We start from the raw sequence: 56,778 nt of genomic DNA on the forward strand, positions 1-56,778 counted from the left end.
TCCGGTGACCGGGGTCACATATTCTTCTCACGTAAAGCGCCCCTCCATTTACTCCCGGTGAATGGAGGGGCGCCCCCTTGTGATCCCCTCCGTATAGCGTGGGTCACATACTAAGCCGCTTAGTGAACCGCACGCCCGGTATCGCACGGAGAATCGGCGCCCGGTGCGCCCACTACGAATGCGAGGCGTAGCGGGGGTCTTTGACCTGCCCTTCCGTCACCTCTAACAATTCAGGGGTCCCGCTACGGAAGAGGTAAATCCCTAATGCAGCTCCCCACGATCCCGAAGAAGCTCCCGTCGTTCGCGAAGTTCAACCAGATGTCGAAGAAGCACAAGATCACGGCGGCCGGCGCAGTTGCCGCAGCCGCGGTCGTGCTGACGGTCACCGGGCTGGAAGCGACCGCAGGAGCCGGTTCGGCGACCGCGGCGGGCGACCCCACCGGGTTCTCCGTCTCCGCCGGTACGCACGCCAAGGAACTCGGCGCGCAGACCGGTATGGCGTCGCAGCACGCCATTCACGACGCCGCACCGCAGACGACGCAGAAGAAGACCGACCTCGCCGAGGCCTCCAAGAAGGCCACGGAGAAGACCACGGAGAAGAAGGCCACGCACAAGGCAGCGCCGAAGAAGGCGGCCGCGGCCGCCGCCGACCGCGCCAAGTCCAAGGCGGCGGCCAACCGCTCCACCCACCGCGCCCCGGTCTCCGTACCGAAGAAGACGCACACCGTCGCCACTCCGAAGAAGGCGGCTCCCGCCCCGAAGAAGGCGACCGTCAAGAAGTACGCGAACAACCTGGACGGTTGGATCAAGCAGTCGCTCGACATCATGCACAAGAAGGGGATTCCCGGTAGCTACGAGGGAATTCACCGCAACATCATCCGTGAGTCCAGCGGTAACCCGAAGGCGATCAACCTGTGGGACATCAACGCCCGCAACGGCATTCCCTCGAAGGGTCTGCTCCAGGTGATCAACCCGACCTTCGACCGTTACCACGTGTCGGGTACGTCCCACAACATCTACGACCCGGTCGCCAACATCACCGCCGCGTGCAACTACGCGGCCGACCGCTACGGCTCGATGGACAACGTGAACTCGGCGTACTGATCGCCCCCGCCTGAGGCCCCTTCCCGGGGCAGGTGAGACGAAGGGCGGCGCGGACCTGCGAAGGCCCGCGCCGCCCTTCGGCGTGCCCGCCCATGCCGCTCAGGGCCGGCAGGTGCTCGAATCCGGCGAGCACAGCCATCCGTCGTTGCCCGGGTGGTCCATGTCGTGAAGGAGGCCGAACAGGCTCGCGACGACGACCAGAGCGAAGACCGCACAGGTGGCGAGGCCGACCCACAGGGCGACCTTCCGCCACGGCAGCGCGCGGGACGCGGACGCACTGGCATCCGCGTCGCGCGACTCGGGCGGCTCGGACCCGCCGGTGTGCCGGCCCGCGTAGCGCGGGCTCACAGCGTGGCCGCGATCGGCTCGGACGTCCCGGTGACATCGAAGTCGCGGGCTTTCCCCGTGGTGTTCAGATGCGCGATGTCGCCCTGTTCCAGAGTGATCCCGAGCGGCCCGAACCCCTGGGACTGCGTCGCGCGGTGCCCGACCTCCGTGTCGGTGCCGTCGAAGGCGTCGGCGCTGTCGCTGAAGTTGCCGGCCGCCTCGTGGAGCCGCCCGGTGATCACCTCGTTCAGTGCCTCCCAGTGGGCGTGCATGTCCTTCAGGCTGCCCACGAAGGCCCAGCCGGCATCCTGCCGCGCGACCTCCCAGCCCGCTTCCTCCGCCGCGCCCGTCGTCGTCCTGATACGGCCCGCGACCCCCTCGCACTCGCCGGCCAGCCGGCGCAGGTAGGACGACGAGACCCCCACGTCCGGGTCGCCGCCCCAGACCGGCGGCGGTGCGACGGGCTTCGGCAGCGGCTCAGGAGAGGGCAGATGCGGCGGCGTCACCGGATCCTGCGGGACCACCGGCGGAGAAGAGGTCGCAGGACCGGGCGCCGAGGTCACGGAATAGGCCGACCGAGGATCGACAGGATGAGTCAAGCTGTCCCCCACCAAGAACACCCCGCTGTCAGCCAGTCACTCTAGCCGCACGCGCCCCGCCGCACACCGCCGCAATTACGCCACATCGCCCGCCAGGGCCGGCGGAACGTGCTTCGCCGGCCCGGGGGCCGTCCGGACGATCCAGGACACCGGCCGCATCAACGAGTGCGACCTTCTCGTCGCCGTGCCAGCGGGCCTGTACCTCGTGGAGATCAAGAGCCACCCGGGCCGGCTCGCCTGGCGGCCGAGCGGGGAGCGGTCAGAGCAGGCCGTTCTGCCTGGCCCAGGCGATGAACTGGCCCTGACGGCAGCCGCGCGGGTAGTACATGCCTGATGTGATCATCGCGTCCACGAGCGACGTGGCGGCGTACGCCGTTGTGTGACCGGCCCGAACAGAGTCCGCGATGATGCGGAGCGAGCCACACACCCGGACCTTGTGCTGCTTGCCGATCCGCCGGGCGTCACTGTCATCGATCACTGCGACAGCGCCGTGCAGGTCTGCCCACGCCAGGACTGTGGCCTCTCCGCCGTCGCGGTGGCCCGGGGCGACGCGCTCGGTCCAGGTGACCAATGTCAGGATTTCGGCGAGCGCGATGCGTTCCTCGGGGTCATCGCCCAGGGCCACGACGTCAAGCCAGTCCAGGCCGTCTGTCGGGAGGTCGTGGCGCTCTAACTCGCCGCGGACCACATCGGTGGTCACGTTTCCTCCCGGCGCAGCGAGGTAGCGCTGCGCGATGTCGCCGAGTATGTCGATCTTGTCCGCCTTGATGGCGTGATGCAGTGGGGACGCATCCCACACGAGGCATGGAGCGGACAGGTCGGCTATGCGTGGAGCCTCCGTCACGGCAGAGGTTCCTCCAGGTTCCGGCTCGGCAGTTGCTCCTCGGTGATTGCACCGTAGAGCAACTCCACTGTCCGTGCGCCGTTGATAACACCCTGCTCCCAGGCGGCAAGGGCGGCCTGCCGCCACATCGTTCCCGTGGTCCCGATCTCCAGGTCGGGAACCGGGGCGCTACCGTGTGCAGCCAGGAAGTCTCCGAGCTGGGGTGTGTCTGCTTTTTGCCGTCGTGCTTCTGTGCCATTGAGTAGGCCCAGTTCACGTGCCCTGTTGACCACGGCGCTCCAGGAGAGCCGGTAGCTTGCTGCCAACCCCAGGAGAGTTGCCCTGGGGCTTTGGCCTTCCGCGGCATGCGACCAGGCGTTGGTCACATCCCGGCTGGGAAGCAGGAACTCTCCGGCGAAGCAGTCGATGCGGTCTTCTTGCTCGCTGCGGCTGGCCGCCACTCCTGCATCGCTGTGGTAGGCGTCCTGGAGAAGGTGATGGCCGAGTTCGTGTGCCGCGGTCCAGCGACGCCGGCCGGGGTCGAGCCTGCCGCTGACGACCGCGACACCGTAACCGTCGCAGAGCAGCGAAGCACCTTCAGCGGCCTCGTCGACGACGGTCAGGAACAGTCCGAGTTGTTCCACGACATCGGCCAGCGGGCCGAGCGGGCCGGAAACCTTTCCCAGCGACCTGCGAGCTGTCTCCGCCAGCGTGACGGGATCGACCTCGGCTTCGCCGCGCAGAAGTGCGGGATCGGGGAGCGGAGGGGTGAGGTGCTGGTGATCGATGAGCCACGAGGCGGCGCGGGCATGCTCCTCCAGCCGGGCATCCAGTCGATACCGGGCCTTGGACGCGTCGTCCGCTGTCTCTTCCAGCGCCGTGCGCCGCGCGACAAGAGCGGCGGGCGGCCGTGACACCAGATGAGCCAATGGGACGCCCAACGCGTTGGCCAGGCGAAACAGCTCCAGCGCCGTGATCCTGCGCTCGCCCGCCTCTATCCGCACGACGGCCGTACGATCCAGCTCCAGCTGCGATGCCAGCTCAGTCTGGTTCAAGCCCGCAGCCAGACGTGCCTCGGCGACTCGCTCGCCTACTTCCGCCCAGCTTTCCACTGTCCCCATGTGTGTGATTCTCGCACAGTGCGCTGGTATAGCGAGATATGCAGCGTGTGTAAGTGCGGCAAGGTCTGCGACGAGTTCGGTTCGGACGAAGGCGTTCCCTGCAGCCTCCTGGCGCGTCCTGCACGGACCGAGGCTCTGAATGGCAGGAGGTGGCATTCAAGCCAACGGCGGCTCCGCGCATGGCGGAGCCGTCCTGCCAGGAGGCGGTCAGATGTGCTGGGCCGCGTAGGAGACGAAGGCCGACCACTCGGCGGGGCCGAATGCGAGCTGCGGGCCCTCGGGGTCCTTGGAGTCGCGTATGTGGATGGTGCCGGGGGAGGCGGCGACCTCGACGCAGTCGGCGCTTTCGTTGCTGCTGTAGCTGCTCTTGAACCAGTGCAACTCGGCAGAGGGCTCGATCGTCATGTCTCTCCCAGGACCTTCTCGATGAACACCAGGGACTCCCGCGGGGTGAGAGCCTGCGCCCGGATAATCCCATACCGAGCTTCCAGCGTCATGATCTCGCTTCGATCGGTGGTCAGGCGGTCGAAGTGCTGGACCGAGACGAGGCCAACGGTCGGGCCGTTCTTCGTGTCCAGCAAGCGGATCTCTCCGCCCATCCCCGCGTGGTCCTCGCGGTCCGTCGGCATCACCTGGATCTCCACGTTCCGCAACTGACCCACCTCCAGAAGCCGTTCGAGCTGCCCTCGCATGACCGCCCTTCCGCCCAGCGGGCGTCGCAGCGTTACCTCCTCCTGGACGAAGCTCAGGATCGGCGCGGGCCAGCGGCTGAAGATGCTCTGCCGCGCCATTCGTGCCGCGACGTATCGCTCGATCGTCTCCTCGTTCAGCAGCGGGCGGCGCATCTGATACAGCGCCCGGGTGTACTCCTCGGTCTGGAGCAGGCCGTGGATGTTGTGGTTGCCGTACGCGCCCATCGAAACGGCGTCGGCTTCCAGCTTCGCCAGGTCGCGGACCTTGCGCGGGTATCGCGCCTGCTCCACGTCGTCCTTGAAGGCACTCGGCATGCCGCCGGCGTCCAGCACTTCGTCGGCCGTGTCGAGGAATGCGGGCTTGGGCGCCCGGCGGCCTCGTTCGACCGAGGAGACATGCTCCTCGCTGTAGCTGATGGCCTGGCCCAGTTCCGCCTGGGTCAACCCGGCCCGCTCGCGCCAGAGTTTGACCTGCCTGCCGACCGTCTTGAGGACGTCGCCCGCGCCGTCCTCCCAGTCCTGGTCGTCCAAGTCGCTGGCCGTCTGCCCTGACACCGTCGTCATCGGGCTCACCTCCGCCGTTCGTGTGCGTACCGGACGGCTCACGTGCGTTCGGCACTGCGTAGTCCTCAGCGTAGTAACGACCATCAACGCTCTGTCACATGAACAGTGAAATCTCCACCCAGACCGCGCCGAGCGGACACTGCCCGCGCCCGCCGCCGACGTCTCCACCGGGGCGCGGTAAGCCACGCCCCGGTGGGTCGCGCCCCGCCGCGTCGGGCGCCTTCTTGTAAGGACCCAAGAAAAAACGGGGAAAGTGCCCATCCCACCAGACCTCCGCCCGCACTCACCCGAACGGGTGACGGGTGATCAGATCAGCGGTTCGGGTGAGGTACGGTCGGCGCTACAACAGCACACGAAAATGGCCCCCGGCAGGACGGCAATCCTGGTCGAGGGCCTGACCACATAGGAAGCGATACCTTCCCGATGGCTGACTCGCAGTCTAACGCGGCCCTGCCCGCGCCGCCCCTCCCCGAGGGTGCGCCACCCGCCGGAGTGATCCACGTACGGCACCGGCACGCCGACCGCTTCACGGTCGTCGGAAACCACCTCGCGCAGCACCCCCACCTGTCGGCGGTGGCGATCGGGCTGGCCGTGTACATCCAGTCGCTTCCTGACGGGGCGCCGGTGAGCGTGAAGGCACTGGCAGCGCACTTCCCCGAGGGAGAGGTGACGGTCCGCCGCGCGATGAACGAACTCCAGGCGGCCGGTTACCTGGAGCGGCGGCGGGTGCCGCTGGGCGGCGGGCGGTTCGCGACGCGGGCGTTCGCGTACGACCGGCCCCGGAATGCGGGCCCGACGTCGGGCCCGGGCCGCCGCGACGGACGCGGCTCCCGCCCCGCGCCAGGACCGGGCTCCGGCCCGGCGGCGCGAGGCCTTCGCGGCGGCCTTGCGCACGGCGGGCGCGGGCTCGTCGGGCCGTCCCGGGCGCCTCGTACGCACCGGGCCGCGCCCGTCACCGTACGGGCGGCGGCCCCGGCACAGTCCGGTCCCGCCGCGGACGTCCTCTCCCGGCTGCGGCTGGCCGACCCCCGCTTGCTGCTGTCGGCCCGCGACATCGCCCACCTGGCGCCGAGCGTGGACGACTGGCTCGCCCGCGCGGTGGCCCCGGCGCAGATCACCCGGGCGCTCACCACGGGCCTGCCGCCGCTACCGGAGCCGATCCACCACCCGGCCCGCTTCCTCGAACACCGCCTCACTGCCCTGCTCCCGCCTCCGCTGCCCCCCGAGACCGCCCGCCCGGCGCCCCTGCGCACCTGCGACGGCTGCGACCGTGCCATCCGCACCCACGACCCCGCTGCCCGCTGCATCGACTGCCGCCCGCCGGAGCCCGCCTGACATCGGGGGCGGACTCAGCAGCTGAGTGGGGCCGGGTCTAGGCGCCCTCGCCCAGGACCGTCCTGATCAGTTCGCGCTGCGCCGGGGTCAGGTCGCCGTCCACGCAGTGGACCGTGCCGGCGTCCACGGTGATCGTGTACGAGTAGCCGTCCGGATACGGGTCGCGGTTCGCGCCGGAGGGGGCCAGGGCGTCGAGGGCCAGGGCGTGGAGGTGGCCCGCGTCGGGGTGGTCGGCGGTGTTCAGGGCGGCGTGCCTGGTCAGGCCCGCGAAGCCGCCGGAGCGGGTCACCTCGATACGCATCGGGCTGCTCACACCTCCTGGGGCTGGCCCGGCTGCTGGCGGGGGAGTCCCGCAGCGGGCGCCGGGGTGACGCCGACCTCGGTCCAGGCGGCGCGCACCGCCCGGCTCTGGACATCCTCACCGTAGCGGGCCACGGCCGCCGCGACGGTCGCCGCGGCGAAGTCCGCGAACCGCGCCTGCGCCGACAGGGTGCCGCCGGTGAGGGTGTCGTACCAGACCTGCCCGGCCTGCTCCCAGGCGTGGCCGCCGAGCGCGGCGGCGGTGAGGTAGAAGGCCCGGTTGGGGATGCCGGAATTGAGGTGGACCCCGCCGTTGTCCTGCGTCGTGGTGACGTAGCCGGACATGGAGGCGGGCTGCGGGTCCTTGCCGAGCTGCGGGTCGTCGTAGGCCGTGCCAGGCTCCTTCATCGAGCGCAGCGCCTTGCCGTTGACGCCGGGGGCGAGCAGGCCCGCGCCGATCAGCCAGTCGGCCTGGTCGGCGGTCTGGCCGAGCGCGTACTGCTTGATCAGGCTGCCGAAGACGTCGGAGACCGACTCGTTGAGCGCCCCCGACTGGCCCTGGTAGTCGAGGTTGGCGCTGTATTGGGTGACGCCGTGCGTCAGCTCGTGGCCGATGACGTCCAGCGGGATGGTGAAGTCCAGGAAGATCCGGCCGTCGCCGTCCCCGAAGACCATCTGCTCGCCGTTCCAGAAGGCGTTGTTGTAGCCCTTGAGGTAGTGCACGGACGCCTTCAGCGGCAGGCCCGCGTCGTCGATCGAGTGCCGCTTGTAGGCCTTCAGGTACGTCTCGAAGGTCGCGCCGAGCGCGTCGTAGGCGCGGTTGACGCCGGCGTCGGCGGACGGCCCCGCGCCCTCGGCCCGCACCTTGTGGCCCGGCAGCGCGTCGTGGTGGCGGGCGTCGTAGACCGTGCGCACCGGGTGCTCGGCGACGACGGTGCCCGCGGTGGCCGCGACAGGGCCGAGCAGGGCGTTCATCTGGCGGCGGCTGCGCTCGCGCGCGTCGTGCTCCAGGGTGTGGCGGGCTGCGGCGGACACTGCCGCGTCGTCCGTCCTGGCCAGCCGGTCCAGGACGTGCGGCGGCACGATCGTGCAGAAGACGGGGGTCGAGGCAAGGGAGTCCATGTGCGCAATGTGGCACGGTGAGTACGGTGTGTCACCAAGTCGGGGGCGAAGTTGACGAGAAGGAGCGAAGGATGGGGATTTCGGTGGACAGAACCGACCATCTTGAATGCTGAGAGGACCTACGCACCGGCTACGTGATTCCGCCCGGCCTCGGCTATGGTCGACGCATCATGCGTTTCGGGCTGCTTCTCCTTAGCTGCCGCGGCGAGGGCCTGTAGTCGTAGGCCGACCCCCTCCCCGCGGAGTTCGGCGTTTCCAGCCGTCGGCCGTTCCCCGAACGGACCCCGAGGAGCCAGAGCCCCCATGACCAGCCCCAACAGCGTCGGCCGTGCCACGCCCATCACCGCCGCGACCGTCGCCCAGCGCGCGACCGCGATGCCGATCCACAAGTACGGCCGGTACGAGCAGGTGGACATCGCCGACCGCACCTGGCCCGACGCGCGCGTCACCAAGGCGCCGCGCTGGCTGTCCACCGACCTGCGGGACGGCAACCAGGCGCTGATCGACCCGATGTCGCCGGCCCGCAAGCGGGAGATGTTCGACCTGCTGGTGCGGATGGGCTACAAGGAGATCGAGGTCGGCTTCCCGGCCTCCGGCCAGACCGACTTCGACTTCGTGCGCTCCATCATCGAGCAGGACGCGATCCCGCAGGACGTGACGATCTCCGTTCTGACGCAGGCCCGCGAGGAGCTGATCGAGCGCACCGTCGAGGCGCTGCGCGGCGCCCCCCGGGCCACCGTGCACCTCTACAACGCCACCGCGCCGGTCTTCCGCCGGGTGGTCTTCCGCGGCACCCGCGACGAGGTCAGGCAGATCGCGGTGGACGGCACCCGGCTGGTCATGGAGTACGCCGACAAGCTGCTGGGCGACGAGACGGTCTTCGGCTACCAGTACAGCCCGGAGATCTTCACCGACACCGAGCTGGACTTCGCCCTGGAGGTCTGCGAGGGCGTCATGGACGTCTGGCAGCCCGAGGAGGGCCGCGAGATCATCCTCAACCTGCCCGCGACCGTCGAGCGCTCCACCCCGTCCACGCACGCCGACCGCTTCGAGTGGATGTCGCGCAACCTGTCGCGGCGCGCGTACGTATGCCTGTCGGTCCACCCGCACAACGACCGCGGCACCGCGGTGGCCGCCGCCGAGCTGGCGCTGATGGCCGGCGCCGACCGCATCGAGGGCTGCCTGTTCGGGCAGGGCGAGCGCACCGGCAACGTGGACCTGGTCACGCTGGGCATGAACCTGTTCAGCCAGGGCGTCGACCCGCAGATCGACTTCTCGCAGATCGACGAGATCCGCCGCACCGCCGAATACTGCAACCAGATGGAGGTCCACCCGCGCCACCCCTACGCGGGCGACCTCGTCTACACCTCCTTCTCCGGCTCCCACCAGGACGCCATCAAGAAGGGCTTCGAGGCGATGGAGGCCACGGCGGCCGCCGCCGGGAAGACCGTGGACGACATCGAGTGGGCGGTCCCCTACCTGCCCATCGACCCCAAGGACGTCGGCCGCTCCTACGAGGCCGTGATCCGGGTCAACTCGCAGTCCGGCAAGGGCGGTGTCGCCTACGTGCTGAAGAACGGGCACAAGCTGGACCTGCCGCGGCGGATGCAGATCGAGTTCTCGAAGATCATCCAGACCAAGACCGACGCCGAGGGCGGCGAGGTCACCCCGGCGCAGATCTGGTCGGTCTTCCAGGACGAGTACCTGCCCACCCCGGACAACCCGTGGGGCCGCATCGCGCTGCGATCGGCGCAGGCGTCGACATCGAGCGACGGCACCGACGCCCTGACAGTGGAGGCCGTCGTGGACGGTGTGCCGACGGTGCTCAGCGGCAGCGGCAACGGCCCGATCTCGGCCTTCTTCGACGCGCTGGCGAAGATCGGCGTGGACGCCAGGCTGCTGGACTACAGCGAGCACACCATGAGCGAGGGAGCGTCCGCGCAGGCCGCCTCCTACATCGAGTGCGCCATCGGCGGCCGGGTCCTGTGGGGCATCGGCATCGACCCCAACACCACCCGCGCCGCCCTCCAGGCGGTCGTCTCCGCGGTCAACCGCGCGGACCGCTGAGCGGGCAAAACGGTACGAATCTCCCCACGCGTACGGGGGTGGCGGTGAATTCCCCCCGTACGCGGTACTGACTGCACCTCGCTGATGTGGCTAACATCACGGCGTACGGCACCGTTGCCGGGGCGTCTTCGCGCGCGTACGGGCCGATGCGGGTACGTACCGGGACGAAGACGGCCGGAGGGTGCAGCGTGACGAAGCTGGGGCTGTGTATCTGGGGTGTGCGAACGTCCTGGCACACCGAGGACGACGGTGAGTTCTTCTGCCCCGACTGCGGCGGCGACCGCAGCTACCACCGCAGAACGGGCACCCGCAAGCTCACCGTGCTCAATGTGCCGCTGCTCAGCCGCGGCACCGCCGGCTCGGTGATCGAGTGCGCCGCCTGCCACCGCCAGTACGGCTCGCAGGTGCTGCTCTGCCCCACCACCACCCGCTTCTCCGCGATGCTGCGCGACGCCGTCCACACCATCGCGCTCGCCGTGCTCACCGCGGGCGGCTCCGCCGGCCGCCCGGCCCGCGAGGCGGCCGTCGGCGCGGTCCGCTCGGCCGGCTTCAGCGACTGCACAGAGGACCAGCTGCTCGGCCTGCTCGCCGCGATCGTCGCCGACGAGGGCCGCTACACGGCCTCCCAGGAACTGGGCCACCACTCCTTCGCGGACTGCGTGGACGGCTGCGGCAGCTGGCTGTCGATCGAGCTGCACGAGGCGCTGGAGCCGCTCGCCGACCACCTCGCCCAGCAGGGCCGCGAGCGGGTGCTGCTCCAGGGCGCCCACATCGCGCTGGCCGACGGCCCCTACCTGCCGGCCGAGCGCGAGGTCCTCGAAGCGGTGGGCCGCTGCCTGTCGCTGCACACCGACGACATCGACCGGCTGCTCGCCGCCGCGGCGGCCACCGCGAGCTGACCGGGAGTCAAGGGCCGGGGGCGGCCTGAGCGCCGTCCGGCCGCTGTCCGGCCAGTGACGCTACGGGGACGGCCGGTGGGCCGGGACCCGCCGCGGGCGGGCGGGCACTCCGAACGGATACTCCACGGGGAGTAACGGGCGCCCTCGGCAGTCCCACGGAGTAGCGCCGGTTCGATCGTGAGCCCGACGACTCGCGGCCCCCGCGACGGGACGCTGGTGGAGTGACACCAGCGAATCCCGAGGGGAACCCACGATGAGGGCCACCGGCACCACCGCGGACACCGCCGCGAGCACGCGCACGAGCGCGGACACCGCACGACGCAGGCTGCCCTGGGCGATGATCGGCCTGTGGATAGTGGTCCTCGCCGTCTCCGGGGTCTTCGCGGGCAAGCTCAACGGGGTCAAGCACGACGACGCCGTCGACTACCTGCCGGCCAGCGCCCAGTCCACCCAGGTCGCCAAGATCCAGAAGGACATGTCGGGCGGCAGCTCCACCGACCTGGTGCTCGTCTACGACCGGGCCGGCGGCCTGACCGCCGCCGACCGCGCCGCCGCCGACCGGCAGACCGCGGCCCTGGAGAAGGCCTACCCGGTGGTGGGCGCCGCGCCCGCCGCGGTCGCCTCGAAGGACGGCCGCACCCTGATCGTGCCGGTCTCCCTCGCCGAGAGCGCGGGCAAGCCGCAGGACGTCGTCAAGGCCGTCCGCGACCGGCTCGCCGCCGACCGCCCCGCCGGGCTGACGATCGACGTCGGCGGCCAGGGCGCCGCACAGGGCGACGCCAAGGAGGTCTTCGCCAGCATCGACGGCACCCTGCTGATGTCCACCGCGGGCGTCGTCGCGCTGCTGCTGATCCTCACCTACCGCAGCCCCTTCCTGTGGCTGGTGCCGCTGGGCGTCGTCGGCGTCGCCGCGGGCACCGCGATGGCCCTGGTCTACGGCATGGTGGAGGCCTTCGGGCTGACCGTGTCCGACATGAGCTCCTCGGTGATGACCGTGCTGATCTTCGGCGCGGGCACGGACTACGCGCTGCTGCTGATCTCCCGCTACCGCGACGAGCTGCGCCGCGTCCCCGAGCCCTACGAGGCGATGCGCGCCGCCCTGCGCGGCGTCGGCCCCGCCGTGCTCACCTCCGCCGCCACCGTCGTCGCCGGGCTGCTCTGCCTGCTCGCCGCCGACCTCAACAGCAGCCGGGGCCTCGGCCCGGTCGGCGCGGTCGGCATCGTCTGCTCGCTCGCCGCCATGACGACACTGCTGCCCGCCGTGCTCGTCCTGCTCGGGCGCCGGGTCTTCTGGCCGCTGATCCCCGCCCACGGCAGCGAGTCCCGCGCGGGCCGCGGCGTCTACCACCGGCTCGGCACCTTCGTGGTGCGCCGGCCCGTCGCCGTGCTCGCCGCCTCCGCCGTCGCCGTCGGCGCGCTCGCCCTGGGCATCGGCAACCTCCCCGGCGCCCTGCACCAGGACGACACCTTCACCAGCGCGCCCGAGTCGGTCACCGCCGACCACATCCTGCACCGCGCCTTCCCCGAGCGCAGCACCCAGGCGATCACCGTGGTCGTGCCGACCGGCCGCGCGGCCGCCGCGAAGGCCGCCGTCAGCGCCACCACCGGGGTCGCGGGCGCCGACACCGGGCGGTCCGGCGGCGGCTGGACCGAAATCTCCGCCTACCCGGCCGCCGGGCCCGACACCGCGGGGGAGAAGGACACGATCAAGAGGCTGCGGATCACCACCGCCGCCGACCACGGCCTCGTCGGCGGAGCCGGCGCCCAGCGGATGGACACCGCGAGCACCTCCTCGCGGGACAGCGCCCTGGTCATCCCGCTGGTCCTGGCCGCCGTCTTCCTGCTGCTGGCCGCCCTGCTGCGCAGCCTCGTCGCCCCGCTGCTGCTCACCGCGGCCATGGTCGGCGTCTGGGGCGCCGCCCTCGGCATCGGCGGGCTCATCTTCGGCCCCGTCCTCGGCTTCCACGGCGTCGACCCCGGGCTGCCGCTGCTCAGCTTCGTCTTCCTGGTCGCCCTCGGCGTCGACTACGGCATCTTCCTGATGCACCGCATGCGCGAGGAGTCCCGGGCCGGCGCCGGTCCGCGGCGCGCGACGGTGGCCGCGCTGGAGTCCACCGGCGGCGTCATCGCCTCCGCCGGCATCGTCCTCGCCGCCACCTTCACGGTCCTCGCGTCCCTCCCCCTGGTGATGATGGTCGAGATGGGCCTCGTCATCGCCCTCGGCGTCCTCCTCGACACCTTCGTCGTCCGCACCTTCCTCGTGCCCGCCGCCACGGCCCTGCTGGGCCACCGCGTCTGGTGGCCCGGCAGGCCGGCCGCCGGGGCCGGCGTGGCGGGAGCCGCGGCTCCCGCCCGCGAGTCCACCCCGGTGGGCGCCGCATAGGGGCGCGGCGAACCGCGCGCGACCACCCGGCGGCCGGTGGCCCGGATGCGGCAGCGACAGCCCCCTGCGGACGGCGGCGAGATGCACTCCGCAGGCGGACCGGCCGCTCCGTTCGCCCCCAGGGCCGCCCGGTGGCGCCCCCGGCAGCAGGGGGGCCGCACGACGCCCGCGCCCCGGGGGAGGGTCACCTCGCCAGGGGAATGCGGGCGGAACCGCCCTACCGTGCAGGACATCGCGGAAGATGGAGCCGTGCGTAGACGCCCCCCGCCCGGCCGCGCAGCGGCAGACACCGAGACCCCGCGGGTCTCGTACACAGACGTGGCCCTCGCGGCAGCGGTCTTCCTGGTCCAGGCGACCCTGGCGCTCGCGCTGCCCGAGGCGGCGCGAAGCCACCGCCCCGACGCCCTCGGCTGGATATGGCTGGCGACCAGCGCCGCCGTGCTGACCTGGCGGCGCCGCGCGCCGATGTGGTGCCTGCTCGGCATGGTCGTGGTGGTGGCGCCCTACCACTACATGGAGAACATCCAGGAAGCCCCGCTGCTGTCCGCGATGGTCGCGTTGTATTCGGTGGCGGTCGCGGGGCCGCCGGCCAGGACCTTCCTGGTGGTGCCGACCGTGGTGGGCACGATGGCCACCGTGATGTCGGCGATGGGCAAGCCCACCGCGGGCGCCCAGATGCTGCAGGGCGCCGGGTGGATAGTGGCGGTCGCGGTGGCCGGCGAGGTCGTGCGGATGCACCGCAACTACATCGCCGCGATCATGGAGCGCGCCGAGCGGGCCGAGCGCACCCGGGAGGAGGAGGCGGCGCGGCGGGTCGCCGAGGAGCGGCTGCGGATCGCCCGCGACCTGCACGACCTGCTGGCGCACAGCATCACCCTGATCGGGGTGCAGACCTCGGTGGCCGCGCACATCCTGCTCGCGGACCCGGAAAGGCTGGACCGGACCGCGGTGGCGGGGGCGTTGGACAACATCGCGGAGACCTGCCGGGAGGCGCGCTCGGAGCTGCGCACCACGCTGCGGGTGCTGCGGGCCGACAGCAACGGCCCGCTGCCCGACCTGGCGGGCATCCCCTCGCTGGCCAAGGCCGCCGAGGCGGCCGGGGCCAAGGTCACGTTGGCCCTGGACCCGGAGCGCGAACCGGTGCCGCCCGCGGTGGGCGCGGCGGCCTACCGGATCATCCAGGAGTCGCTGACCAACGCGGTGCGGCACGCGGGCGGCCCCGACCCGAAGGTGCGGGTTGCGGTCAGGCACCGGGACGCCGCACTGCACGTGTGCGTCGAGGACGACGGGCCGGCCCCCGTGCGGCCGCCCGACGCGGACCGGCCGGAGGGCTTCGGGATCGTCGGGATGCGGGAGCGGGCCAGAAGCGTCGGCGGGACGTTCGCCGCGGGCCCGCGGACCGACGGCACGACGGGCTTCTCGGTCACCGCGGTCCTGCCCTGCGCCGCCGACCGGCAGGACCGGGCCGACCGGACCGAACGACCCGAACGACCCGACCGGCACGAGCGGCCGGAAAGGGCCCACCGCCCTGTCGCAGTGCTCAGCGCCGACCACCAGGGGGACCCCAGATGACCACACCCGAGCCGATCCGGGTGCTGCTCGCCGACGACCAGACGCTCGTACGTGCCGCCTTCGCGATGCTGATCGAGTCGGCTCGCGACATGGAGGTGGTCGGCCAGGCGGGCAACGGCCTGGAGGCGGTCGAGCGGGCCCGCAGCTCCCGGGCCGACGTCATCGTCATGGACATCCGCATGCCGGAGATGGACGGTATCGAGGCCACCCGGCGGATCGCCGCGGACGACGACCTCGCCGGGGTGCGGATCCTGGTGCTGACCACCTATGACGACGACGAGCACGTGGTGGCGGCACTGCGCGCGGGCGCGTCCGGCTTCATGGTCAAGGACACCAGGCCTGCGGAGCTGCTGGACGCGATCCGTACGGTCGCGGCCGGCGACTCGCTGCTGTCGCCCGGTCCGACCGCCCGGCTGATCGCCCGGGTGCTGCGGCTGCCCGACCGCCCGCCGTTCAGCACCTCCCCCGGCGGGGGCCGGCTGGCCTGCCTGTCGGACCGGGAGCGGGAGGTGCTGACCCTGGTCGCCCGCGGGCTGAACAACGCGGAGGCGGGCGAGGCACTGGGCCTGAGCCCGCTTACCGCCAAGACCCATGTGAGCCGGATCATGGGCAAGATCGGCGCCCGCGACCGGGCCCAACTGGTCATCGCCGCCTACGAGTCCGGCCTGGTGGCACCCGGCACCGAGCGCTGAGCCGGGAAAGGGCTCGGAAAGGGCCAGAGGCGGACCCGGCAGCGGGCGGGGACCGGCCCGCGGGGGCGCCGGCGTAGGCGAGAATGGCCCGCATGAGTCTGTTCCGCGACGACGGCATCGTGCTGCGCACCCAGAAGCTGGGTGAGGCGGACCGGATCATCACCCTGCTCACCCGGCGGCACGGCAGGGTCCGCGCGGTGGCCAGGGGGGTGCGGCGGACGAAGTCGAAGTTCGGCGCCCGCCTCGAACCCTTCACGCATGTCGACGTGCAGTTCTTCGTCCGGGGCGGCGAGCTGGTCGGCCGCGGGCTGCCGCTGTGCACCCAGAGCGAGACGATCGCGCCCTACGGCAGTGCGATCGTCGCCGACTACGACCGCTACACCGCGGGCACCGCGATGCTGGAGACCGCCGAGCGCTTCACCGACCACGAGGGCGAGCCGGCGGTGCAGCAGTATCTGCTGCTGGTCGGTGCCCTGCGCACGCTCGCCGCCGGCGACCACGACCCGCGGCTGGTCCTCGACGCCTTCCTGCTGCGTTCGCTGGCCGTCAACGGCTACGCGCCCAGCTTCGACGACTGTGCGAAATGCGGTATGACCGGGCCGAACCGGTTCTTCTCGGTCGGTGCGGGAGGAGTCGTATGCGGCGAGTGCCGTGTACCGGGAAGCGTCGTACCCTCGCGGGAGGCACTGGAACTCCTCGGGGCGCTGCTCGGCGGCGACTGGGAGACCGCCGACGCCTGCGAGTCGCGGCACTGCCGCGAGGGCAGCGGGCTGGTCGCGGCCTACCTCCAGTGGCACCTGGAGCGCGGCCTGCGCTCACTGCGGTTCGTCGAGAAGCAGATCGAGAAGCACGTCGAGATGTAGGAGAAGTACGACCATGGCACGTCGCGGGATTCTGGGCCGGAACCGGACCTCGTACCGTACGCCCGACCCGCACCCCTCGGGCGCGCAGCCGCCCAAGCTGCCCGCGGAGCTGGTGCCCAAGCACGTCGCTGTGATCATGGACGGCAACGGCCGCTGGGCCAAGGAGCGCGGGCTGCCCCGCACCGAAGGCCACAAGGTGGGTGAGGGCGTCGTCCTCGACGTGCTCAAGGGCTGCCTGGAGATCGGCGTCAAGAACCTGTCGCTCTACGCCTTCTCCACCGAGAACTGGCGGCGCTCGCCCGACGAGGTGCGCTTCCTGATGAACTTCAACCGGGACGTCATCGGCCGGCGCCGGGACGAGATGGACGAGCTGGGCATCCGCATCCGCTGGGTCGGGCGGATGCCGAAGATGTGGAAGTCGGTGGTCCAGGAGCTCCAGGTCGCCCAGGAGCAGACCGTCGACAACGACGCGATGACGTTGTACTTCTGCCTGAACTACGGTGGGCGGGCGGAGATCGCGGACGCCGCGAAGGCGCTGGCGCGGGATGTCGCCGAGGGGCGGCTGGACCCGTCGAAGGTCAACGAGAAGACCTTCGCCAAGTACCTGTACTACCCGGACATGCCGGACGTCGACCTCTTCCTGCGGCCCAGCGGCGAGCAGCGCACCTCCAACTACCTGCCCTGGCAGAGCAGCTACGCCGAACTGGTCTTCCAGGACGTCCTGTGGCCCGACTTCGACCGCCGCGACCTGTGGCGTGCCTGCCACGAATTCGCCAGCCGCGACCGCCGCTTCGGCGGCGCCCTCCCGAACGAGGACGCCGCCTCCTGACCCCGGGCGCGCCCCGGCCGCGTCCCCTATGCGCCGGGCGGCGCCACCCAGGGGCGCGGGGCTGTGCCTGATGTGCGGCTGGCGCCGCGCGGGCGCTGCCGCGTCGGTGGGTGCCCACCCAGGGGCGCGGGGAACTGCGCGCTCAGCCACTCACCGACCGGTGGTCCGGCACGGAAGGAACAGCCCCTTGCGGACGGTGGCGACGTGCAGCCCGTCGACGGCTGGTCGCGCAGTTCCCCGCGCCCCTGAAAACGCTCGCCCGGGAGGACTAAGCCCGCGCGGCAGCGCAGTCGGCACAGGTGCCGAAGATCTCCACGGTGTGGGCGACGTCCACGAAGCCGTGGTCCGCGGCGACGGCCTCGGCCCAGCGTTCGACGGCGGGGCCCTCGACCTCGACGGCCTTGCCGCAGGCGCGGCAGACGAGGTGGTGGTGGTGGCCGTCGCCGGAGCAGCGGCGGTAGACGGACTCGCCCTCGCCGGTGCGGAGCACGTCGATCTCGCCGGCGTCGGCGAGGGACTGCAGGGTGCGGTAGACGGTGGTCAGGCCGACCGAGTCACCCCGGTGCTTGAGGATGTCGTGCAGATCCTGGGCACTGCGGAATTCGTCGACCTCTTCCAGGGCCGCCGCGACGGCGGCCCGCTGGCGGGTGGCCCGGCCCGCGACCGCAGGTGCGGACGGCACGGAGTGCTTCATCGTGGTCACCGGTGCCTCCTCATGACGGCCTGCGCGCCCTGACGCCCCCATTGTGCCAGCCCGCGGCCCGCAGCCGGCCTGCCGCCGCGGTGAAGACCAGGAAGACCGCCATCGAGGCGAGCACGATGCTGGACCCCGGCGGCACGTCGACGTAGTAGGAGAAGACGGTGCCGGACAGGGCGACGGTCACGCCGATGGCCACCGACACCGCCAGCGTCCAGGCGAAACCGCGGGTGACCTGCTGGGCGGCGGCGACCGGGATGACCATGAGCGCGCTGACCAGCAGCAGCCCCACGGCCCGCATGGCCACCGTCACGGTGACCGCGGCGGTCACCGCGAGCAGCAGGTTGAGCGCCCGCACCGGCAGCCCGCCGACGTGGGCGAACTCCTCGTCCTGGCAGATGGCGAAGAGCTGCCTGCGCAGACCGAGCACGACCAGCAGGACGAAAGCGGCCAGCGCGACCATCGGCGGGATGTCCTGCGGCGAGACCGTGCTGATGGAGCCGAAGAGATACGTGGTGAGGTTGGCGTTGGAGCCGTTCGGCGCCAGGTAGATGATCATCACGCCGCCGGACATGCCGCCGTAGAAGAGCATGGCCAGCGCGATGTCGCCGCGGGCCCTGCCGTAGGAGCGGATCAGCTCCATGCCGATGGCGCCGGCCACCGAGACCGCCACCGCCGTCCACACCGGGCTGACCTGGAGCAGGAAGCCGAGCGCGACGCCGGTGAGGGCGACATGGCCGATGCCGTCGCCCATGATCGCCTGCCGCCGCTGGACCAGGAAGATGCCGACCGCGGGGGCGGTCACGCCGACCAGCAGCGCGGCGATCAGGGCGCGCTGCATGAAGGCGTAGGTCAGGAGGTCCATCGGTCGAGGTGTCCCTTCACCGTGGCGGTCGCCGGGTCGGCGTGCGGGTGGACGTGGTCGGGCGCCAGGCCGCTCGGCGGCGGTCCGTCGTGGACGACGCGGCCGTCGCGCAGCAGCACCGCCCGGTCGATCAGCGGCGCCAGCGGGCCCAGCTCGTGCAGCACCAGCAGCACGGTCACACCGGCCGCGACCTGGGTGCGTACGGTGTCGGCGAGCACCTGCTGCGCGGCCAGGTCGACGCCCGCCATCGGCTCGTCCATGATCAGCAGGTCGGGTTCCGTGGCCAGGGCGCGGGCGATCAGGACCCGCTGGTGCTGGCCGCCGGAGAGCGCGTCCACCGCGTCGCGGGCCCGGTCCGCCATCCCGACCAGGTCGATCGCGCGGGCCACCGCCGCCTTGTCGGCCCGGCCCGGCGGGCGCAGCCCGGTCCTGGCCAGCCGCCCGGCGGCGACCACCTCCCGTACGGTCGCGGGCACCCCGCCGGCCGCGGTGGTGCGCTGCGGTACGTAGCCGATCCTGGCCCACTGCCGGAAGCGGTCGCCGGGGGTGCCGAACAGCTCCCACGTCCCGGCCGACAGCCGCACCCGGCCGACCACCGCGCGTACCGCGGTGGACTTGCCCGAGCCGTTCTCGCCGAGCAGGGCCACCACCTCGCCGCGGGCCACGGCCAGGTCGACGCCGTGCAGCACCTGCCGGGCGCCCAGCGAGGCCGTCGCGCCGCGCAGGCCCACCACCGTGTCCGTCCCGGTGTCCATCAGCGTGGCACTCCGAGCGCGGTCCGCAGCGCCGCGAGGTTGCTGCGCTGCACCGCGAAGTAGTCGGTGCCCCTCGACTTCGGGGTGATCCCCTCGATCGGGTCGAGCACGTCGGTGCGCAGGTGCAGGTCGCCGGCCACCGTCTTCGCGGTCTTGTCGCTGACGAGCGTCTCGAAGAAGACCGTGGTCACGTGCTCGCGCCCGGCGAGGTCGAGCAGCGCCTTCATCCGGGTGGCGCTGGGCTCGCTCTCCGGGTCGATGCCGTTGATCGCCTCCTCGACCAGCCCGTAGCGCTCGGCGAGGTAGCCGAAGGCGGCATGGGTGGTGATGAAGGTGTCGGTGGTGCGGTTCTTCAGGCCGTCGCGGAACGCGGTGTCGAGCGCGCCGAGCCGGCCGACCAGCGTGTCGGTGTTCTTCGCGTACGCGGCCGCGTGGGCCGGGTCGGCCTCGGCCAGCGCCTTGCCGACGCCCTTGGCTACCTCGGCGTATTTCACCGGGTCGAGCCAGATGTGCGGGTCGGAGCCGGCGTCCTCGTCGCTCTCGCCGCCGCTGCCGTTGTCGCCGGTGGTGTGGTGGCGGCCGTCCACCTCGGTGCCGTGGTCCTCCAGGCCGGTCAGGGTGGCGGCGTCCACCAGGTTCTTGACGCCCGACTGCTTGATGGCGTCGTCCACGGCGGGCTGCAGCCCGTGCAGCGAGATGATCACGTCGGACTGCCCGAGCGCGGCGATCTGCTTCGGCGCCAGCTCCAGGTCGTGCGGCTCGACGCCGGGCTTGGTCAGGTCGGTGACCTGGACGTTGTCGCCGCCGATGCTGGCGGCGAGGAATTCCAGCGGATAGAAGGACGCGGTCACCCTCAACTTCCCGCCGACCTTGGCGTCACCGGCCGCGTCGGCGGAGCCGGAGCAGGCGGTGAGGGCGGGGAGCGAGAGGGCGGCGACGGCAAGGGCTGCGACCGGTATCACCCGGCGACTGATGTTCATGACAGTCATTTTCAACAGAGATGGAAACGATTGTCAATTGCGTCAGGAGGTGCTTCCGGGCCGCTCGTCCTTGCCGCCGGCCGAACGGATTTGATATGCGCACCGCCCCCGCCGGTAATCTGGGGCAACTGACCCCTTCGTCGTACTGAAGAGAGCACCGTGGCCGCCGACAAGATCGACACCATCGTCAGCCTGAGCAAGCGCCGTGGCTTCGTTTTCCCGAGCAGTGAGATCTACGGCGGCTCGAAGGCCGCCTGGGACTACGGGCCGCTGGGCGTCGAGCTGAAGGAGAACATCAAGCGCCAGTGGTGGCGCGCGATGGTGACCTCCCGTGAGGACGTGGTGGGACTCGACTCGTCGGTGATCCTCGCCCCCGAGGTGTGGGTCGCCTCGGGTCACGTCGCCACGTTCTCCGACCCGCTCACCGAGTGCACCTCCTGCCACAAGCGCTTCCGCGCCGACCACCTGGAGGAGGCGTACGAGGCCAAGCACGGCCGGCCGCCCGCCAACGGGCTGGCCGACATCAACTGCCCGCACTGCGGCACCAAGGGCGCCTTCACCGAGCCCAAGCAGTTCTCCGGCATGCTGCAGACCCACCTCGGCCCGACCCAGGACGCCGGCTCGGTGGCCTACCTGCGGCCCGAGACGGCGCAGGGCATCTTCGTGAACTTCGGCCAGGTGCAGACCACCTCGCGCAAGAAGCCGCCGTTCGGCATCGCCCAGATGGGCAAGTCGTTCCGCAACGAGATCACCCCGGGCAACTTCATCTTCCGCACCCGCGAGTTCGAGCAGATGGAGATGGAGTTCTTCGTCAAGCCCGGCGAGGACGAGAAGTGGCACGAGTACTGGATGCAGGAGCGCTGGAACTGGTACACCGGCCTCGGCCTGCGCGAGGACAACATGCGCTGGTACGAGCACGCCAAGGAGAAGCTGTCGCACTACTCGAAGCGCACCACCGACATCGAGTACCGCTTCAACTTCGGCGGCCAGGAGTTCAGTGAGCTGGAGGGCGTCGCCAACCGCACGGACTTCGACCTCGGCGCCCACTCCAAGGCCTCCGGCCAGGACCTGTCCTACTTCGACCAGGAGGCCGGCGAGCGCTGGTTCCCGTACGTGATCGAGCCGGCCGCGGGCGTGAACCGCGCGATGCTGGCCTTCATGCTCGACGCGTACAACGAGGACGAGGCGCCGAACGCCAAGGGCGTCATGGAGCGGCGGACCGTCATGCGGCTCGACCCGCGGCTCGCCCCGGTCAAGGTCGCCGTCCTCCCGCTGTCCCGCAATCCCGAGCTGTCCCCGAAGGCCAAGGGCCTGGCCACGGCGCTGCGGGCGAACTGGAACATCGAGTTCGACGACGCCGGCGCCATCGGGCGCCGCTACCGCCGCCAGGACGAGATCGGCACGCCGTTCTGCGTGACGGTGGACTTCGACACGCTCACCGACAACGCGGTGACCGTGCGCGAGCGCGACACGATGGTGCAGGAGCGGGTGTCCCTCGACCAGGTCGAGGGCTATCTGGGCAGCCGGCTCCTCGGCTGCTGACGCCTGCGCGCCGGGCCGGCCCTCAGTTCTTCGGCCGGTCCGGCGCGGCTGCCCCGCGCAGGGCCAGTACGGTGCAGGCCGCCGCCAGGGGCAGCTCGGCGAGCAGGGCCATCGTCACAGCGGCGAGCAGGGCGGGGCCCTGGGAGGTCGCGAGGTCCAGCGACGCGTCGAGCAGCAGGGCCGCCGCCGTGGCCGTGGCCACCGGGGCCAGCGCGGGCTTCGCGCGCAGCGCCAGGACGCCGGTGGTGAGGAGGCCGATCGCTTCCAGCGAGTCCAGGGCCACCCAGCCGGGGGCCACGGCGCCGGCCAGCACCGTCAGCCACGGTATGAGCAGCGCTCCGCACACGAGGGTCACGTAGCCGAGGCGGGGCCTCGACCTCGCCCTCGCCTCCGGCGCTGAGGCGACGCCGACCGACATCCTCGCCCTCCTCCCGCCCCGACCCTTCCCTCCGCCTCAACGCGGAACCGCCCCCACGTCTTCCTGCCACGGCTCCCCGCTGCCGCCCGGTGGCGGCTGTGCGCGCAGTTCCCCGCGCCCCTGGGTGATTGCCCCTTGCGGTGCGTTGCTTGGCTGCCGCCCGGTGGGGGCTTGTCGCGCAGTTCCCCGCGCCCCTGAAAAAGCGTGCCCTCCTCCGCAGAGGACAAGCCGCCTGGGCGTAGGAGGACGCAGCCCCAAAGGGGCGCGGGGAACTGCGCGCCCCGCCGAAGAGGCGGGAAAGAAGGCAACGCCACAGCAAGTGGCACCCACCCGGGGGCGCGGGGAACTGCGCGCGCAACCCGCCACCGGGCGGCAGCCAGGCAACGCACCGCAAGGGGCACCCACCCGGGGCCACCGCGCAGCGGCACGTGGACGCCCGGGTGTCAGGCCAGTTTCCGAGGGAGCCGGAGGCTGAGTGCCGTGGCCAGGGCGACCGCGGCGAGTTGGGCGAGCAGCGCCCAGACGAGGGCGTCGCGGAAGCCCACCGACGTGGACAGGGTCAGGAAGAGCGTGCCCAGGGTCGCGACGCCCAGCGCGAGGCTGGACTGCTGGGTGGTCGCCATCGCACCGCTGCCGACCCCCGCCTGCGCCGCAGGCACCTCGCTGAGGACGATGCGGAAGACGACCGGGAGCACGAAGCCCTGGCCGAAGCCGAGGACGGCCATGCTCGGGGCCAGCGTCCAGACGCCGACGTGCGGCCAGCCCCAGAAGAAGGTCGCCGCCAGGGCCACCAGGCCCACCGCCTGGATGAGGGACCCGGCGGTGACGGTGCGGCGCCCGTGCCGGGCGACCATGCGCGGGCCGAGCAGCGACGCCGCGAAGAAGGCCGCGCACAGCGGCGCGAGCGCCGCGCCCGCGGCGAGCGCCCCGAGGTGCAGGCCGTCCTGCATGGCGACCGCGAGGACGAACATGAAACCGCCGAAGCCCAGGCAGAACGGCACGATGAGCAGCAGCCCGCTGCGTACGCTGTGGATGCGCAGCAGCGACGGCGGCAGCAGCGGATTGCCCCCGGTGCGCTCACCGTGCCGTTCGACGGCCACGAAGGCCGCGGCGGCGAAGGGGGAGAGCGCGAGCAGCACCCAGGACCACAGCGGCCAGCCGGCCGCCCGGCCCTCGGTGAGCGGCAGCAGCAGGGCGATCAGTGTCAGTGCCAGCAGCACCGTGCCGGCCCGGTCGATGCGGGCCGGGTGCGCCGAGCGGGTCTCCGGCACCGACTTGAGGGCCAGTGCCAGCGCGACCGCCGCGACGGGCACGTTGACCAGGAAGATCGCCCGCCAGCCGCTGCCGGCGATGTCCGCGGAGACCAGGACGCCGCCGAGCACCTGGCCGACGACGCTCGCGATGCCGGCCGTGGCGCCGTAGTAGCTGAGCGCCTTGCCGCGGCTGCTGCCGGAGGTCGCGGACTGGATGGTGGCCAGTGCCTGCGGGAGCAGCAGCGCGGAGGCCGCGCCCTGGGCGACCCTGGCCGCCACCAGGGTCCAGGCGGTGGGGGCGACACCGCAGGCCAGCGAGGTCGCGGCGAAGAGGCCGAGGCCCCACAGGAAGAGGTTCCTGCGGCCGAACATGTCGCCGAGCCGGCCGCCGAGCACCAGGAGGACGGCGTAGGCGACGCCGTAGCCCGCGACCACCATCTCCAGCACCGCGGGACCGGCGTCGAGGTCGCGGTCGATGGTGGGGAGGGCCACGTTGACGATGAAGAAGTCCACCATCGGCAGCGCCGCGCCCAGCAGCACGGTCAGCAGGCCGAGCGTGCTCAGCGCGGGGGCGGGTGGGGTGGACGGGGTGGTGGGGACGGACGGGGAAGGTGCCGTGATGCGGGTCACGCGGGGCAGCACCTGGGCCCGGGAGGGACGTGTCTGATCCATTCGGTCGTTCACATGGTCCACACTGGACCTCTGCTCAAGGGGGTACCAGAGAGCGTTTATCCAGGTATGGCGAGCACCTGGCAACCGGCTGCCGGTTCCGGCATTCTGGGAATATGAGCGCCCTCAGAGAATCACCCAGCGAAGCCCCCGGCCCGGGTGCCGATTCCGCCGCGAGCCGCCGGCAGGAGCTGGCGTCGTTCCTGCGCAGCCGCCGCGAGCGCATCACGCCCGAGCAGGTCGGGCTGCCGCCGGGCCGCCGGCGGCGCACCCCGGGGCTGCGCCGCGAGGAGGTCGCGCAGCTCGCCGCGGTCGGTGTGACCTGGTACACCTGGCTCGAACAGGCCAGGGACATCCAGGTGTCGAGCCAGGTCGCCGACGCCATCGCCCGAGCCCTGATGCTGGACCAGAACGAGCGCCGGCACCTTTTCACGCTGGCCGGCACCGCGGACCCGGATCCGCGGCTGGACTGTCCGGGCATGTCGCCGGCGGTCCGCGCGATGCTCGACCGGCTCGAACCGCTGCCCGCCGCGGTCTTCAACGTCCGCTACGACATCATCGCGTACAACCGCACCTACGGCCGGCTGGTCTCCGACCTGGACGCGATGCCGGTCGAGGACCGCAACGTGATGTGGCTGGCCTTCACCGACCCGGTGTGGCGCGAGCGGATGCTGGACCGCGAGGAGAACACCCGGCTGATGGCGGCCAAATTCCGCTCCTCGATGGCCAAGCACCTCGCGGAGCCGGCGTGGAAGGAGATGCTCGGGCGGCTCCAGCAGAATTCGCCGGAATTCCGCCGGGCCTGGGAGCGGCACGAGGTGCTCCAGCCGGGCAGCCACGTCAAGCGGTATCTGAATCCCGACGTCGGCCTGCTGGCCTTCGACTTCACGCACCTGTGGCTCGGTCCGCAGGACGGCCCGCGGCTGACGGTGTATTCGCCGGTGGACGAGCCGACCAGGGAGCGGCTGGACCGGTTGCACCGTATCGTCCTCACCGAGCGGCGCCCTGTGGCGGTCTGACGGTCCGGCGGTCCGGCGCTCCGACGGGCCGACGACCGGGTTCCACGCCTGCGGCAACGGCTTAAAATCGCGGTATGACATCGACCCGTACCAAGGGCTCAGGCCTGCGTGAGCTGACTCGCAGAACCGTTCGCGCCCAGATCGCGGAGCGGGCGATCGAGTTGTTCATCGCCCAGGGCTTCGAGGAGACCACGGTCGAGCAGATCGCGACCGAGGTCGGCATGTCCGCGCGCAGCGTCTTCCGCTACTTCGACACCAAGGAGGACATGGTCGTCGGGGGGATGCAGGAGTCCGGTGCCAGGCTCGCCGACGCGCTGGCGGAACGGCCCGCGGACGAGGACGCGTGGCAGGCGCTGCGCGGCGCGCTCGATGTGCTGCTGGCCGCGATGGAGGCGGACCGCGAGGGCATGCTGGCCAGGGCGCGGATGTACGCGAGCACACCGTCGCTGCTGGCGGCCAGGAAGCAGAAGCACTCCCAGTGGCGGGAGTTGCTGATGCCGGGGGTGCTGGCCAGGCTGGGCGACGGCCCGGAGGAGACCCGCGAGCTGCGGGCCACGGCCATCACCACGACGGTGCTGGGCTGCTTCGACGTGTCGATCACCCGCTGGTCGGAGGCGGGCGGGGCGCAGCGTGTCGAGGACATCCTGGACGTGGCCCTCGCGGCGGTACGCGGCTAGGGCCTGGTCCGGAGCCGGTCAGTCCTGGGGGAGCGCGGCCAGCGACGACGTGATCCGGTCGAGGTCGGCCAGGTCCGCGTCCGACAGGGTCAGCAGGGCGGGCGGCGGGCTGCTCAGGATCGCGTTCGCGCGGGCGGCGGCGGCCAGGCCCGCCTCGGTGGCCGACACGATCTTGCAGCGCCGGTCGGTGGGGTGCTGCCGGCGCTCCACCAGGCCGCGCTTCTCCAGGTCGTCCACCACGAGGGTGAGATACGGCCGGTCGGAGGCCAGCTCCGCGGCCAGCTCGCTCATCTGGGAGGGCCGCTTGGCGATCCTGCGCAGCGCCTTAGCCCGGAAGAAGCTCATGCCGAGGGCCTCGGCGACCTCCTTGCGGCGCTCGTTGCGTTCGAGCACCAGGGCGCGCAGATTGCGCCACACGCGCTCGGCGGCCTCCTCGATCTCCTCGGTCCCGGGGACCTCCGGGGTCTCCGGGACCTCCGGTGCACGGGCCCGCCCGCCGTACGCGGGCGCCGCCGTCTCCTGCCCTGCCGTCGTCACACCTTCACCGCCTTCCGGTCCTCCGCCTCGGGCTCCAGCAGCAGTCCCGCGGTACGCGCCGCCGTGGCCTTGGCCCAGCGGCCGGTGGTGAGCGTACCGAGCCCCAGGACCGCCGCACCACAGCCGGTGATGATCCACCAGGCGCCCTCGTGCAGCCCGGCGGCCAGTGCCGCGCCCAGCACCGCGACGCCCAGCGTCTGGCCGACCTGGCGGCTGGTGGAGGCGACCGCCGCCGCCACCCCTGCCTGCGCGCGCGGCATGCCGGACACGGCGGTGTTGGTGATCGGCGCGTTGACCAGGCCGAAGCCGATGCCGAAGAGCACGTAGGAGGTGAAGAGCAGCACATCGGACGACTGGGCGTCGAGCCCCGCGAGGAGCACGCCGCTTGCCGTCATCGCCGTGCCCGCGAGGATCAGCGGGATACGCGGGCCGCGGGTGCCGACCAGGCGGCCGGACAGCGGCGCGAAGACCAGCGCCATCGCGGCCATCGGGAGCATGTAGAGCCCGGCCTTCAGGGCGGACAGGCCGCGCTGGTCCTGCAGGTAGAGCGTGTTGAGGAAGAGGAAGCCGCCGAGCGCGGCGAAGGCGCAGACGGCGATCACGGTGGCACCGCTGAAGGGCGCGCTGCGGAAGAACCGGGTGTCGATCAGCGGGTCCACCCGCCGCCTCTCGTACAGTGCGAGCCCCGCCGCGGCCAGGACGGCCACCGCGAAGCAGCCGACGATCAGCAGCGACGTCCAGCCCGCGTGCGAGCCCTCGATGATCCCGTAGGTCAGGGTGCCGAGCAGCGCGATGACCAGCAGCTGCCCGACCGGGTCGACCCTGCGGGGCCGCGGGGCGCGGGACTCGGGGACGAAGCGCGCGGTCAGCGCCAGCGCGGCCACCCCGATCGGCAGGTTGATCCAGAAGATCGACCGCCAGCCCACCGACTGCACCAGGGCGCCGCCCACGATCGGCCCGGCCGCCATGCTGATACCGACGACACCGCCCCACACCCCGATCGCACGGGCGCGCTCACGCGGCTCCGAGAAGGTGTTGGTGATGATCGACATCGCCACCGGGTTGAGCATCGACCCGCCGACCGCCTGCACCATGCGGAAGGCGATGAGCCACCCCAATCCCGGCGCGAGGCTGCACAGCAGGGACCCGAGGGTGAAGAGCACCAGGCCGGTCTGGAAGACCTTCTTACGGCCGATCCGGTCGGCCGTCGATCCGGACAGCAGCAGTAGCGAGGCGATGACCAGCAGATACGCGTCGATCGTCCACTGGAGTCCGGAGACCGAGGCGTGGAAGTCGCGCTGGAGCGACGGGAGCGCGACGTTGAGGATCGTGTTGTCCAGGCTGACGATCAGCAGGCTCATACAGCAGATCGCCAGGATGAGGGTGCGGCGCCGTGCGGTCAGGTCCGGCATCGATGCAGGGTCCAATGATTGTGTGAGTAGAATGATTATTATCGTACAACGGTTCTCGGAAGCCGGCCCCCGGGCGTACGGGCCTCCGCGACCGACCGGGCTGACGGCCTCCGCGACCGACGTGCTGCCGCGACCGACGTGCCGCCGGGCCTGACGGCCGCCGCCGGGCCACTCCCGGCGTACGGGACAATGGACGGCATGACCGCTGACGCCACCCTGGCCCCGCCCGTGCCCGGCGCCCTCCGTATCGGCCCGCACACCGTGCAGCCGCCGGTCGTGCTCGCGCCGATGGCCGGGATCACGAACGCGCCCTTCCGCACGCTCTGCCGTGAGTTCAGCGGCGGCAAGGGGCTGTTCGTCAGCGAGATGATCACCACCCGCGCCCTGGTCGAGCGCAACGAGAAGACGATGCACCTCATCCACTTCGACGCGAGCGAGACCCCGCGCTCCATCCAGCTCTACGGCGTCGACCCCGTCACGGTCGGCAAGGCCGTGCGGATGATCGTGGACGAGGACCTCGCCGACCACATCGACCTCAACTTCGGCTGCCCGGTCCCGAAGGTCACCCGCAAGGGCGGCGGCTCCGCGCTGCCGTACAAGCGCAACCTGCTGCGCTCGATCCTGCGCGAGGCGGTCGGCAATGCCGGGGACCTGCCCGTCACCATCAAGATGCGCAAGGGCATCGACGACGACCACCTGACGTATCTGGACGCCGGCCGGATCGCCGTCGAGGAGGGCGTCACCGCGGTCGCCCTGCACGGCCGCACCGCCGCCCAGCACTACGGCGGCACCGCCGACTGGGACGCCGTCGCCCGCCTCAAGGAGCACGTCCCGGAGATCCCCGTGCTCGGCAACGGCGACATCTGGTGCGCGGAGGACGCGCAGCGCATGATGCGGGCCACCGGCTGCGACGGCGTGGTCGTCGGACGAGGCTGCCTGGGCCGCCCCTGGCTCTTCGGCGACCTCGTCGCCGCCTTCGAGGCCCCGGGGTCCGCCCCCGCCACCCCCGACTTCGGCCGGGTCGCCACCGTCATGCGGCGGCACGCCGAACTGCTCGGCCGCTGGCTCGGCGACGAGACCCGCGGGGTCGTCGACTTCCGCAAGCACGTGCCCTGGTACACCAAGGGCTTCGCGGTCGGCTCCGACGCGCGCCGCGCCCTGGCGACGGCCTCGTCCCTCGCCGATCTCGACGAGCAGTTCGCCGCGCTCGACCTGACCCAGCCCTGGCCCCCGCACGCGGACGGGCCCCGGGGCCGTACGGCCGCGGGCAAGCGCGTGGTCCTGCCGGACGGCTGGCTGGCCGACCCCTACGACTGCGCCACCCCGTCGGAAGACGCCGAGTCCGACACGTCCGGGGGCTGAGACCGCGGACGTGATTCGTACCACGCCTGACGCAGTACACGCTCAGATGAGCGCACGCATGAGCGCGTAAAGTCTCGAATGCATGGCATCCGGCACCGGTCGCCGGTTCTGCACAGGGTCGCGTGATCCGTCACGCACGGTAACATCCGGCGCCTCGAAGCTCGCGCAGCGAAACCGTGCGTTCGGGCTGTGAACACCGCGTGAAGGCCCGAAAATCGGCCGCGGACATTCGATACCTCGGCAGACGGGCGGTAAAGCCCGTGTGTCGTGGTGATGGACGCACTGCGGAGCCTTGGAGATGGGTACGCTCCCCGCCGTCAGGGCAACCCGGTCGCGAGGAGTCGAGGCCCAGTGTCGGCACGGCAGAAACAGCAGAAATTCGTCTACGACTTCACTGAGGGCAACAAAGACCTCAAGGATCTGCTCGGCGGGAAGGGTGCGAACCTCGCCGAGATGACCAACCTCGGGCTTCCGGTCCCTCCCGGATTCACCATCACCACCGAGGCGTGCAGGGTGTATCTGGAGTCCGGCGCGGAGCCCGCCGCGCTGCGCGACGAGGTGAGTGCGCACCTCGACGCGCTGGAGAAGCGGATGGGCAAGCGGCTCGGGCAGGCCGACGACCCGCTGCTGGTGTCGGTGCGGTCCGGGGCGAAGTTCTCGATGCCCGGGATGATGGACACCGTCCTGAACATCGGGCTGTCCGACGCCTCGGTGGCCGGGCTCGCGGCCCAGGCGGACAACGAGCGGTTCGCGTGGGACTCCTACCGCCGCCTCGTGCAGATGTTCGGCAAGACCGTGATGGACGTCGACGGCGACCTCTTCGAGGAGGCGCTGGAGGCGGCCAAGCGGGCCAAGGGCGCCGACAGCGACCTCGGCCTGGACGCGGCCGACCTCAAGCAACTGGTCGCGGACTTCCAGCAGATCGTGCTCAAGGAGACCGGCAGGGAATTCCCGCAGGAGCCGCGCGAGCAGATGGACCTGGCGGTGCGGGCGGTCTTCGACTCGTGGAACACCGAGCGGGCCAAGCTCTACCGCCGCCAGGAGCGCATCCCCGGCGACCTGGGCACCGCCGTCACGGTGTGCTCGATGGTCTTCGGCAACCTCGGCCCCGACTCCGGTACGGGCGTGGCCTTCACGCGCGACCCGGCCAGCGGCGCCCAGGGCACCTACGGCGACTACCTGCAGAACGCGCAGGGCGAGGACGTCGTCGCCGGCATCCGCAACACGGTGCCGCTCGCCGACCTCGCGGGCATCGACAGGACGTCATACGACCAGCTGATGTCGATCATGCAGACGCTGGAGACGCACTACCGGGACCTGTGCGACATCGAGTTCACCATCGAGCGCGGGCACCTGTGGATGCTGCAGACCCGGGTCGGCAAGCGGACCGCGGCGGCGGCCTTCCGTATCGCCACGCAGCTGGTCGACCAGGGGCTGATCGACGAGGCGGAGGCCCTGCAGCGGGTCACCGGGGCGCAGCTCAGCCAGCTGATGTTCCCGCGCTTCGACGACGCGGTCGCCGACAGCGGCGAGGTCAAGCGGATCGGCTGGGGCATCGCGGCCTCGCCGGGGGCCGCGGTCGGCAAGGCGGTCTTCGACTCCTACACCGCCGTGAAGTGGTCGCGCTCGGGTGAGCAGGTCATCCTGATCCGCCGGGAGACCAACCCCGACGACCTCAACGGCATGATCGCCGCCGAGGGCATCCTCACCTCGCGCGGCGGCAAGACCTCGCACGCGGCCGTCGTCGCCCGCGGCATGGGCAAGACCTGCGTATGCGGGGCGGAGGAGCTGGAGGTCGACACCAAGCGGCGCAGGCTCACCGCACCCGGTGGCGTGGTGATAGAGGAGGGCGACCTCATCTCCATCGACGGCTCCAGCGGCAAGGTCTACCTCGGCGAGGTGCCCGTCGTCCCGTCCCCGGTCGTCGAGTACTTCGAGGGCCGGATGCACGCGGGCGCCGACGAGGCGGACGGCCTGGTGCAGGCCGTGCACCGGGTGATGGCCTACGCCGACCGGGTGCGCAGGCTCCAGGTGCGCGCCAACGCCGACAATGCCGAGGACGCCGCGCGGGCCCGCCGCTTCGGGGCGCAGGGCATCGGCCTGTGCAGGACCGAGCACATGTTCCTCGGCGAGCGGCGCGAGATGGTCGAGCGGCTGATCCTGGCCGACACCGACGCCGAGCGGGACGAGGCGCTGGGCGCGCTGCTGCCGCTGCAGAGGGCCGACTTCATCGAGCTGTTCGAGGCGATGGACGGCCTGCCGGTGACCGTACGGCTGCTCGACCCGCCGCTGCACGAGTTCCTGCCCGACATCACCGAGCTGTCGGTACGTGTCGCGCTCGCCGAGTCCCGCGAGGACGCCAACGAGAACGACCTGCGGCTGCTCCAGGCGGTGCACAAGCTGCACGAGCAGAACCCGATGCTGGGCCTGCGCGGGGTCCGCCTCGGCCTGGTCATCCCGGGGCTGTTCGCGATGCAGGTACGGGCCATCGCCGAGGCCGCCGCGCACCGCAAGGCGGCCAAGTGCGACCCGCGGGCCGAGATCATGATCCCGCTGGTCGGCACCGTCCAGGAGCTGGAGATCGTCCGCGAGGAGGCCGACCGGGTCATCGCCGACGTCGAGGCGGCCACCGGTACCCGGCTGAAGCTGGCCATCGGCACGATGATCGAACTGCCCCGCGCCGCCCTGACCGCGGGCCAGATCGCCGAGGCCGCCGAATTCTTCTCCTTCGGCACCAACGACCTCACCCAGACCGTCTGGGGCTTCTCCCGCGACGACGTCGAGGCGTCGTTCTTCACCGCCTACCTGGAGAAGGGCATCTTCGGCGTGTCGCCCTTCGAGACCATCGACAGGGACGGCGTCGGCTACCTGGTCCGCAGCGCCTCGGAAGCCGGCCGCGCCACCCGCCCCGACCTCAAGCTCGGCATCTGCGGCGAGCACGGCGGCGACCCGGAGTCCGTCCACTTCTTCCACGAGGTCGGCCTGGACTACGTCTCCTGCTCGCCCTTCCGCATCCCCGTGGCCCGCCTGGAGGCCGGCCGAGCGGCGGCCAGAAAGCCCCACTGACCCCCTGACCGGGCCGGCCCGGTCCACCGCCGGCGGCCCCTTGCCCTGGGGGCCGAACCCTCACCGACCGGCGGACCGGCACCGGCCCTTCCCCGCCGGGGGCGACGCTTCGTGCGGAAGCGCCGCCCCCGGCTTCTTCCCGTACGCGGCCGCCCTCTCCCCGGGGCCGGGGCACCACACCTCAGGTGCGGAAGGTGCGGCGGTAGGCGTCGGGGGGGACGCCGACGCTGCGGTGGAAGTGGCGGCGCAGGGTGGTGGCGGTGCCCATGCCGGTGGCCGCGGCGATGGTGTCGACTGTGGCGTCGGTGGTCTCCAGGAGTGCCTGGGCGTGGCGGATGCGCTGGGTGTGGAGCCACCGCAGCGGTGTGGTGCCGGTGAGGTCCTTGAAGTGGCGGGCGAGGTGGCGTGAGCTCATGCGGGCCCGGCGGGCCAGGTCCTCCACGGTGAGCGGTCGGTCCAGCCGCTCCAGCACCCAGGGGAAGAGCTCGCCCAGGGGGTGGTTGCCCGGGGCGGGGACGGGGGTGGCGATGAACTGGGCCTGGCCGCCGTCGCGGTGCGGCGGGACGACCAGGCGGCGGGCGATCGTGTTGGCGATCGCCGATCCGTGGTCGAGGCGGACCAGGTGCAGGCACAGGTCCATGGCGGCGGCCTTGCCCGCGGAGGTGAGGACGTCGCCGTTGTCGACGTAGAGGACGTCCGGGTCGACGGTGGCTGCCGGGTGGCGCCGGGCCAGTTCCCGCGTGTGGGCCCAGTGCGTGGTGGCGCGGCGGCCGTCGAGCAGTCCTGCCGCGCCCAGGACGAAGGCGCCCGTGCACAGTGAGGCCACGCGGGCGCCGGCCGCGTGGGCGGCGCGCACCGCCTCGACCAGTTCGGCGGGCGGTTCGCGATCCGTGTCGGCCCAGCCGGGGACGATCACCGTGTCCGCGTGTGCGAGGTGGTCGAGGCCGCTGTCGGGTTCCAGGCGGAAGCGGCCGACGCGCACCGGAGCGCTCCCGCAGAGGGAGAAGCCGTACCAGGGGTCCACGATGTGGGCCAGGTCGGACCCGAAGACCTCGACGGCCACCGACAGTTCGTAGGGGAGCATGCCGTCGGTGACGGCGAGCGCGACAGTGGGCATGTCCGAAACTGTACGGGGCGTGTCGTTTCCGACGCTCGTGCGGGGTCCTGGCGCGAGGACACGATGGGGGTGTCAGGGCCGCGGCGGAACGGCGTCGCGGCGGGGCGTTCGCGTACAGGGGAGCGGTCTCATGGGGTCAGGTCAGCTGGTGGCGGTCTTCGGCGCGTACGGCCACACCGGGCGGTTCGTGGTCGCGGAGCTGGCCGCGCGCGGGTATGTCCCGGTGGTGTCCGGGCGCAACGCGCGGGCCCTGGAGGAGCTGGCCGGCGAGCGCGGGCCGGAGGCCCGGGTGGCGTCGGTCGAGGACCCCGCGTCGCTGGACCGGGCCCTGGCGGGAACGGCGGCGGTCGTCAACTGCGCCGGCCCCTTCGCCTCGACGGCCGGGCCCGTGATCGAGGCCGCACTGCGCGCGGGGATCCCGTACCTGGACGTGGCCGCCGAGCTGGAGGCGAACCTCGACACCTTCGCCCACTACCGCGAGCGGGCCCGTGCCCAGGGGGCGGTGGTCGTCCCTGCCATGGCCTTCTTCGGCGGTCTCGGCGACCTGCTGGCCACCGCGGCGATGGGCGACTGGACGGAGGCCGACGAGGCGCACATCGCCTACGGGCTCAGCAGCTGGCACCCCACCGCGGGCACCCGGCTCTCGGGCGCGGTCTCCCGCGAGCGGCGCGGCGCCGGCCGCCTGCGCTACCGCGGCGGACGCTGGGAGCGCCGCACCGACGACGCGCCCACCCTGGAGTGGGCCTTCCCGGAACCGCTGGGATCGCGGCCGGTGATCGGGGAGTTCACGATGGCCGACGTCGTCACCGTCCCCCAGCACCTGGCCATCCCCGACGTGACCACGTACATGACCACCGAGGCGGTCCGGGACATCGCCGCCCCCCTCACGCCGGCCCCTACCGCCGCCGACAGGACAGGGCGCTCGGACCAGACCTTCCTCGTCGACGTCGTCGTGCGCTCGGGCGGAGCCGAACGCCGTGCCACGGCCGGCGGCCGGGACATCTACGCCGTCACCGCGCCCCTTGTGGCCGAGGCCCTCGACCGCGTACTGACCGGCCGCACCCGGACCACCGGCGTCGCCTCCGCCGGCGAGATGTTCGACGCCCCGGGCTTCCTCTACGCGCTCGCCCCGTCCGTCACCCTCGACCTGCACCCGCGGAAGCAGACCGCCTGACCCCCCTGCGGGGGCGAGGGGGCGCCGTCTAGCCGGGGGAGGGCGGGCTTGCGACACTCGGGTGATGGGGGACAACAGTTGGTGGGTCGGAGTGCTCACGGCGCTGACCGCGCTGGGCGCCAGTTGGGTCACGAGCCGGGGTAACACGAACGGTGCCCGTGTCCAGGCGGAGGTCGCCGCGCGCGTCAAGGAAGTGGCCGACGCCAGGGACCGGCGGCGCGATGCCTACCGGGACCTCAGCGCGCAGGTGAACGCCTTGTCCGAGGTCTTCTGGAGAATGGAAGTGGTCGACCAGGCGTCCTCGGCGTCGACCCGTCGGACGATCATCGGCGAGATGCAGGCCGCCTCACGCGAGGCGGTCAGCCGCGTCACCAAGGCCAGCAGGGACGTGCTGCTCGAAGGGCCCGCCGACGTCGCCGAGAAGGCCCGCGAGCTTCGGCGGTTGGCCGTCGACACCCATCTGCTGCTGATCCAGCTCGTCGACGGGTCGGACGAGCCGAGAGCCGCCTACAACCGGGCCTACCGGCTCTTCCGCGACCACCACATCCGGTTCATCGAGGCCGCGCGGAGCGCCCTGGAGGTGAGATGAGCCGGCCCCGTCCGGCGAGGGCGTGTCGCCGCGGCTCGACGCCCTCGCCGACGGGGATGGAGCGGCACTCCGCTCAGGAGGAGGCCCGTCCGCTCCCCGCGCTCACCCCTTCGTGGCCGACGGGCCGGCCGACTGTGTCGGGGTCGCCGTGGGCGGCGGGCCGAAGGTCACCTGGATCGAGGTGAAGCCCAGCGAGGTCAGCAGCTGCTGGAGCATCGTCCGGGTGTTGGTCTCGGCGCGGGCGGCCAGCTCGGTCTGCTTGGCGGCGTCCTGGATCTTCTGCGCGGCCAGCTCGTTGAGCTGCTGCACATTGCCGGTGTCGCTGCCGAAGAAGTCGCCGACCCGGTCGAAGAAGCCGCGCGACTGGGAGACCACGTAGGAGTGCTTGGTGTCCAGCGCGGTCCGCTCCAGCGCCGCGTGCGGCAGCCGCAGCGAGGCGCTCTTGCGGTCGTCGGAGACCGTCACCGCGCCTTCCTTGACGGTGCCGAGGTCGACGTAGGCGTCGACGCTGCCGGCCCCGACGTAGAGGGTGCGCTTGCCGCGCACGACATCGGGCAGGTATTTGGCGTCCTTGTCGAGGTCCACGACGACCTCGAAGTTGCCACTCGCGCCCTCGAAGCGGTTCATGTCCTGAATGGACTTCAGGAGCACCGGGCCGCTGCGGTCCTTGGTCGTCTCCGCGAACGGATTGGGCAGGCCGGGCAACCAGTTCGCCTTGCCCAACAGGACGAACAGCAGCCCCAGGACGACGACTCCGATAACGGTCCGGGCCCACCAGGGCATCCGGCTTACTGCGTACTGCGTGGCCATGACACACCTCCTCACCCTCTCGGCTACCCGGGCAGGGCGGTGTGATGACCGTAGGTTCCTCCCAACCTCCCGCCGGGCGGCGGGAGGTTGGGACCAGGAGACGGTGGGACCACAGGAACGCGGGACCGCGGGGCCGCTCCTTGAGGAAGCGGCCCCGCGGTCCGGTGGATCAGTGGCTGCGGCGGCGCAGCCGGACCGAGGCCATCACGGCGCTGCCGGCGAGCAGGAGCCCGCCGCCCGCGATTCCGGCGGCGGTCGTGGCGCTGCTGGAGCCGGTCTCCGCGAGCTGCTCCCCGGTGTTCGGGGTCGCGGTGGCGGTCGGCGTGGGGGTCGCGGTGGCGGTGGGGGTGGCCGACGGGGAGGCCGTGGGGGTCGCCCCTGCCTTGCTGGTGATGTTCAGCGCGGTCCGCGGCTCGCACATGCCGCTGCCGGTGAAGGACGGCGTACCGGGGTGCTCGTTGACGATGACGCAGTCCTCCAGCGCGGCGTGGCCCGCCGGGTGGTCTGCCCGGTAGGAGACCCGGACCTGTGTCGTGGCCGAGCTGTTCGCGGGGAAGGTGATGTCCTTTCCGTCGAGGTAGAAGCCCTGCGAGAGGTCGCTCTCCGGGTTGGCCACCGAGGAGAGGGTGACCCACCGACCGCCCTTGAACACCTGGACGGTCGCGTACTTGTCGGTGAAGAGCACGTGCGAGAGGTTCGTGTACTCCGAAGGCGTCGGGTTGGTGACACGCGCGCCGAACTTGATCGCGGGCCCGCCCGCGGCCGCGCTCACCGGCACACCGATCAGGGACGGGGTGATCGGCGTGACCTTGATCGTGTTCGTGACGTCGACGTCGGCCATCAGCTCCCCTTCGGGGATCAGGGCCGAGTTCAGCTTGACGTGGTCGGTGCCGCCGTTGGTGTCACCGTGGTGCGGGGTGCCCATCGGCATGCCGATCCGCAGGTGGACGGTCTGCGTGGTGCCCGGCGCCACCGAGAAGGTCTCGGTCGTCCGGCCGTAGAACTCGCCGTACTTGGTGTTGTAGGTCAGCGCCAGCGGCTCCCATGTGCCGTCGGCGCCGCGGAATTCCAGGCTCATGCTGTCGGAAAGCACCCCGGTGCCCGTCTCTGCCGCGAACGACAGGTACTCGGGCACGAAGGTGGTACCGGTGTTGCCGAACGTCTCGGTGAATTCGACGGGCCCCCCCGCGAAACCGATCTCAGTCGGAGCGTCCACCGAAATGGACATCTTCCGGGTGTCGTCGACGTTCGGTGCGGCGTGGGCCGTCGTCGCCGGGCCGAGGGCCAGGACGGCGCCCGACAGGGCGACGGCGACGGCGGACGCGCGCAGGGCGCGGCGGCGGTGTGTGGTGCGGTTCAACGTATCCCCCCAGGATGCGCGAAGTGGCCGGGCCTGATCGGCCCGTGCCGTGAACGGGCCGATCAGGCCCGTGATGCGGACGGAAGCATTCAGCTGAACGCTGCGTCGCACAAGGAGACACGGGTCAGCCCCGGATGGTTGTCCAGCTGTTTGTCGTGGTTGCGTAACGGGCCGAGGGCGGGTGGGACGGTGACCGCCGATGGCCGCCGCTCGGCCGGTGGAAGGCCGCCGCTCGGCCGGTGGAGGGCCGCCGCCGGGCCCGTGGAGACCCCCGACCCGGCCCGCGGAGGCTCGTCGCCCGGCCAGGATTCCCGAATATTTCGACACGGTGTCCGAATCTTTTTGGGCTCCGGGAAGACAATCGACACCGTCGGGGCGCGGACGGACGGCAACCCACCGGGCTACGATCGCTGCCATGAGTGCCACGATTCCCCAGCCTTCGCACGATGACCAGTCGGGTACCGCCGGCGAGGGCACGGCGACGCTCGCCGAGATCGCCCGGGCCGCCGGGGTCTCGGCTCCGACTGTTTCGAAAGTGCTCAACGGCCGCGGCGACGTGGCCCCCGCCACCCGCAGCCGCGTCGAGGACCTGCTGCGCCGGCACGGCTACCAGCGCCGCCGCGGCAGCATGCAGCCCGCGCCGCTGCTCGACCTGGTCTTCCACGAGCTGGAGAGCTCCTGGGCGATGGAGGTGATCAGGGGCGTCGAGCGGGTGGCCGGGCAGGAGGGCCTCAGCGTGGTGCTCTCGGAGTCCGCGGGCCGCCTCAGCCCCGGCCAGACCTGGGTGGACGGGGTGCTCGCCCGCCGCCCGACCGGTGTGATCCTGGTGCTGTCCGGGCTCGACCCGGCGCAGCGCGCCCAGCTGATCAGCCGCGACATACCGTTCGTGGTGCTCGACCCGGCCGGCGACCCCGGCGAGGACGTGCCGGCGATCGGCGCGACCAACTGGCAGGGCGGCCTGGCCGCCACCCGCCACCTGCTGGACCTGGGCCACACCAGGATCGGCGTGCTCGGCGGCCCGGCCGGGATGATGTGCAGCCGGGCCAGGATCGACGGCTACCGCGCCGCGCTGGAGACCGCCGGGGTGCGCTACGACCCCGACCTCGTCATCTCGGGCAACTTCCACCACGAGGCCGGCTACACGGCGGGCCTGGAACTGCTGCGCCGACCGGACCGCCCCACCGCCGTCTTCACCGGCAACGACCTGCAGGCGCTCGGCCTCTACGAGGCGGCCCGCGAGCTGGGCATGTCGATCCCGCGCGACCTGAGCGTGGTCGGCTTCGACGACCTGCCGCTCGCCACCTGGATCAGCCCGCCGCTGACCACCGTGCGGCAGCCGCTGACGGAGATGGCCGAGGCGGCCGCCCGGCTGGTGCTCGACCTCAGCCGCGGCCGGGAGCCCAGCACCCTGCGGGTGGACCTGGCGACGCGCCTGGTGGAGCGCAGCAGCACGGCGCCGCCGGCCGCCGCGGCCGAGGGCGCGTGACGCGGGGCATCACGGCCCGGAGACCCGCACCGGGTAGCTGGCCACCGCCACCGAGTCGTCGTCCAGGCAGTGCCCGTCCGTCAGGTCGAAGCGCTGCTTGAGCAGCGGCGAGGCGACGTAGGCGCGGTCCTGGAGAGTGCCGAGCAGCCCGTGGCTGAGCACCCCCGCACCGGTGAAGGGGTCCACATTGCCGATGGCGTAGAGCCGCCCGGCCCGGTCGCGGAAGAGGGCGGCCTGCCGCCCGTCGGGCAGCAGCGCGGCCACCCCGCGGCCCGGCAGCAGCTCGTCGGCCGCGCACACCGCCAACCAGCCGTCCGCGGTGCGCAGTTCGACCGTCCCGGTCAGCGGGGGGGCGGGGGAGGTCACGTCACTCATGCGGTCACCGTTTCCGTCAGGGTGAGCAGGATCGGTTCAGGCTTGATCTGGCCGCGCTCGGGAACGAACCGGACGGTCGGGTCCGGGGTGTCGGGCGCGTTGACGAAGGACACGAAGCGGCTCAGCCGCTCCGGGTCGTTGACGGTGTCCGCCCACTCGTCGCGGTAGCCGGCGACATGCGCGGCCATCAGCGCCTCCAGCTCCTCGCAGATGCCCAGCGAGTCGTGGACGACGACATCGCGTACGTGGTCCAGGCCGCCCGCGACGCGCTGCAGCCACACGCTGGTGCGCTCCAGCGGCTCCGCGGTGCGGATGTAGAACATCAGGAAGCGGTCGATGAGCCGCACCAGTTCGGCGTCGGAGAGGTCCTGCGCCAGCAGGTCGGCATGCCGCGGGGTGGCGCCGCCGTTGCCGCCGACGTAGAGATTCCAGCCGTTGGCGGTCGCGATCACCCCGAAGTCCTTGCTCTGCGCCTCCGCGCACTCCCGGGCGCAGCCGGACACCGCCGACTTGAGCTTGTGCGGCGAGCGCAGGCCCCGGTAGCGCAGCTCCAGGTCGATCGCCATCCTGACGCTGTCCTGCACGCCGTAGCGGCACCAGGTCTGCCCCACGCAGGACTTCACCGTCCGCAGCGCCTTGCCGTAGGCGTGCCCCGACTCGAAGCCGGCATCGACGAGCCGGGTCCAGATCAGCGGCAGCTGCTCCACCCGGGCGCCGAAGAGGTCGATGCGCTGACCGCCGGTGATCTTCGTGTAGAGGCCGAAGTCGCGGGCCACCTCGCCGATCACGATCAGCCGCTCGGGGGTGATCTCACCGCCGGGGATGCGCGGCACGATCGAATACGACCCGTTCTTCTGCATGTTGGCCAGGAAGTGGTCGTTGGTGTCCTGCAAGGCGGCCTGCTCGCCGTCCAGTACGTGCACGCTCGCGCCGACCGTCGCCGCCAGCGACGCCAGGATCGAGGCGACGGCGGGCTTGCACACCTCGCAGCCGTCGGTGCCGCGCGCGCCCTCCCGGCCGTGGCCGTCGAGCAGTTCGCGGTAGGAGGAGATCCGCAGCGCGAGGACCACCTCGTAGAGCTCGGCCCTGGTCTGCGCGAAGTGCGGGCACAGGCCCCTGTCCACCGTGACGCCGTTCGCCTCCAGCTCGGCGGTCACCAGCTGGCCCAGCACCTTCACGCAACTGCCGCAGCCCGTACCGGCCTTGGTGCACTTCTTCACCTCGGGGACGGTGCCGCAGCCGTGGTCGGTGACCGCGCCGCGGATCGCGCCCTTGGTCACGTTGTGGCAGCTGCACATCACCGCCTCGTCGGGCAGCGCCGCAGGGCCGAGCGTGACCGGGGCGCCCGCGCCCGCGGGCAGCACCAGGTGCTCGGGCGCCACCGGCGGCACCGAACCCGTCAACGGCCGCAGCACACCGTACGATTCGACGTCGCCGACCAGCACGCCGCCCAGCAGCGTCCCGTCCGCGCCCACCACCAGCTTGCGGTAGACGCCCGACCTGGCGTCGGAGTAGCGCACGTCCAGGCAGCCGTCGGTGGTGCCGTGCGCGTCGCCGAAGCTCGCCACGTCCACGCCCAGCAGCTTGAGCTTGGTCGACAGGTCGGCGCCCGTGAAGGCGCCCGCGTCGCCCGCGATGGTCCGCGCGGCGGTCTCGGCCATCTCGTTGCCGGGCGCCACGAGGCCGTAGACCCGGCCGTCGCTGGCCAGCGCGCACTCGCCGATGGCGAAGACCGCGGCATCCGCCGTACGGCACTGCTCGTCCACCACGATCCCGCCGCGCTCGCCGACCGGCAGCCCGCAGGCCCGCGCCAGGTCGTCCCGCGGTCGCACCCCGGCGGAGAAGACCACCATGCCGGCGGGCAGCACGGAACCGTCCGACAGCGCCATCCCGCTGACCCGGCCGTCGTCGCCCACGGTGATCTCCGAGGTGCCGACACCGGTGTGCACGCTCACCCCGAGCCCCTCGACGCTGCGCCGCAGCGCCTGGCCGCCGCCCTCGTCGACCTGCACCGGCATCAGGCGGGGCGCGAACTCCACGACGTGCGTGTCGAGTCCGAGCCCCCTGAGCGCGCCCGCCGCCTCAAGTCCCAGCAGCCCACCGCCGACCACCGCACCGCTGCTCACACCCCGCGCGTACGCCTCGATCGCCAGCAGGTCCTCGATGGTGCGGTAGACGAAGCAGCCCGCCGCGTCCTTGCCCGGCACCGGCGGCACGAACGGGTACGAGCCGGTGGCCAGCACCAGCGTGTCGTAGACCACCGTCAGCCCCGAACGGGCCGTCACCGTACGGGAGCCGCGGTCCACGGACACCGCCGGGTCGCCCACGTGCAGCTCGATACCGTGCCGGTCCATGAAGCCGTCCTCGACCATGGAGAGGTCGTCAGGGCTGGCGTTCTCGGAGAAATACGAGGTCAGGTGCACCCGGTCGTACGCCGGGCGCGGCTCCTCGCACAGCACCACCACCCGCGCCCGCTCGGTCACCCCGCGGTCGGCGAGGGCTTCGAGGAAGCGCTGCCCGACCATCCCGTGGCCGATGAGCACGATCGTGTCGTCCCTGCTGTTGCGGCTCGCAGCCGTGGTGACAGCCATGCCCAAACCTCCGTCGTCGGCCATGGCACGAGCCTGCGCGGCGGCTGTTTCCCACCCGCATCCCCGCCATTACCCCGAAGGAACGGTGCGCTCATCCGGTGCCGCGCCGGGCTGTGAGCCGGGTGCCCCCAGCCTGACCGGATCGTTCCGTGTCGGGTCATGATCGTGTCTGGCGGACCCCGCCGCCGGGCGGGCAGGATCACGCCATGACCCCCGCCTCGCACACCGCGCTCATCGTCATCGACGTCCAGGAGTCCTTCCGCCGCCGGGAGAGCTGGCAGGCCGCCTCCGACCCCGACGTGGCCGGCAAGGTCGCCCTGCTGGTCGACCACGCCAGGCTGCACGGCGACCTGGTCGTGTGGGTGCTGCACACCGAACCCGGGTCCGGCACCGTCTTCGACCCGGCGAGCGGGCACGTACGGCTGATGGCCGGGCTCGACCCCGCGGACGGCGAACCGGTGCTCACCAAGACCTCGCACAACGCCTTCACCACCACCAACCTCCAGCAGATCCTCACCGAGCGCGGCATCCGCGCCCTGGTCACCTGCGGCATCCGCACCGAGCAGTGCGTCGAGACCACCACCCGGCTCGCCTCCGACCTCGGCTACGACGTCACCTTCGCCGTCGACGCCACCGCCACCGAGCCCATCGCGCACCGCGACGCGCCCGAGGACCGCCCACTCGCCGAGGTGCTCGCCGACCCGCGTACGCTGCTGCCCGCCGAGATCATCGCCCGTACCGAATACGCGCTGGCGGGCCGCTTCGCCACCGTCGCAACCGTCAAGGAGCTGACCGGATCGTGACCCGGGTGGTCTTCCTGCTCGTCCCGCAACTGCATCTGCTCGACCTCGCGGGACCGGCCCAGGTGTTCTCCACCGCGGCCGACCACGGCCTCGGCCACACGCTGCACTACACGGCCGAGCAGGAAGACGTACCCACCGCGCAGGGCATCGCGCTGCGCGCCGACCCGGTGCTGCCCGCGCTCACCGCCGGCGACCTGGTCGTCGTCCCCGGCTGGCGCTCGCACACCCTGCGCGACAACGGCGCGCTGACCCCCGCCACCCTGGACTGGCTGCGCGCCCACCACACGGCCGGCGGCACCGTCGCCAGCGTCTGCGCCGGGGCCGACGCGCTGGGCCGCGCGGGCCTGCTCGACGGCCGCCGCTGCACCACCCACCACGACGTCCAGGACGAACTCGCCCGCCGTTACCCGCGGGCCACCGTCGTCCGGGACGTCCTCTACGTCGTCGACGGCCGCGTCGTCACCTCCGCGGGCATCGCCAGCGGCATCGACCTCGCCCTGCACCTGGTCGCCGCCCACCACGGCCCGGCCGCCGCGGCCCGCGTCGCCCGCGAGATGGTCGTCTACGCCCGCCGCAACGGCGACGAGCACCAGACCAGCGCGATGCTCCGCCACCGGGCCCACGTCAGCGACGCCGTCCACCGCGCCCAGGACCTCATCGACACCCACTACACCTCGCGCCTGGCCCTGACCGACCTGGCCACCGCCACCGGCCTGAGCGAACGCACCCTGACCCGCCGCTTCACCGCCGCCACCGGCCTCACACCGCTGCGCTACCAGCAGGAGCTGCGGATCGAACGGGCCGAGCACCTGATCGGCCACGGCACGACCGTGGAGTCCGCGGCGCGGGCGGTCGGCTTCCAGGACGCCAGGATGCTGCGCAGGCTGCGGGCCCGCACGGTGCTCAGCCCCGAGCCCTGACGGTCACTGTCGGGGCGTGCCGGACAGGGAAGTTGACCGAACTGGCGATGAAGCAGGCGCGGTGGGCCTCCGAGTGGAGCGCCGCCGCCTTCTCCGCCATTGCCGCGTCGGCGACCTCCACCGCGGGGTGGAGCAGGGCGTCGGTGAAGTGGCCGCCGCCGTCCGGCGTCTGGACCATCGTGCCCGCGGCCTGGTCGGTGTAGGCCGTCACCGTCACGTCGTTGACCGCGCACAGGTGCAGGTAGGCCAGCATGTGGCACTGCGACAGGGCCGCGAGCAGCAGCAGTTCGGGATTCCAGCGGGACGCGTCACCGCGGAAGGACGGGTCGGACGACCCGAGCAGGACCGGGACGCCGGGGGCGGTGACCTCGTGGGCGCGCTCGTAGGCACGGTAAGTGCTGGTGCCGGAACCGAGATTGCCGGTCCACACCAGGTCGGTGCGGTAGGTGTGGGTGTTCGCTGACGCCATGGGGGAGGGGTCCTTTCAGCCGCAGGTGTCGAGTACGTGCTGCCGGGCCACGGCGGCGGCGTCCGCCGCGCGGCCCTCGGTGATCGCCGCCAGCAGCTCGCGGTGCTGGCCGTTCACCTGCGCCGGGCGGTGCGGCGCGTCGAGCGAGGCGCGGGTGGAGACCACGATCTGGTCCCAGAGGCGGTCGAGGACCGCCTGCGCCGGGGCGTTCGCGGACAGGGCCGCCACGCGGGTGTGGAAACGGCGGTTGTACGCCACCGCGTCCGCGAGGCGGCCCGCGTCGGTGGCCTCCTCGGTCAGGGCCGCGTCCGCCGCGAGCGCGGTCAGCTCCGCCGGGGCGATCAGGCCCGCGGCCTGGCGTCCCGCTGCCAGCTCGGCCGTCAGCGCCTCCAGCGCCGCCCGCACCCGGTAGGTGTCCCGGAGCGCCGCCGGGTCCAGCGCCGTCACCACGACGCCTCGCCCGTCCGCGCTCCTGACCAGGCCGTCTGCCACGAGGCTTCGCAACGCCTCCCTGACCGGTGTGCGGCTCATCGCCAGCACGCCGGCGACCTCCGTCTCGGTGAGCCGCTCCCCGGGCGCGTAAGCCCCCGCCACGATCATCTCGCGCAGCCGCGCGTGGGCGGCGTCGGTTTGCTGCATGCGGTGAGCTTACCGTATGCACTGCATACAATCCGCTCGGCGAGCTTCCTGCCACTCCCTGCGGGGTGCTGTTACGGACTCCACAGTTGCGCTGTGTGGGGGCTGGTCGCGCAGTTCCCCGCGCCCCCAGGTGGGTGCCACTTGCTGTGGCGTTGCTTTCTTTCCCGCCTCGTCGGCGGGGCGCGCAGTTCCCCGTGCCCCTGGAAAACGCGTGCCCTCCTGCGCACAGAGCCCAGCCCCTGCCAGGGGCAAACGCCTGACGGCGGAGGACGCAGGACCCAAAGGGGCGCGGGGAACTGCGCGACCAGCCACAGCGGACCGCAACTGTGAACGCAACAGAGCGAGGCACCCCCCAGGGGCGCGGGGAACTGCGCGCACGGCCCCCACCGGGCCGCAGGCAGGCAACGTCACCGCAAGGGGCAGGACCTCGGGGGCGCGGTGAACTGCGCGACAAGCCACCCACGCGGCGCAACCGTGGACTCCGTAACAGCACCCCGCAGGGGGTCAGTGGGCAGAAGCCAGCGCAGCGGGGATGTGGGGGTCCGCCGGCCCCAGGAAGCGCGGCCCCGGGTGGACGGCGGCGTCCAGCGCCGCCTTGCTCGCGGCGAGCAGCTCGCGTGCGCCGCCCGCGTACCACGTCACGTCGTGCGGCTCGGAGACGCCGACGCCGTAGACGTCGAGGCCGGCCGCTTCGCAGAGGGCCACGGCCCGCCGGATATGGAACCCCTGGCTGACCAGAATCGCCCGCCGCACCCCGAAAACGCGCTTCGCGCGACTGCACGAGTCCCAGGTGTCGAACCCGGCGTCGTCCACGACCACCCGCCCGGAGGGCACACCGTGGGCCACGAGATACGTCCGCATCGCGCCCGGCTCGTCGTAGGCCGTGCGGCTGTTGTCCCCGGTGACCAGCAGCACCCGCACCTTGCCCGCCCGGTAGAGGGCCGCGGCAGCGTCGAGGCGGTGGGCGAGGTAGGGCGAGGGGCGGCCGTCGGTGAGGCCCGCGCCGAAGACGACGCCGACCGGCTCCGCCGGGACGTCGGCGAGGTCCCGCACCCGCCCGCCGCCCGCGAGCTGGACCCATACCGCGGGCAGCAGCGCGACCGTGCACAGCCCCGCGGCCACCCGCACCGTGCGCCGCCGGCCTTGGCGGGTCCGTGGCAACCGGAGCACCCGCATCCCCCACCCCCTCCGTCACGACCACCGACGCGCGGCGAACAGCCCGCGGTTGCGGGCGCACCCGGCACAGTGGTCGCAGACCGCACCGCCGACCGCCCAGGAGGCCACCGTGACCGACCGCCTGCCCTTCTTCGTCTACGGCACCCTGCTGCCGGGCGAGCGCAACCACGGGCTGCTGGCAGGGCGTACGCGCGGCTGGACCCCGGCGGCGCTGCCGGGCGCGCTGCTCTTCGACGGCCCCGGTTATCCCTTCGCCGTGGCCGACCCGGCGGGGGAGGGGCGGGTGTCCGGCGAGGTCGTGGAGATAGCCGCGGCAATGTACGACGCCGTGGTCGCCGACCTGGACCGGCTTGAGGACTACGTCCCCGGCGCCCCGGCGAACCGCTACGAGCGGGTGCGCAGGGCCGTGCGCGGCGAGCGCGGCCAGGCCGAGGCGTGGGTCTACCTCGCGGGCCCGGCCCTCGCCCGGGACCTGCTGGCGTCGGGCCGCCCCATCCCTGGCGGGGACTGGCGGCGCCGCGACCTCACCGGCGGGGGCGCGGGCGTGTGATGCCGGGGCAAAGATCCGTGACCGCGCACGCAACGGCGTCGCAATGCCGATCCCGCACCATGGACATATGACGTTTTCCCGCCCCGCCCTGGTGGCCGTCGCCCACGGCAGCCGCGACCCGCGCGCACTGCCCGCGGTCCGCGCGCTGCTCGACCGGGTGAGGGCGGCACGCCCCGGCGTGGACATACGCCTCGGCCATGTCGAGCTGAACGAGCCCCTGCTTCCCGACACCCTCGCCGCCCTCCGAGGCGAGGCCGTCCTGGTCCCGCTGCTCCTTGGCCGCGGCCACCACGTCAAACACGACCTGCCCGCGGCGCTGTCCGCGGCCCCGTGGCTGTGCGGCACGGTCGCCGCCCCGCTCGGGCCGCATCCGCTGCTCGCGGAGGTCCTGCACGACCGCCTGCTGGCGGCGGGCTGGGCGGGGGCGCCCTCCCGCGCCGGGGCGGCGGGTCGCGCCGTCGTGCTCGCCGCCGCCGGGTCCCGCGACCCGGACTCCGCCGTCGACACCGGGCGCACCGCCGCGCTGCTCGCCGCCCGGCTCGGGGTGCCCGTCCTCCCCGCCTACGCCTCCGCCGCCGCGCCCGCCGTCACCGACGCCCTCGACGCGCTCGCCGCCCGCGGCATCGGCCGGGGGCGTATCGCCGTGGCGTCGTATTTCACCGCGCCGGGCCGCTTCGCCACCCAGACGTCGCTGCCCGCCCCCTGGATCGCGGCGGCGCCGCTCGGGGCGCACGAGGCGATGGCCCGCCTCGTCCTGCACCGCTACGACGAGGCCGTACGCGCGCTGCGCGCGCCGGACCCCGCACACCGGCCGCTCGCCCGCGCGAGCTGAAACCGGGTGGCCGCGGACACCGCGCCGCCACCCGCGGCGGTTACCGTCGGGTCATGGACACCGACGACCCGCGCCTGGGGCCTTACGAGCGATACGGCCCGTACGCGGCGGCCGACACGGACCGCTACGTGCCCGAGCCGGACAAACGGCCCGGGCGCACGGCCTTCCAGCGGGACCGGGCCAGGGTGCTGCACTCCGCCGCCTTGCGCCGCCTCGCCGGGAAGACGCAGGTCGTCGACCCGGGCGTGAGCGACGCCGCCGTGCCCGACACCAGCCCGCGCACCCGGCTCACGCACTCACTCGAATGCGCCCAGGTCGGCCGCGAACTGGGCGCCGCACTCGGCTGCGACCCCGACCTGGTCGAGACCGCGTGCCTCGCGCACGACCTCGGGCACCCGCCCTTCGGCCACAACGGCGAGGTCGTGCTGGCCGAATTCGCCGCGGACTGCGGCGGCTTCGAGGGCAACGCGCAGAGCCTGCGGCTGCTCACCCGTATCGAACCCAAGCGGTTCGACCCCGCGGACCTCAGCGTCGGGCTCAACCTCACCCGGGCCGCGCTCGACGCCGCCACCAAATACCCCTGGCCGCGGGGCGGCACCCCGGGCGCGCCCGGCAGCCCCAAATTCGGGGTCTACGAGGACGACCTCGCCGTCTTCCACTGGGCCCGGCAGGGCGCGCCCGACGACCGCACATGCTTCGAGGCGCAGGTCATGGACTGGTCCGACGACGTCGCCTACTCCGTGCACGACGTCGAGGACGGCCTCCAGGCCGGGCACATCGACCCCCGCGCACTGACCTCGGGTCCCGAAAGGGCCGAGGTCTTCGGGTGCGCGGCGGCCCGTTACGCCCCGCCGGGCGCCTCCCCGGACGAGCTGGCCGCCGCGCTCGACCGGCTCCTCGCCCAGCCGTGGTGGCCGAACCACTACGACGGCTCCGCCCGCGGCCAGGCCCGCCTCAAGGACGCGGCGTCCCAGCTCATCGGCCGCTTCTGCCTCGCCGCGGAGGGGGCCACGCGCGAGCGGTACGGTACCGCTCGGCTCACGCGCTACGGGGCCGAGCTTGTCGTTCCGCGCGACCAGCGGCTGGAGTGCGCGGTCCTCAAGGCGGTCGCCGACTGCTACGTCATGCAGCGGGCCGCTCAGGCGCGGCGCCGGGCCGCGCAGCGGGTCGTCATCTCCGAGCTTGCCGCTGCGCTGCTCTCGCTTGCCCCCGTGGGGCTCGATCCGCAGTTCGCGGCGATATTCGCCGCCGCGGCGGACGATCGGGCGCGGCGGCGCGCGATCGTCGACCAGATCGCGTCCCTCACGGACGCCGCCGCGACGGCGCTCCACGCCCGCCTTACGCGGTGACCCGCGGTCTCTCCGTCCCCACCTGCGGCCCGGTGGTGGGGAGGCCGTAACCGCACCCCGCGGGGGGACCGGGGAAGACATGGCGTGGCGCTCTTCCCGACGGCCCCGCCGTGAGGGACGCTCACGGGTAAGGAAAGACCGGCAGGGGAGGCGCACAGTGGTGGACGCACACCAGACCTTCGTGATCGTCGGAGCGGGACTCGCCGGGGCGAAAGCCGCGGAGACGTTGCGCTCCGAGGGTTTCACCGGCCGGGTGATACTGATCGGGGACGAGCGCGACCACCCGTACGAACGGCCACCCCTGTCCAAGGGGTATCTGACGGGCAGCGCGGAGCGGGACTCCGCCTTCGTGCAGGCCCCCGCCTGGTACGCGGAGCACGACATCGAGCTGCACCTGGGGCAGCCCGTGGTGCACCTGGACAGGAAGACCCGCACGATCACCCTCGGCGACGGCTCGACGCTGATCTACGACAAGCTGCTGCTGGCGACCGGCTCGGAGCCGCGGCGGCTGGACATCCCGGGTACGGACCTGGCCGGGGTGCACCACCTGCGGCGGCTGGCGCACGCCGACCGGCTCAAGCACGTGCTGACCAGCCTGGGCCGGGAGAACGGCCACCTGGTGGTGGCCGGGGCGGGCTGGATCGGTCTTGAGGTGGCCGCCGCGGCCCGCGGCTACGGCGCCGAGGTGACCGTCGTGGAGTCCGGGCCGACGCCGCTGCACGGGGTGCTCGGGCCGGAGCTGGGCGCCGTCTTCACCGATCTGCACGCCGAGCACGGCGTCCGCTTCCACTTCGGCGCCCGGCTGACCGAGATCACCGGCCAGGACGGCATGGTCCTGGCCGCGATCACCGACGACGGCCAGGAGCACCCGGCGCACGACGTGCTCGCCGCGATCGGCGCGGCCCCGCGTACCGCGCTGGCGGAGGTCGCGGGGCTGGCGATGGCGGCCCGCGAGGAGGGCGGCGGCATCGCGGTGGACGCGGGCTTGCGCACCTCCGATCCGGACATCTTCGCGGCGGGCGACGTCGCGAACGCCGAGCACCCGCTGCTGGGGTCCGCCATGCCGGAGGCCAGGGGAGGCCGGCTGCGGGTCGAGCACTGGGCGAACGCGCTGAACGGCGGCCCGGCGGCGGCCCGCTCGATGCTCGGCCGCCCGGTGTCCTACGACCGGGTCCCGTACTTCTTCACCGACCAGTACGACCTGGGCATGGAGTATTCCGGCTACGCGGCCCCCGGCTCGTACGACCAGGTGGTGTGCCGCGGTGATGTCGGGAAGCGGCACTTCATCGCCTTCTGGCTCCGCGAGGGCCGGGTGCTCGCGGGGATGAACGTCAACATCTGGGATGTGACCGAGCAGATCCAGCAGCTGATCCGCTCGGGCCGGCAGATCGACCCCGACGCGCTGTCGGACCCGGCGGTCCCGCTAACCTCGTTCCTGGACTGACCAGGAAGGACACCCGACATGCCCGTTTCGCGTACCGCCGTCGTCGCCGTCGAGGAGATATTCGCCCTGCGGTGGGCGGTACTGCGGACCGGGCTGCCGCGGGAGACCGCGGTCTATCCGGAGGACGCGCGCCCCGGCACCTTCCACATCGCCGCCTACGACGGGTCCGGCGCCGTCCAGGGCTGCGCCACCTTCTTCCCCGACGGGTTGCCCGGCGAGGCGGCTCCCGCCTACCGCTTCCGCGGCATGGGCAGCGCGCCGGAGATACGCGGCCAGGGCTTCGGCGCCGCCGCGCTGACGGCGGGCCTGCGCGAGTGCGCGGCCCGTGGCGCCGAGCTGGTGTGGTGCAACGGCCGGATCGCGGCCACCGGCTTCTACGAGCGGCTGGGCTTCACCGCGGTCGGCGAGGAATTCGTGGTCGAGCCGAGCGGCCCGCACTACGTCTTCGTCACGAAGGACCTGGACCGCGGCTGAGCCGAGCCGTCAGAAGCTGTCCGAGACGAGCCGTAGACTTCACGCGTGGCGGGCAGGATCAGGGACGACGACGTGAAGGCGGTAAGGGACGCCGTCCCGATCGACGCCGTCGTCTCCGAATACCTCCAGCTGAAGAACGCGGGCGGCGGCAATCTGAAGGGCCTGTGCCCCTTCCACGACGAGAAGTCGCCGTCCTTCCAGGTCAGCCCGTCCAAGGGCCTCTTCCACTGCTTCGGCTGCGGTGAGGGCGGCGACACGCTGGCCTTCGTGATGAAGCTCGACCACCTGTCCTTCACCGAGGCCGTCGAGCGGCTGGCCGGGCAGGCGGGCATCACCCTGCGGTACGAGGAGGGCGGGCATGTGCCCGGCCGCCAGCAGGGCGAGCGCATCCGGCTGGTCGAGGCGCACCGCGCCGCGGCCGCCTTCTTCGTCGAGCAACTGGGCGGCGCCGAGGCCGAGATCGGCCGGAAGTTCCTGGCCGAGCGGGGTTTCGACCAGGCCGCCGCGGAGCATTTCGGGGTCGGTTACGCGCCCGCCGGGTGGGACCACCTGGTGCGGTTCCTGCGCGGCAAGGGCTTCTCCGACAAGGAGCTGATGACCGCCGGGCTCGCCCTGGAGAGCCGCCGCGGCGGGGCGATCGACCGCTTCAGGGGCCGGCTGATCTGGCCGATCAGGGACATCACCGGCGAGGTGATCGGCTTCGGCGCGCGCAAGCTGCGCGAGGACGACCAGGGGCCGAAGTATCTGAACACCTCGGAGACCCCGCTCTACCGCAAGTCCCAGGTGCTCTACGGCATCGACCTGGCCAAGAAGGAGATCGCCAGGACCGGGCGGGCGGTCGTGGTCGAGGGCTACACCGATGTGATGGCCTGCCATCTGGCCGGGGTCACCACGGCGATCGCCACGTGCGGTACGTCCTTCGGCGGCGACCACATCAAGATCCTGCGCCGCCTGCTGATGGACAATGCCACCTCGGAGGTCGTCTTCACCTTCGACGGTGACGAGGCCGGGCGGAAGGCGGCGCTGCGGGCCTTCGAGGACGACCAGAAATTCGCCGCGGAGACGTCCATCGCGGTCACTCCCGGCGGCATGGACCCGTGCGAGCTGCGGCTCGCCGAGGGCGACGCGGCGGTGCAGCGGCTCATCGACGGGCGGACCCCGCTGTTCGCCTTCGCGCTGCGCTCGATCGTGTCGCGCTACAACCTGGACACCGACGAGGGCCGGGTCGCGGCGGTCGACGCGGCGGTCCCGGTGGTCGCGGCGATCAAGAACCAGGCGCTGCGGGACCGTTACGCGATCCGGCTGGTCGGCATGGCGGGTATCGGGACGCAGTCCGAGGAGGTCTCGATGATCCGCCGGGTCCGGGCGATGGCCCGCGCCCGCGCGGCGGGCGGCGGCGGCACCTCGTCCCGTCCCGAGTACGCGCGGCGCCCCGAGCGCGGTCAGGCCGCCGCGCCGCCGCAGAACGTGCCGCGCGGGCCGCGCCTGGACCTGCGCAGCCCGGCCCACCGGGTGGAGCGGGAGCTGCTGAAGCTGGCCCTGCAGTATCCGGCGCTGGTCTCGCCGGCCTTCGACGCCTACGGCGAGGACGAATTCACCGGGCCGCCCTACGCGCAGGTGCGCCGGGTCATCGCCGAGGTCGGCGGGGTGGAGCAGGCCGACGCGGAATTCCTGGTCCGGGTGCGGGAGGCCGCGCCCGACGACACCGTGCGGATGATGGTGACCGAGCTCGCGGTCGAGCCGGTGATGCACAAGGCGCCGGAATTCTACGCGGGGGAGGTGCTGGTGCGGGTGCGGATGCTGGCGGTCGAGCGCCGGGTCGCACAGGTGCAGGCCACCCAGGCGCGCTTCTCCGCCCAGGGCGTCCCGGCGGACGCGCCCGAGGTCACGGCGGCGCTGGGCGAGTTGTGGGCGCTCCAGCAGTACGGCCAGCGGCTGCGCGAGCAGGGCGCGGCGGCGCTGTAGCGGTGCGGCGGCGGGGCCGTCGGCCGTGTCGGATCGAACGCGAAGCGTAACGGAAAACGAAAAACCGGCCGCACGACCCTCGTGGCATCGGCCTTGCGTGGGCCACACTGGGTGACGGCCCAGAGCCCGCCTCGGCGCCTTCCGAGCCTTCTCCGAGCCCTCTCAGAGCCCAATGTCGCGCTCACCGCGGAGGTCGCTTCCGTGCAGACGCAAACGCAAACGCAGGCGCAGATCCCGATACCGGTGTCCCTGCCGGCCAGTGGGCCGGTCCTGGCACCCGTCGCCGCCCTCGACGCGGAAGAGGTCGCCCGGGTGCCCGAACAGCGCGCGGAGTCCGGACCACCGCCCGACGGCCGTCCCGACGAGGCGGCGCCCTTCGATCCGGCGGTGGTCGACGTGGTGGCCGATGTGGCGGTCGACGTGGTGGCCGACGTCGTGGTCGGCCCCGCGCAGCGCCGCCGCCCGCGGGCCGATCCGAGCGGCCCGTCCGCCGACCTCTTCCGGCAGTATCTGCGGGAGATCGGCCGTATCCCGCTGCTGACGGCCGCGCAGGAGGTGGAGCTGGCACGGCAGGTCGAGGCGGGGCTGTTCGCCGAGGAGAAGCTGACCGCCTTCCCGGACCTGGACTCGCAGCTCGCGGTGGACCTCGACTGCATCGTCGTGCAGGGCCGGATGGCCAAGCGGCGGCTGATCGAGGCGAATCTGCGGCTGGTCGTGTCGGTGGCGAAACGTTACATCGGACGCGGCCTGACGATGCTTGACCTGGTCCAGGAGGGCAACCTCGGGCTGATCAGGGCGGTCGAGAAGTTCGACTACGCCCGCGGCTACAAGTTCTCGACCTATGCCACCTGGTGGATCCGCCAGGCCATGTCCCGCGCGCTCGCCGACCAGGCCCGTACGATCCGCGTCCCGGTCCATGTCGTGGAGCTGATCAACCGCGTCATCCGCGTGCAGCGCCGGCTGCTCCAGGAACGCGGCTACGAGCCCAGCGCGGAGGACGTCGCCGCCCAGCTCGACATCACCCCGGAGCGGGTCGGCGAGGTCCTCCGCCTCGCCCAGGAGCCGGTCTCGCTGCACGCGCCGGTCGGCGAGGAGGACGACGTCGCCCTCGGCGACCTCATCGAGGACGGCGACGCCGCCTCCCCGGTCGAGTCGGCCGCCTTCATGCTGCTGCGCGAACACCTCGAAGCGGTCCTCTCGACCCTCGGCGAACGCGAACGCAAGGTCGTCCAGCTCCGCTACGGCCTCGCCGACGGCCGCCCCCGAACCCTGGAGGAGATCGGCCGCCTCTTCGGCGTCACCCGCGAACGCATCCGCCAGATCGAGTCCAAGACCCTCGGCAAACTCCGCGACCACGCCTTCGCCGACCAGCTCCGCGGCTACCTGGAGTAGAGCCGAGTACCTCCTACCTAGCCCCGGTCCCGCGTCGCCGAGACCGACTGCCCCTGGTAGCCGCCTGCGCGGACCGCGGCGGTGATCGCGTCCAGCACCGGGCGGGGCGCCTCGCCGAGGAGCCCCGCCAGGTCGGACGACCGGGCCTCGGCGCGGCCCGCGACCACGTTGGAGAACACCGACAGGGCGTGCGCGACCTGGTAGGGCTCAAGGCCGCTGCCCTCCAGGCCCGCGCGGGTCTCGGCCAGCGACGCGGCCCGGTAGGCGACCGGCCGCCCGAGCGCCTCGGACAGCGCGCCGGCGATGTCCGCGCCGCCGATCGCGGTGGCGCCCTCCAGCTCGTAGACCCGGCCCGCGTGGCGGCTCGGGCGCCCGGCCGCCAGGTCGAACTGCGACTCGGCGGCGACCCGTACGGCCGCGTCGGCCAGGTCCTGCTTGGCCACCACCGAGACCCGCCCCTCGCCGAAGGGCGCCGCGAAGACCCCGGTGGCCGCCGCCTCGCCCGCGCCCGCGGTCGCCAGCCCGACCGGCACCTCCGTATAGAGGCCGTTGCGCAGGATCGTCGTGGTGAAAGGTCCGGCGGCCAGCCGGTCCTCGGTCCAGCGGTGCGCGAGGGCGATCGTCATCGACTCCCCGGAGGACGCCAGGCTCGTGTAGACGACATGGCGCACGCCCGCGGCCGCGGCCGCGTCGGCGACCGCGCCGTGCCGGGCGTAGACGACGTCGTCCTCGGCGTAGCCGGCCGAGATGACGAGGAGCACGTCCGCGCCGCCGAACGCCCCGGGCAGCGACGCCGGGTCGTCGAAGTCGACGCGGCGGGCGCTCCGCCCGTCGCCGCCGCGGGTGCCGCCCACGACGTCGAGGCCCTCCCGGGCAGCAAGACCGCCCAGGACCAGCCGGCCGAGGCCGCCGGAGACACCGGTCACAAGAATCATCGCTGCTCTCCCTATGCGCGTCGCTTCGTGATGACGCTCCCGAGCCTGCGTCCGCGGCGCGTCCCGCGGAAGGAGGCACTTTCGCGTCAGGCGCTCACACCACGGTAAGCCCGCAGCTCAGCCGAGTTCCGCGGGAGGGGGGCCGACCAGGAAGCACGGCGCCGCGCGCGGTGTTGGGGAAGCAGGAAGCCGTGGCTCACGAAGGGGTCCTGATGGCCGTCACCCGAACCCGTACGACTCCCGTCGCCGAGCCGGCGGACCCGTACGCCCCCTGCGACGACGACTGCGGAATCCGCGACGTCCTCGACCGGCTCGGCGACCGGTGGTCCGTCCTGGTCGTCGTCGAACTGGCCAAGGGCACCCGGCGCTTCCGCGAACTGCACCACGCCGTCCCCGGCATCTCCCAGCGGATGCTGAGCGTGACGGCGAGGCGGCTGGTACGGGACGGCCTCGTGGAGCGGACGGTCTATCCGACGACCCCGCCGCAGACCGACTACCGCCTCACCGAGATGGGCCGCAGCTTCTCCGGCGCCGTGACCGCCCTGGCCGACTGGTCCCGCTCCCACAAGGACCTCATCGCCGACTCCCGCGCCGCCTTCGACACCCACCATTCCGACGGGACCCGCTGACCCGCCACCCACCGCGGCAACCCCCGCCCGGTGCGCCCGCGTCCTGAAGGGCAGGCGCTCTCCCACCCGGGGGCCGACCGAAGGGAGCGCGGCCATGAGCAGCGTCCGGATCCGCAGCCACGACGGAAGCACCCTGATCCCCGCCGAGCGGATCACCGCTCTCGACGTGCTGGGCACCGCCCTGGTGGCCCAGGTCCCCTCCATGGGCGGCCCGTTCGTCCTCGCCGAGGGCACCCCGCACGAACTGTCCGACGCGGCCCACGCGTTGATGCCGGGCATCACCGGCCTCGGCGACGGCGACCACATCGTCCGGGCGACCCGCTCGCCCACCGGCATCGGCTGGGACGCGACCACCTACGACGCGACCACCTACGACGAGACCGGCGCCCAGTCCGGCGGAGCCCAGTCAGGCGGCGCCGGCTGGGCCGCGGTCTCCACGGGCCGCGTCGACAAGAAGGCCTGGCCCGGCCGCCCGGGAGGCGGCTCCCGGCCGTGATCCGCGGTCAGCGCTCCGCGCGAGCGGGGATGCGGGGGTCCAGGATCGTCATCAGCAGGACCAGGACGCCGATGGCGGTGATCACGTAGGACACCGCGTGGAAGCCCGCGTCCGTGGCCGCGTCGCCGAAGGCGATGGCGATCAGGCTGGAGGAGAAGATCGCGCCGAAGTAGGCGAAGGTGCGGTAGAGGCCGGAGGCGACGGCGATCTCGCTCGCGGGTGACTGCACGTAGAGGGCGGCCTGGTTGGCGAAGCCGCTGAAGCCGTTCGCGAAGCCGAAGAGCATCGACATGCCGAGCAGCACGACCACCGGTGAGGTGTGGGTGATGAACAGCATCACCGCGCCGGTCAGCACCATCGAGATCCCGGTCAGGATCAGCGGCCACCGCACCCAGCCGCGCCCCGACACCAGGCGGGCGACCACGACGCTGACGCCGGACAGCGGCAGCAGGATCAGGCCCACCTGGCCGGCCGAGTAGTGGGCGCTCTCCTCCATCCACTGGCTGGTGCCGTAGAGGGCGGTGTAGGTGCCGAGCGAGACGAGCGCCTGGCGGACGTACGTGCGCAGCAGGCGCTGGTTGCGGCCCAGCATCCGTACGTCGACCAGCGGGCTGGCCGTACGCCGCTCCCACGCCATCAGGGCCGCGCCGAGCACGGCG

At 72.3% G+C, this 56,778-nt stretch carries 54 protein-coding genes (1 of these 54 only partly in view); 28 read left to right on the forward strand and 26 right to left on the reverse strand.

All coding sequences use genetic code 11. The features are described 5' to 3' along the window. Nucleotides 1-264 precede the first annotated feature (264 nt). Nucleotides 265-1,104, forward strand: a complete 840-nt coding sequence (locus OG900_28100; GenBank protein WUH93592.1) for a transglycosylase SLT domain-containing protein — start codon at nt 265-267, stop codon at nt 1,102-1,104. Between the two features lie 99 nt (nt 1,105-1,203). On the opposite strand, the gene OG900_28105 is transcribed toward OG900_28100, so the two are convergent. The 6 genes from OG900_28105 to OG900_28130 form a co-directional block, all read right to left on the reverse strand. Further along, on the reverse strand, nt 1,204-1,452 hold the full coding sequence (locus tag OG900_28105) for a hypothetical protein (protein ID WUH93593.1): 249 nt from the start codon (nt 1,450-1,452) through the stop codon (nt 1,204-1,206). Next, nucleotides 1,449-1,937 carry a hypothetical protein gene (locus OG900_28110; GenBank protein WUH93594.1) on the reverse strand — a complete coding sequence of 163 codons (489 nt, stop codon included), beginning with the start codon at nt 1,935-1,937 and terminating at the stop codon, nt 1,449-1,451. Before OG900_28110 ends, OG900_28105 begins: the two co-directional genes overlap by 4 nt. 352 nt (nt 1,938-2,289) lie before the next feature. Continuing rightward, complete coding sequence (locus tag OG900_28115) at nt 2,290-2,874, reverse strand: hypothetical protein (protein WUH93595.1); 585 nt, start codon at nt 2,872-2,874, stop codon at nt 2,290-2,292. Continuing rightward, nucleotides 2,871-3,974: an XRE family transcriptional regulator gene (locus tag OG900_28120; GenBank protein WUH93596.1), complete on the reverse strand. Its 1,104-nt coding sequence runs from the start codon at nt 3,972-3,974 to the stop codon at nt 2,871-2,873. Before OG900_28120 ends, OG900_28115 begins: the two co-directional genes overlap by 4 nt. Nucleotides 3,975-4,181: 207 nt before the next feature. After that, nucleotides 4,182-4,379, reverse strand: a complete 198-nt coding sequence (locus tag OG900_28125) for a DUF397 domain-containing protein (GenBank protein WUH93597.1) — start codon at nt 4,377-4,379, stop codon at nt 4,182-4,184. Beyond that, nucleotides 4,376-5,230: a helix-turn-helix domain-containing protein gene (locus OG900_28130; GenBank protein ID WUH95959.1), complete on the reverse strand. Its 855-nt coding sequence runs from the start codon at nt 5,228-5,230 to the stop codon at nt 4,376-4,378. The genes OG900_28125 and OG900_28130 overlap by 4 nt, the downstream gene beginning before the upstream one ends. Nucleotides 5,231-5,653: 423 nt before the next feature. On the opposite strand from OG900_28130, the gene OG900_28135 reads away from it, so the two are divergent. Then, complete coding sequence (locus tag OG900_28135) at nt 5,654-6,565, forward strand: GntR family transcriptional regulator (protein ID WUH93598.1); 912 nt, start codon at nt 5,654-5,656, stop codon at nt 6,563-6,565. A 37-nt stretch (nt 6,566-6,602) separates the two neighbouring features. On the opposite strand, the gene OG900_28140 is transcribed toward OG900_28135, so the two are convergent. Both OG900_28140 and OG900_28145 read right to left on the reverse strand, forming a co-directional pair. Further along, nucleotides 6,603-6,866 carry a hypothetical protein gene (locus tag OG900_28140; protein ID WUH95960.1) on the reverse strand — a complete coding sequence of 88 codons (264 nt, stop codon included), beginning with the start codon at nt 6,864-6,866 and terminating at the stop codon, nt 6,603-6,605. An 8-nt stretch (nt 6,867-6,874) separates the two neighbouring features. Further along, nucleotides 6,875-7,987 (reverse strand): M4 family metallopeptidase, encoded by a 1,113-nt coding sequence (locus OG900_28145; GenBank protein WUH93599.1) that lies wholly within the window; start codon nt 7,985-7,987, stop codon nt 6,875-6,877. Nucleotides 7,988-8,290: 303 nt separating this feature from the next. Between OG900_28145 and leuA the strand changes: the two genes are divergently transcribed. The 7 genes from leuA (at nt 8,291) to OG900_28180 (ending at nt 17,292) form a co-directional block, all read left to right on the forward strand. Next, nucleotides 8,291-10,054 carry a 2-isopropylmalate synthase gene (leuA, locus tag OG900_28150; GenBank protein WUH93600.1) on the forward strand — a complete coding sequence of 588 codons (1,764 nt, stop codon included), beginning with the start codon at nt 8,291-8,293 and terminating at the stop codon, nt 10,052-10,054. A gap of 188 nt (nt 10,055-10,242) precedes the next feature. Further along, nucleotides 10,243-10,953 carry a TerB family tellurite resistance protein gene (locus OG900_28155; protein WUH93601.1) on the forward strand — a complete coding sequence of 237 codons (711 nt, stop codon included), beginning with the start codon at nt 10,243-10,245 and terminating at the stop codon, nt 10,951-10,953. A 337-nt stretch (nt 10,954-11,290) separates the two neighbouring features. Then, on the forward strand, nt 11,291-13,336 hold the full coding sequence (locus OG900_28160; protein ID WUH95961.1) for an MMPL family transporter: 2,046 nt from the start codon (nt 11,291-11,293) through the stop codon (nt 13,334-13,336). Between the two features lie 342 nt (nt 13,337-13,678). Continuing rightward, on the forward strand, nt 13,679-14,908 hold the full coding sequence (locus OG900_28165; GenBank protein ID WUH95962.1) for a histidine kinase: 1,230 nt from the start codon (nt 13,679-13,681) through the stop codon (nt 14,906-14,908). Continuing rightward, nucleotides 14,905-15,600, forward strand: a complete 696-nt coding sequence (locus tag OG900_28170) for a response regulator transcription factor (GenBank protein WUH93602.1) — start codon at nt 14,905-14,907, stop codon at nt 15,598-15,600. The genes OG900_28165 and OG900_28170 overlap by 4 nt, the downstream gene beginning before the upstream one ends. Nucleotides 15,601-15,692: 92 nt before the next feature. Continuing rightward, nucleotides 15,693-16,463, forward strand: coding sequence for a DNA repair protein RecO (gene recO, locus OG900_28175; protein WUH93603.1), 771 nt, complete (start codon nt 15,693-15,695; stop codon nt 16,461-16,463). A gap of 13 nt (nt 16,464-16,476) precedes the next feature. Further along, nucleotides 16,477-17,292, forward strand: coding sequence for an isoprenyl transferase (locus OG900_28180; protein ID WUH93604.1), 816 nt, complete (start codon nt 16,477-16,479; stop codon nt 17,290-17,292). Between the two features lie 268 nt (nt 17,293-17,560). Here the strand turns inward: OG900_28180 and OG900_28185 are convergent, their stop codons facing one another. The 4 genes from OG900_28185 to OG900_28200 are packed head-to-tail and all read right to left on the reverse strand — an operon-like array spanning nt 17,561 to nt 20,589. After that, nucleotides 17,561-17,986, reverse strand: a complete 426-nt coding sequence (locus OG900_28185; GenBank protein ID WUH95963.1) for a transcriptional repressor — start codon at nt 17,984-17,986, stop codon at nt 17,561-17,563. Between the two features lie 19 nt (nt 17,987-18,005). Then, entirely contained in the window at nt 18,006-18,854 is an 849-nt protein-coding gene (locus tag OG900_28190) for a metal ABC transporter permease (protein WUH93605.1), read from the reverse strand. After that, complete coding sequence (locus OG900_28195) at nt 18,842-19,609, reverse strand: metal ABC transporter ATP-binding protein (protein WUH93606.1); 768 nt, start codon at nt 19,607-19,609, stop codon at nt 18,842-18,844. Before OG900_28195 ends, OG900_28190 begins: the two co-directional genes overlap by 13 nt. After that, complete coding sequence (locus OG900_28200) at nt 19,609-20,589, reverse strand: metal ABC transporter substrate-binding protein (GenBank protein ID WUH93607.1); 981 nt, start codon at nt 20,587-20,589, stop codon at nt 19,609-19,611. Before OG900_28200 ends, OG900_28195 begins: the two co-directional genes overlap by 1 nt. Nucleotides 20,590-20,748: 159 nt before the next feature. Here OG900_28200 and OG900_28205 point away from each other — a divergent pair, with 159 nt between their 5' ends. After that, nucleotides 20,749-22,131: a glycine--tRNA ligase gene (locus OG900_28205; protein ID WUH93608.1), complete on the forward strand. Its 1,383-nt coding sequence runs from the start codon at nt 20,749-20,751 to the stop codon at nt 22,129-22,131. Nucleotides 22,132-22,153: 22 nt separating this feature from the next. On the opposite strand, the gene OG900_28210 is transcribed toward OG900_28205, so the two are convergent. Beyond that, nucleotides 22,154-22,549 carry a hypothetical protein gene (locus OG900_28210; GenBank protein ID WUH93609.1) on the reverse strand — a complete coding sequence of 132 codons (396 nt, stop codon included), beginning with the start codon at nt 22,547-22,549 and terminating at the stop codon, nt 22,154-22,156. Between the two features lie 443 nt (nt 22,550-22,992). Beyond that, entirely contained in the window at nt 22,993-24,474 is a 1,482-nt protein-coding gene (locus tag OG900_28215; protein ID WUH93610.1) for an MFS transporter, read from the reverse strand. A gap of 113 nt (nt 24,475-24,587) precedes the next feature. Between OG900_28215 and OG900_28220 the strand changes: the two genes are divergently transcribed. After that, complete coding sequence (locus OG900_28220; protein WUH93611.1) at nt 24,588-25,490, forward strand: helix-turn-helix transcriptional regulator; 903 nt, start codon at nt 24,588-24,590, stop codon at nt 25,488-25,490. Nucleotides 25,491-25,564: 74 nt separating this feature from the next. After that, complete coding sequence (locus OG900_28225; protein ID WUH93612.1) at nt 25,565-26,167, forward strand: TetR/AcrR family transcriptional regulator; 603 nt, start codon at nt 25,565-25,567, stop codon at nt 26,165-26,167. Between the two features lie 18 nt (nt 26,168-26,185). Here OG900_28225 and OG900_28230 read toward each other — a convergent pair whose 3' ends face one another. Further along, on the reverse strand, nt 26,186-26,704 hold the full coding sequence (locus OG900_28230) for a MarR family transcriptional regulator (GenBank protein WUH93613.1): 519 nt from the start codon (nt 26,702-26,704) through the stop codon (nt 26,186-26,188). Further along, nucleotides 26,701-28,116, reverse strand: a complete 1,416-nt coding sequence (locus OG900_28235) for an MFS transporter (protein ID WUH93614.1) — start codon at nt 28,114-28,116, stop codon at nt 26,701-26,703. Before OG900_28235 ends, OG900_28230 begins: the two co-directional genes overlap by 4 nt. A 198-nt stretch (nt 28,117-28,314) precedes the next feature. Between OG900_28235 and dusB the strand changes: the two genes are divergently transcribed. Together dusB and ppdK are read left to right on the forward strand one after the other, a co-directional pair. Further along, nucleotides 28,315-29,478, forward strand: a complete 1,164-nt coding sequence (dusB, locus tag OG900_28240; GenBank protein WUH93615.1) for a tRNA dihydrouridine synthase DusB — start codon at nt 28,315-28,317, stop codon at nt 29,476-29,478. Between the two features lie 273 nt (nt 29,479-29,751). Then, complete coding sequence (gene ppdK, locus OG900_28245; protein ID WUH93616.1) at nt 29,752-32,544, forward strand: pyruvate, phosphate dikinase; 2,793 nt, start codon at nt 29,752-29,754, stop codon at nt 32,542-32,544. A 181-nt stretch (nt 32,545-32,725) separates the two neighbouring features. Here ppdK and OG900_28250 read toward each other — a convergent pair whose 3' ends face one another. Further along, the gene (locus OG900_28250; protein ID WUH93617.1) at nt 32,726-33,661 is read right to left on the reverse strand and encodes a helix-turn-helix domain-containing protein; all 936 of its coding nucleotides are present in this window, start codon (nt 33,659-33,661) and stop codon (nt 32,726-32,728) included. Between the two features lie 130 nt (nt 33,662-33,791). Here OG900_28250 and OG900_28255 point away from each other — a divergent pair, with 130 nt between their 5' ends. After that, nucleotides 33,792-34,835 carry a saccharopine dehydrogenase NADP-binding domain-containing protein gene (locus OG900_28255; GenBank protein WUH93618.1) on the forward strand — a complete coding sequence of 348 codons (1,044 nt, stop codon included), beginning with the start codon at nt 33,792-33,794 and terminating at the stop codon, nt 34,833-34,835. A gap of 64 nt (nt 34,836-34,899) precedes the next feature. Continuing rightward, on the forward strand, nt 34,900-35,424 hold the full coding sequence (locus OG900_28260) for a hypothetical protein (protein WUH93619.1): 525 nt from the start codon (nt 34,900-34,902) through the stop codon (nt 35,422-35,424). Between the two features lie 102 nt (nt 35,425-35,526). Here the strand turns inward: OG900_28260 and OG900_28265 are convergent, their stop codons facing one another. Both OG900_28265 and OG900_28270 read right to left on the reverse strand, forming a co-directional pair. Further along, nucleotides 35,527-36,234: a DUF4230 domain-containing protein gene (locus tag OG900_28265; protein ID WUH93620.1), complete on the reverse strand. Its 708-nt coding sequence runs from the start codon at nt 36,232-36,234 to the stop codon at nt 35,527-35,529. 169 nt (nt 36,235-36,403) lie between these two features. Further along, a complete protein-coding gene (locus tag OG900_28270; protein ID WUH93621.1) occupies nt 36,404-37,594 on the reverse strand; it encodes a hypothetical protein in 1,191 nt (396 codons plus the stop codon). Between the two features lie 415 nt (nt 37,595-38,009). Here OG900_28270 and OG900_28275 point away from each other — a divergent pair, with 415 nt between their 5' ends. Next, on the forward strand, nt 38,010-39,080 hold the full coding sequence (locus tag OG900_28275; GenBank protein ID WUH93622.1) for a LacI family DNA-binding transcriptional regulator: 1,071 nt from the start codon (nt 38,010-38,012) through the stop codon (nt 39,078-39,080). A gap of 9 nt (nt 39,081-39,089) precedes the next feature. Here the strand turns inward: OG900_28275 and nirD are convergent, their stop codons facing one another. After that, the gene (gene nirD / locus OG900_28280) at nt 39,090-39,455 is read right to left on the reverse strand and encodes a nitrite reductase small subunit NirD (GenBank protein ID WUH93623.1); all 366 of its coding nucleotides are present in this window, start codon (nt 39,453-39,455) and stop codon (nt 39,090-39,092) included. Continuing rightward, entirely contained in the window at nt 39,452-42,046 is a 2,595-nt protein-coding gene (nirB, locus tag OG900_28285; GenBank protein ID WUH93624.1) for a nitrite reductase large subunit NirB, read from the reverse strand. The genes nirD and nirB overlap by 4 nt, the downstream gene beginning before the upstream one ends. 206 nt (nt 42,047-42,252) lie before the next feature. Between nirB and OG900_28290 the strand changes: the two genes are divergently transcribed. After that, the gene (locus OG900_28290; GenBank protein ID WUH93625.1) at nt 42,253-42,849 is read left to right on the forward strand and encodes an isochorismatase family protein; all 597 of its coding nucleotides are present in this window, start codon (nt 42,253-42,255) and stop codon (nt 42,847-42,849) included. Continuing rightward, the gene (locus OG900_28295; protein ID WUH93626.1) at nt 42,846-43,769 is read left to right on the forward strand and encodes a DJ-1/PfpI family protein; all 924 of its coding nucleotides are present in this window, start codon (nt 42,846-42,848) and stop codon (nt 43,767-43,769) included. Before OG900_28290 ends, OG900_28295 begins: the two co-directional genes overlap by 4 nt. Here OG900_28295 and OG900_28300 read toward each other — a convergent pair. The 3 genes from OG900_28300 to OG900_28310 all read right to left on the reverse strand — a co-directional run bounded on the left by OG900_28300 (nt 43,753) and on the right by OG900_28310 (nt 46,053). Further along, nucleotides 43,753-44,238 carry an OsmC family protein gene (locus OG900_28300; protein ID WUH93627.1) on the reverse strand — a complete coding sequence of 162 codons (486 nt, stop codon included), beginning with the start codon at nt 44,236-44,238 and terminating at the stop codon, nt 43,753-43,755. The two genes, OG900_28295 and OG900_28300, sit on opposite strands and share 17 nt — an antisense overlap. A gap of 15 nt (nt 44,239-44,253) precedes the next feature. Further along, nucleotides 44,254-44,877: a GntR family transcriptional regulator gene (locus OG900_28305; protein ID WUH93628.1), complete on the reverse strand. Its 624-nt coding sequence runs from the start codon at nt 44,875-44,877 to the stop codon at nt 44,254-44,256. 504 nt (nt 44,878-45,381) lie between these two features. Continuing rightward, on the reverse strand, nt 45,382-46,053 hold the full coding sequence (locus tag OG900_28310) for a YdcF family protein (protein ID WUH93629.1): 672 nt from the start codon (nt 46,051-46,053) through the stop codon (nt 45,382-45,384). 109 nt (nt 46,054-46,162) lie between these two features. Here OG900_28310 and OG900_28315 point away from each other — a divergent pair, with 109 nt between their 5' ends. The 7 genes from OG900_28315 to OG900_28345 all read left to right on the forward strand — a co-directional run bounded on the left by OG900_28315 (nt 46,163) and on the right by OG900_28345 (nt 54,059). Further along, a complete protein-coding gene (locus tag OG900_28315) occupies nt 46,163-46,603 on the forward strand; it encodes a gamma-glutamylcyclotransferase (GenBank protein WUH93630.1) in 441 nt (146 codons plus the stop codon). Between the two features lie 43 nt (nt 46,604-46,646). Then, on the forward strand, nt 46,647-47,435 hold the full coding sequence (locus tag OG900_28320) for a sirohydrochlorin chelatase (protein WUH93631.1): 789 nt from the start codon (nt 46,647-46,649) through the stop codon (nt 47,433-47,435). Nucleotides 47,436-47,488: 53 nt separating this feature from the next. Continuing rightward, complete coding sequence (locus tag OG900_28325) at nt 47,489-48,784, forward strand: deoxyguanosinetriphosphate triphosphohydrolase (protein WUH93632.1); 1,296 nt, start codon at nt 47,489-47,491, stop codon at nt 48,782-48,784. Nucleotides 48,785-48,941: 157 nt separating this feature from the next. Then, complete coding sequence (locus tag OG900_28330; protein WUH93633.1) at nt 48,942-50,228, forward strand: FAD-dependent oxidoreductase; 1,287 nt, start codon at nt 48,942-48,944, stop codon at nt 50,226-50,228. Nucleotides 50,229-50,246: 18 nt separating this feature from the next. Next, nucleotides 50,247-50,702 carry a GNAT family N-acetyltransferase gene (locus OG900_28335; GenBank protein ID WUH93634.1) on the forward strand — a complete coding sequence of 152 codons (456 nt, stop codon included), beginning with the start codon at nt 50,247-50,249 and terminating at the stop codon, nt 50,700-50,702. 45 nt (nt 50,703-50,747) lie between these two features. Beyond that, nucleotides 50,748-52,667, forward strand: coding sequence for a DNA primase (gene dnaG / locus OG900_28340; protein WUH93635.1), 1,920 nt, complete (start codon nt 50,748-50,750; stop codon nt 52,665-52,667). A gap of 201 nt (nt 52,668-52,868) precedes the next feature. Next, complete coding sequence (locus OG900_28345; protein WUH93636.1) at nt 52,869-54,059, forward strand: RNA polymerase sigma factor; 1,191 nt, start codon at nt 52,869-52,871, stop codon at nt 54,057-54,059. A 17-nt stretch (nt 54,060-54,076) separates the two neighbouring features. Here OG900_28345 and OG900_28350 read toward each other — a convergent pair whose 3' ends face one another. Then, nucleotides 54,077-54,994, reverse strand: coding sequence for an NmrA family NAD(P)-binding protein (locus OG900_28350; protein WUH93637.1), 918 nt, complete (start codon nt 54,992-54,994; stop codon nt 54,077-54,079). 212 nt (nt 54,995-55,206) lie between these two features. Between OG900_28350 and OG900_28355 the strand changes: the two genes are divergently transcribed. Beyond that, entirely contained in the window at nt 55,207-55,623 is a 417-nt protein-coding gene (locus OG900_28355) for a helix-turn-helix transcriptional regulator (protein ID WUH93638.1), read from the forward strand. Nucleotides 55,624-55,717: 94 nt separating this feature from the next. Continuing rightward, on the forward strand, nt 55,718-56,119 hold the full coding sequence (locus OG900_28360) for a hypothetical protein (GenBank protein WUH93639.1): 402 nt from the start codon (nt 55,718-55,720) through the stop codon (nt 56,117-56,119). 7 nt (nt 56,120-56,126) lie between these two features. Here the strand turns inward: OG900_28360 and OG900_28365 are convergent, their stop codons facing one another. Further along, nucleotides 56,127-56,778: the 3' end of an MFS transporter gene (locus OG900_28365; protein ID WUH93640.1), read on the reverse strand. 749 nt of this gene lie beyond the right edge of the window; only the last 652 of its 1,401 coding nucleotides appear in the window; the start codon falls outside the window, past its right edge; it ends in the stop codon at nt 56,127-56,129.

Source organism: Streptomyces sp. NBC_00433 (assembly GCA_036015235.1).
Lineage (GTDB): Bacteria > Actinomycetota > Actinomycetes > Streptomycetales > Streptomycetaceae > Actinacidiphila.

Bases quoted from the DNA above. Each gene is read 5' to 3' on its own strand.
- OG900_28140 (WUH95960.1), bottom strand. From the start codon at position 6,866: ATGCGTATCGAGGTGACCCGCTCCGGCGGCTTCGCGGGCCTGACCAGG.
- OG900_28220 (WUH93611.1), top strand. From the start codon at position 24,588: ATGAGCGCCCTCAGAGAATCACCCAGCGAAGCCCCCGGCCCGGGTGCC.
- OG900_28100 (WUH93592.1), top strand. From the start codon at position 265: ATGCAGCTCCCCACGATCCCGAAGAAGCTCCCGTCGTTCGCGAAGTTC.
- ppdK (WUH93616.1), top strand. From the start codon at position 29,752: ATGGACGCACTGCGGAGCCTTGGAGATGGGTACGCTCCCCGCCGTCAG.
- OG900_28125 (WUH93597.1), bottom strand. From the start codon at position 4,379: ATGACGATCGAGCCCTCTGCCGAGTTGCACTGGTTCAAGAGCAGCTAC.
- OG900_28195 (WUH93606.1), bottom strand. From the start codon at position 19,609: ATGGACACCGGGACGGACACGGTGGTGGGCCTGCGCGGCGCGACGGCC.
- OG900_28225 (WUH93612.1), top strand. From the start codon at position 25,565: ATGACATCGACCCGTACCAAGGGCTCAGGCCTGCGTGAGCTGACTCGC.
- OG900_28215 (WUH93610.1), bottom strand. From the start codon at position 24,474: ATGGATCAGACACGTCCCTCCCGGGCCCAGGTGCTGCCCCGCGTGACC.
- OG900_28235 (WUH93614.1), bottom strand. From the start codon at position 28,116: ATGCCGGACCTGACCGCACGGCGCCGCACCCTCATCCTGGCGATCTGC.
- recO (WUH93603.1), top strand. From the start codon at position 15,693: ATGAGTCTGTTCCGCGACGACGGCATCGTGCTGCGCACCCAGAAGCTG.
- nirD (WUH93623.1), bottom strand. From the start codon at position 39,455: ATGAGTGACGTGACCTCCCCCGCCCCCCCGCTGACCGGGACGGTCGAA.
- OG900_28310 (WUH93629.1), bottom strand. From the start codon at position 46,053: ATGCGGGTGCTCCGGTTGCCACGGACCCGCCAAGGCCGGCGGCGCACG.
- OG900_28250 (WUH93617.1), bottom strand. From the start codon at position 33,661: ATGCCCACTGTCGCGCTCGCCGTCACCGACGGCATGCTCCCCTACGAA.
- leuA (WUH93600.1), top strand. From the start codon at position 8,291: ATGACCAGCCCCAACAGCGTCGGCCGTGCCACGCCCATCACCGCCGCG.
- OG900_28325 (WUH93632.1), top strand. From the start codon at position 47,489: ATGGACACCGACGACCCGCGCCTGGGGCCTTACGAGCGATACGGCCCG.
- OG900_28130 (WUH95959.1), bottom strand. From the start codon at position 5,230: ATGACGACGGTGTCAGGGCAGACGGCCAGCGACTTGGACGACCAGGAC.
- OG900_28275 (WUH93622.1), top strand. From the start codon at position 38,010: ATGAGTGCCACGATTCCCCAGCCTTCGCACGATGACCAGTCGGGTACC.
- OG900_28255 (WUH93618.1), top strand. From the start codon at position 33,792: ATGGGGTCAGGTCAGCTGGTGGCGGTCTTCGGCGCGTACGGCCACACC.
- OG900_28200 (WUH93607.1), bottom strand. From the start codon at position 20,589: ATGAACATCAGTCGCCGGGTGATACCGGTCGCAGCCCTTGCCGTCGCC.
- OG900_28300 (WUH93627.1), bottom strand. From the start codon at position 44,238: ATGGCGTCAGCGAACACCCACACCTACCGCACCGACCTGGTGTGGACC.
- OG900_28265 (WUH93620.1), bottom strand. From the start codon at position 36,234: ATGGCCACGCAGTACGCAGTAAGCCGGATGCCCTGGTGGGCCCGGACC.
- OG900_28135 (WUH93598.1), top strand. From the start codon at position 5,654: ATGGCTGACTCGCAGTCTAACGCGGCCCTGCCCGCGCCGCCCCTCCCC.
- OG900_28180 (WUH93604.1), top strand. From the start codon at position 16,477: ATGGCACGTCGCGGGATTCTGGGCCGGAACCGGACCTCGTACCGTACG.
- OG900_28170 (WUH93602.1), top strand. From the start codon at position 14,905: ATGACCACACCCGAGCCGATCCGGGTGCTGCTCGCCGACGACCAGACG.
- OG900_28320 (WUH93631.1), top strand. From the start codon at position 46,647: ATGCCGATCCCGCACCATGGACATATGACGTTTTCCCGCCCCGCCCTG.
- OG900_28210 (WUH93609.1), bottom strand. From the start codon at position 22,549: ATGTCGGTCGGCGTCGCCTCAGCGCCGGAGGCGAGGGCGAGGTCGAGG.
- OG900_28350 (WUH93637.1), bottom strand. From the start codon at position 54,994: ATGATTCTTGTGACCGGTGTCTCCGGCGGCCTCGGCCGGCTGGTCCTG.
- OG900_28335 (WUH93634.1), top strand. From the start codon at position 50,247: ATGCCCGTTTCGCGTACCGCCGTCGTCGCCGTCGAGGAGATATTCGCC.
- OG900_28190 (WUH93605.1), bottom strand. From the start codon at position 18,854: ATGGACCTCCTGACCTACGCCTTCATGCAGCGCGCCCTGATCGCCGCG.
- OG900_28160 (WUH95961.1), top strand. From the start codon at position 11,291: ATGATCGGCCTGTGGATAGTGGTCCTCGCCGTCTCCGGGGTCTTCGCG.
- OG900_28185 (WUH95963.1), bottom strand. From the start codon at position 17,986: ATGAAGCACTCCGTGCCGTCCGCACCTGCGGTCGCGGGCCGGGCCACC.
- OG900_28290 (WUH93625.1), top strand. From the start codon at position 42,253: ATGACCCCCGCCTCGCACACCGCGCTCATCGTCATCGACGTCCAGGAG.
- OG900_28120 (WUH93596.1), bottom strand. From the start codon at position 3,974: ATGGGGACAGTGGAAAGCTGGGCGGAAGTAGGCGAGCGAGTCGCCGAG.
- nirB (WUH93624.1), bottom strand. From the start codon at position 42,046: ATGGCTGTCACCACGGCTGCGAGCCGCAACAGCAGGGACGACACGATC.
- dusB (WUH93615.1), top strand. From the start codon at position 28,315: ATGACCGCTGACGCCACCCTGGCCCCGCCCGTGCCCGGCGCCCTCCGT.
- OG900_28260 (WUH93619.1), top strand. From the start codon at position 34,900: ATGGGGGACAACAGTTGGTGGGTCGGAGTGCTCACGGCGCTGACCGCG.
- OG900_28145 (WUH93599.1), bottom strand. From the start codon at position 7,987: ATGGACTCCCTTGCCTCGACCCCCGTCTTCTGCACGATCGTGCCGCCG.
- OG900_28360 (WUH93639.1), top strand. From the start codon at position 55,718: ATGAGCAGCGTCCGGATCCGCAGCCACGACGGAAGCACCCTGATCCCC.
- OG900_28305 (WUH93628.1), bottom strand. From the start codon at position 44,877: ATGCAGCAAACCGACGCCGCCCACGCGCGGCTGCGCGAGATGATCGTG.
- OG900_28355 (WUH93638.1), top strand. From the start codon at position 55,207: ATGGCCGTCACCCGAACCCGTACGACTCCCGTCGCCGAGCCGGCGGAC.